Below are 55,592 nucleotides of genomic sequence, written 5' to 3'. Positions count from 1 at the left end.
CGCAGCCGACCCGCGCTACAGCGGCCTGCTCGGCTGGTGCGGTTTCGACTACCCTTCCGGCTGGTATCACCACTATCGCGGCGTGAAGTACCCCGGCGTGATGGACTTCTTCCGCATCCCCAAACTGGGCGCGGCTTTCTACCGCGCCCAGCGCGATCCGTCCCGCGGCGCGGTGATCGAACCGGCCTTCTACTGGGATTTCGGCCCCGGCTCGCCACCGGCCGGGCCAGGCCGCGACGCGATCATCTGGTCGAACTGCGAGGTACTGGTGGTGACCGTCGCGGGCAAGCGCCCGATCACCGTGCGGCCGGATCGCTCACGGTTCCCGCACCTGGCGTATCCGCCGTTCCCGGTGGACCTGCGGGTGAACGGCCGGACGCGCCCCGAGCTGACCGTCGAGGGCCGGATCGGCGGGCAAACCGTGCTGCGCAGGCGATTCAGCGCGGACCCGACGTACGACACCATCGCGGTGACCGCCGACGACGACCAGATCATCGCCGACGGCGCGGACACCACCCGCGTCGCACTGCGCTTGCTCGACCGCTACGGCGCGCCGCGTCCGCATGCCCACGGGGTGCTGGCCGTCGCGGTGAAGGGCCCCGGCGTGCTGATCGGCGACCCTTACCTGGATTTCGGCGCGGTCGGCGGCGCGGCGGCGGTATGGGTCCGGTCGATGCGCGGCGCTCCCGGGACGATCACCGTGAGTGCCACGCATCCGTTCGTCAACACCGGGACTGCCACGATCGAGTCGTTGTGAGTGTTCGTACCGGTTCTCACCGGCAACCGCCACTCACCACCCTCACCACACCACCGGCACCTGCGAAACCCCGCCCGTCAACCGGTTCGCCCGCACCTCCAGCTCCTCGGCAGGCACCGCGAGCCGCAGATTCGGGAACCGGCGGAACAACGTCGTGAACACCACCCGCAACTCCGTGCGCGCCAGGCTCGCCCCGATGCAGAAATAACCGCCGTAGCCGAAAGCGATGTGGGAGTTGGGCTTCCGTTCCGCGTCGAACTCGTGCGCGTCCGCGAACACCGCCGGGTCGCGGTTGGCCGAGGCGGTCGAGATCATCACCGCGTCGCCGCGCGGGATGCGGACGCCGCCGATTTCCACGTCCTCGTGCGCGTACCGGAGCAGCCCGAGCCCGCCCGGCGCGGACATCCGCAGGATCTCCTCGACGGTGGCGTGCACGCGCCCTTCGGGGTCGGCGGCCAGCGCGTCGCGGCGGGCGAGGTCGGTGAGCAGGAACAGCGCGCCGAGGTCGATCCGGTTCGACGTGGTCTCGTGGCCGGCGAAGAGCAGCCCGGCGGCGAGCCTGCCGAGGTCGTCGTCGGTGAAGGTCGGGTCGTCAGCCTGCGCGGCGACCAGGTCCGACACCACGTCCTGGCCCGGGTTCGCGCGTTTCGCGTCGGCGAGGCCGGACATGTAGGCGGTGAACTCGGTCATCGCCACCTCAGCGTCGCCGCCGCTGTCGAGCACGCCGATGCGGTCGGAGAGGTCGCGGAACTTCTCGCGGTCCTCGTACGGGACGCCGAGGAGCTCGCAGATCACCAGCACTGGCAACGGAAACGACAGATGCTCGTGCAGATTCGCCGGCGAGCCCGCGGCTTCCATCCCGTCGAGGCACCGGTCGGCGAGTTCCTGGATCCGGCCGCCGAGGCGGCGCATCCGGTTCGCCGAGAACGCCGGGACCAGCAGCCGGCGCAACCGGGCGTGTTCCTGCTGCTCGGTCTCGAAATCGCCCTGCGGCCCGTTCAGCACCGCGGCGTCGGAGACCGTCGAGGCGTCCTCGGGATGCGGGTGGGAACGGCCGAACCGGTTGTCCGCGAACACTTCCCGCGCTTGCTCGTAGTCGGTGACGAGCCAGGCCGGGTCGCCCGCCGGGGTCGTCACCGGGACGATCGGGCCTTCGCGGCGCAGGACTTCGTACAGCGGCGCGATGTCCAGGACGTTCGGCCTGGCGAAAGGCAGCTTGGTCGGGGTCGGCATTCGGGTCCTCCTCGGTCAGCCCGCCCGCGTGCGCAACGACGCGAGCCAGTCCTGTTCGTTCTCCGCGCGGCGCTGGACCTCGGCCAGCACGAGCCTGCTCCACGGGTCGGTCTGCCCCGCGCCGAGCTTCGCGATCCGGTCCCGCTGCGCCGCGACGGCGGCCTCCCGGGCGTCCAGCACCCGCAGCCGTTCCTCCGGGCCGAGCCTGCCGAATCCCGCCAGCCGCGCCAGAAACTCGGCCGGATCGCCCGCCAGCTCCGGCGGCAGATCGGCGAGCAGATCGTGCAGCAGCTCCCGCCCGACGTCGGTAATCGTGTAAACATGCCGCGGCGGCCGCCCCTCCTGCGGCTCCGCGGTCCGGGTCACCGCGCCTGCTTCGGCGAATCGTCGCAGCGCCGGATAAAGCGAGTTGTTCGACAACGCGCGACCGCTGGATTCCTCGACCTGCTTGCGCAGCTCATACCCGTGCCACGGCCGCTCGGCGAGCTTCGCGAGCAGGAGCACGTCGATCCACACATAGGTCACCGTAACCTAGGGTCCAGTGACCCGGCAACGTCCGAACGGCGGATGCCGGAAGAAGATCTCGGGCCCGTTTTTGTCGGTCCCTCCCGGTACCGTCGGGTTCGACCGATCCAGAGGGGGATCTCCCGTGTCCGACCGCATTCGCTACGGCCTCTACCTTCCGCCTTTCGGCCCGCTCGGCGACCCGGCGGATTTGGCCGACCTGGCAGTCCGGGCCGAAGCCGCCGGCTGGGACGGCGTGTTCCTGTGGGACCACGTGGTGCCCGCGATGCCGCCGATCGCCGACACCTGGACCACGCTCGCCGCCATCGCCCAAGCGACCAGCCGGGTGCTGCTGGGCCCGATGGTCACGCCGCCGAGCCGTCGCCGCCCGTGGGTGTTGGCCCGCCAGGCCGCCACCGTCGCCCGCCTCTCCCGCGGACGGCTCGTCCTGGGAACCGGCATCGGCTCCGACGAAACCGGCGACTTCAGCCGCTTCGGCGAGCCGTCCTCTCCCGCGGTGTTGTCGTCCCGGACCGACGAGGCGCTGGAGATCGTCCGCGCGATGTGGGCCGGGAAAGCCGTTGAACACGAAGGGCAGCATTACCGAGTGAGCCTGGACGCCACCGAGCCGGAGCCGTATCGCATTCCGGTGTGGACGGGCAGCACCACCCGGCACGAGCGAGTCCTGCGCCGCGCTGCCGCGAGCGACGGGATCTTCCCGAACCCTGGCCCGCAGCCGCCTTCGCCCTCCGCGTTGGCCGACCTGGTAGCCCAAGTCCGTCCGGTGGACCGCCCTTACGACGTCGCGGTGTCCGGGAACGCCAGCCCAGCATGGGAGGACCCGACCACGGTGGACCTGGCGGCGCTCGCCGAGGCGGGCATGACGTGGTGGATGGAATCGCTGATCCACTTCGATCCGCTGGAGCTTTCGCTGACCGTCGTCGATGCCGGACCGCCTCGGATCGGAGACTAGAGACGATCGGGGATTTCGCGGACCGTGACAGCTGGCCGACCGCCCCGGATCGGAGGTTAGACGGGGGCGATCGAGGATTTCGCTTGTGGCAGCAGGATCTGGCCTGGCCGGGCCGATCAGCGTGCTCCCCGCCGCCACCGCCGTCCCGCCGCGACGGATCTCCGCCGTCCGCCAGCACAAACTCCCCCACCCGGCGGGATTGTTCCTGGTCCGCACTGTTTTCGGCGCCCAGCCGCAACCTCTCCCGCAGTCGCCTGATCGTTCAACTACCGCCCGGCCGCACCCGCCCCGTCCAGCGGCAGCCAAGCCCCCCGGAGCCACCGGTCGCCGTCCGTTTGCACTTCAGCCGCACCATTTTCAGCCCCCGCAACCGCAACCTCCTCCACAGTCACCTGATCGTTCAACGACCACCCGGCCGTACCCGCCCCGTCCAGCAGGAAGCCAGGTCCCCGGAGCGACCGCTCGCCGTCCGTTTGCACTTCAGCCGCACCATTTTCAGCCCCCACAACCGCAACCTCCCCCACAGTCACCTGATCGTTCAACAACCACCCGGCCGCACCCGGCCCTCCAGCAGGCAGCCAGGCCGCTGGGACGACCGCTCGCCGTCCGTCCCCCTTCGGCGGCTTCCCTGTGCGGCGGAGGGGAGCTACCGTAGAAGGCGGTTGAGCCTCCAGCCACCGTGATTCGTCCCGCGCGCCGGGATGCCCGGTGCCCGGCCGGTCCGGCATTCCGCCGCAGCCCTGTGCGCGGCTCAGAGAGAGTGCCGTGATGACCGCCGCGCACAGTGCCCGACTGCCCCTACTGCCGTCGCCGGACCCGACGGGGATGCTCCGGCTGCGCGTTCGCCATCCCGCCCCGGGGACAGCCGTCGTCGAGGTCGCCGGGGAAGTCGACCTGGCTACCGCACCGCGACTGGCCGAGGTTGTCGAGTCCAGGCTGCGCAGCACAGTCAGCCTGGTGATCGTCGACCTGCGCCGCACGACCTTCCTCGGCGTCGCCGGGCTTCGCGTCCTGATCCGGTTGAAACTGCTCGCCGCGGGGGCGGATACCGACTTCTACGTCGACCCTGGCACCGCACCCACGGTCCGGCGCCTGCTCTCGCTGTTCCCGCTGGACTGCACCTGCCCCGGAGCCGCCGAGGGCCTCACCGAGATCCCGCTGCCCCGGCCCGCGGAGACGGGTTGACTGTCCACTGAGGACACTGAGAACGCACCGGGCACCGCGACCGGTGGCACGAGCTTGAGCAACTCCGCCCAACGAGGCCCGGCACCGAAGCGGAACTCGTCTCGCCTCGGCGAACCTGCTGCAGCCGAGCCGGGACCCGCGGCCACACCAACTCGGAGAACTCCCGCAGCAGGCCACGCGGAGCCGGGGCCTCCGACTCCCACCGTCCGACCGCCAAGTCACCCCATCGCCGCCACTGCCAAATCCCCGCCTGCCGCCAGGTCAGCATCACTACCGGCTGCAGACAGCACCTGCCCTTGACTTCGCTGGCCACACAATGCAATCCCAGCGACAACGGCGTCCCCCAGCCTCGCCCCGGAGTCAGCCCGGCGCGAACGGTCCGACGAACAACCGCCGTTGCTCCGTCAACGCGGCACGCTGGACGACGAAACCGGGCCGGACGCGACACCGTCCATGAGTAGCCCCTTCACACCACGACCAACGACGCACCGCGAGCGAAGTGGCCTCAAGCGTCCGGATCCCGAAAATCCTCCGGACTCACATCGTTCAGCAAATCCCGGAACCGGCGGATCTCGTCCTCGTTGGCCTCAGCCGGTTCCTCCAGGTCCCCCGCCGCCTCGAGCGCGGAGCCGAGGGACGCTTCGTCCCCGGCCGCCACCGTCACGTCGACCGCCGCCTCGTCCAGGACCGCCTCCGCGACCTCCAGCGGGGCATGCGTCCGCAGCCCGATCGCGAGCGCGTCGCTCGGGCGGGCCGAGACGCGCACGCCGCCGGTCAGGACGAGGTCCGCGTGGAAGATGCTGTCCAGCAGCTGGGTGATCTCGATCCGCTCGACGCGCTGGCCCAGCGCCGCCAGCACCTCGATGATCAGCTCGACCGTCCCCGGCCTCGCCGACACGACCTGTTCCTGCGCGGCGGCCAGTTCCTGCGCTTCCGGCGCGCCGATGGTGATGGCGAGCCACCGGCGCGAGCCCGATTCCTCGCGCAGCAGCACGACCGGCGCCGACTCCTGCGCCACCACGGCCAGCCCCTGCACCCGCACCTGCACCATGGGGGTCACCCCGCTTCCGAAAAGGTTCTCCCTGCTGACTACCCAACGTCGCGCGGTTTGTCACGCGAAATCGCCGTCCGCCTCACCGGAGATTCACGCGGAGCAGCAGGCGGGCACACACCGCCAACGCGCCGTGAACCAGGAGAACCGGGCCGCAAACGTGCCCCTGCGCACAATTCGGGTGTCCCGCCGCACGTGTCGATCGCGCCGCGCCTGGGTATGCGGGAGCCATGAACGACGAGGGCCTCGGCAGCCGCGCCAGCGGCGGCATGCCAGCCGTGGACCGTTTGCTCGACGAGGTGATCGAGCTTCGGCTTCCGGCGGAGACGTACCAAATCCCGCTTGTCCGCATGCTCGCGCAGGCAGTCGCCGCGAGGGCCGATTACGGGCTCGACGCGATCGCCGACGCCAAGATGGCCGTCGACGAGGCGTGTGCCCAGGTTGTTTCGACCGCTGCCCCCGGGGCCGCGATGACCTGCCAGTTCACCGTTTCGCCCGACGGGATCCGGTTCGGCGTCCGGACCCGCACGCAGCACGCCGAGCCGCCGAGCGAGCGAAGTTTCGGCTGGCACGTGCTGACCACCCTGGCCGCGAACGTGTCGGCGCGGTGCGTGCCGGACCCCGCCGAAGACGGGTACGCGCTCACCCTCGACCTCGATCTGCACCGGGAGGGGAGCGGGTGAACCAGCAGCCGGCCACCCGCCACCGCGACGAATACGCGCACACCGCGCCGCTGTTCGAGGAGCTCGCCGCTCTGCCCGCCGACGACAGGCGGCGGCCGCGGCTGCGCGAACAGCTCGTCACCGAGTTCCTCCCGGTCGCCGAGCACATCGCCACCCGGTTCACCGGACGCGGCGAACCCCGCGAGGACCTGGTCCAGGTCGCCCGGATCGGGTTGATCAACGCGATCGACCGGTTCACCCCGGACCGCGGCCCGGACTTCCTGTCCTTCGCGGTGCCGACGATCATGGGCGAGATCCGCCGGTACTTCCGCGACACCGGCTGGTCGGTGCGCGTGCCGCGGCGGCTCAAGGAACTGCACCTCGCGCTCAGCCGCGGTTCGGCCACCCTGTCGCAGACGCTCGGCCGCGCGCCGACGCCCACCGAGCTCGCCGAGCACCTCGGCCTCGAGCTCGCCGAGGTCCACGAAGGACTCGTCGCGGGCCACGCGTACCAGACCTTGTCCGTGGACAAGCCGGTGCACGACGACGCCGAGCCGCTGCTGCTCGCCGACACGCTCGGCAGCGACGACCCGGAGATCGAGCACATCGAGAACCACGAGGCCCTGCAGCCGCTGCTGCGCGAGCTGCCCAAGCGGGAGCGCGCGATCCTGGTGATGCGGTTCTTCGGCGGCCTCACCCAGACGCAGATCGCCGAGCAGGTCGGGATCTCCCAGATGCACGTGTCCCGGCTGCTGTCGCAAACCCTCGAGCAGCTGCGCGACAAGCTCACCGGCGACCCCTGAGAATGCCCGCGACGGGGGTCGCCCGACCGGGCTTGATCCCGTTGCCGCACCCCTTCAGAGCTGCGACGATTCGAGTCCGTCCAGTACCGGAGGAGGGCCCGATGGCTTCGAAACTCAACCCGTACCTCAGCTTCGCGGGCAACGCGCGCGAGGCGATGGAGTACTACCACGGCATGTTCGGCGGCGACCTCGCCCTGAACACCTACGGGGAGTCCGGCGCACCCGCGGAAGCCGGCAACGCGGACAACATCATGCACGCGATGCTGGAGGGCGGCAACGGGTTCACGCTCATGGCCTCCGACGTCCCGCCCGGCATGGAGCACCACCCGGGCACGAACATCTCGATCAGCCTCAGCGGCGACGACGGCGACCTGCTGCGCGGCTGCTGGGAAAAGCTGTCCGACGGCGGGACGGTGGCGGTTCCGCTGGAAAAGCAGATGTGGGGCGACGAATTCGGTGCCTGCACCGACCGGTTCGGGATCTCCTGGATGGTCAACATCGGCCAGCCCGGCTGAGCCGTCCGTCAGCCGCGCACTTCCACCTTGGCCCCCAGCGGCAGCCGGTCGAAGAACAGCGCCGAATCCTCCTCGATGAGGTGGATGCAGCCGTGCGACGGCCGGTCGAGCGGCCCGGCGTGGAAGGCGATGCCGCCCGCGGCGAAGAAGACCGAGTTCGGCATGTCGTCGCCGTATTCGTCGCTGCGGTGCACGCGGTCCTTCCACGCCACCTTGAACGTCCCGGTCGGAGTCGGCTGGCCCGGAGCGCCCGGCTCCATCGGGACCGAACGCACCACCGCGCCGTTCTCCATCAGCCACGCCCGCCGCAGCGAGAGGCTGGCGCACGCGCCGGTGTCCACTGAGCACGGCGGACCCGGCGGCGTGTGCGCGACCCGGGGCACGGGCAGTTCCGGCGACGGCGCCAGCGGCTGACCGGCCGCCTGCGCCTCCGGCTCCGCCTGCGCCCCGCACCCGGCCGCGACCGCGGCCGTCCCGGCCAGCACCATCGCGACGATCTTCCCGCGCATCCGTCCGCTCCCGCCGTTCGTTCCACTGTGCTCTACGGGCGAGCGGGGCGGAAGGTTGCACCGATGACGTGTCAACAACCGGTATCGTCGGCGGGCGACGACGAGGAAGTGAAGCGATGGAACTCGGCATCTACAGTTTCGGCGACCGGCCCGCCGACCCGGTGACCGGCGCGCAGGTCCCGGTCGCGCAGCGGCTGGCCGAAACGCTCGAGCGGATCCGGCTGGCCGACGAGCTCGGCCTCGGGTTCTACGGCCTCGGCGAGCACCACCTGGAGCAGTTCGCGATCTCGAACCCGGCGACCGTGCTGGCCGCCGCGGCGAGCGTCACCGAGCGCATCACGCTCTCCAGCGCGGTCACCGTGCTGTCCACCGAGGACCCGGTTCGGGTGTACCAGCAGTTCACCACGCTGGACCAGCTCAGCCGGGGCCGTGCGGAACTGCTCGCCGGGCGGGGTTCGTTCACCGAGTCGTTCCCGCTGTTCGGAGCCGATCTCACCGAGTACGACGAGCTGTTCGAGGAGAAGCTGGCCCTGCTGCTGCGGCTCGACCGCGAGGACCCGATCACCTGGTCCGGCCGGTTCCGCCCGCCGCTCGCCGACGCGCACGTCTACCCGCGCCCGTACGGACGGCGGCTGCGGATCTCGGTCGGCACCGGCGGGCATCCGGAGTCGTCGGTGCGCGCCGGGCTGCTCGGCCTGCCCGTGGTGTACGCGGTGATCGGCGGCGAGCCGGAGCGGTTCGCGCCGCTCGTGGACCTCTACCGCCAGGCGGGCGAAGCGGGCGAGCACTCCCGCGGCGACCTGCACGTCACGATGAGCGCCATCGGCCTCGTCGCGGAGAATTCGCGGGACGCCAAGGAGAGTTTCTACCCGTACTGGCTGGAAACGATGAAGTACGGCGCGCGGGCCCGCGGCTGGCAGGTCCCGACCCGTGCGGAGTACGACGAGTACACGCGGGACGCCCGTGCCCTGTTCGTCGGCAGCCCCGACGAGGTGGCCGACCGGCTGATCGCCGTCGGGAAACTCACCGGGGCCGACCGCTACGCCCTGCAGATGGACTGGTCCGGCGTGCCGCACCGCAAGGTCATGAAAGCGATCGAACTGCTCGGCGCCGAGGTCCTTCCGAGGATCCGGAAGGAATTCGGCGCCTGACTGTCCACTCAGGACTTCTTGCCGCCGAGAACCTGGTGCAGCGCCGCACCGTCGGGCACCCCGAGCCCGGTGCACGCGTCCCATCCGGCGGCGGCCGAGTACGCGCCGTTGCCGCCTTCGGTAATGTCGCGGAACCCCGGCTGCGCCTTGCCCGCGCCGACCCCGGCGTACAGCTTGCTGTGCACCAGCCCGAATCCGCGCCCGGCCACCTGCGCCAGCCTGGCCAGCAACGCCGCCCACAGCGGCGAAACCGCGCTCGTGCCGCCGACCACGATCTGCTGTCCGTCAACGAGAACCTGGTACCCCGTCGCGGGATCCGCGTTGCCCGCCACGTCCGGGACGCCGCGTCCGGGTTTCCCGTCGCCCGCGCGCGGAGGCACACCCGCGGCCTTCTGGTAGTCCGGCACCGGGAACGCGTCGCTCACGCCGCCGCCGGTCGCCCCGCCGCCCGCGGTGTTCCAGACCGTCTCGGAGTTCACTGTGGACGGTGGGGTGCCGTCGAGCTTGGTGCCGCCGCAGGCGAGCGCGTGCGGGCTCGACGCCGGGAAATCGACGTGCTGCGCGCCGTCAGTCTGCCCGTCGGCGCTGCCGTTGTCGCCGGACGCGCAGCACACCGTCACGCCGAGCGCGGCGGCGTCGGCGAACGCCTGGTCCATCGCGGTGCGGGCCTGCGGCGTCCACTGGTCCTCGGACTGGCCCCAGCTGATGCTGATCGCGACCGGGGTCGGCGTCGCGTGCACCGCGGTGCTCACCGCGTCCAGGAAGCCCTGGTCGGTGTTCGGCGCGAAGTACACGACCTGCGCGGCTCCCGGCGCGAGCGCCCCGATCACCTCGATGTCCAGCAGCACTTCCCCGTCGGCCGAATTCGGGTCGCCGGCCGGCGCGTTCTTGCCGCCGTCGACCCCGGCCGCGGTGATTTTCGGTTCGGTGATCTTCAAGCCCGCGAAGTACTTCTTGAGGTCGTCCGGCTTGTAGCCGCCGCCGAGTTCGATCACCGCGACGGTCTGCCCGGTGCCGTCGGCGTCGGCCGGGAACCCGTAGAGCCGCCCGACCTGATCCGGCGTGTACCCCTTCGCGGCGGCTTCCTTGTGCAGCCGGAACTGCGCGCGCGCCTGCGGCCGCTCGTCCAGGCCGAGCACGGCGACCACGACGTCCCCGAGGGCGGCGGGCAGTTCCAGTTCCCCGCTGCGTGCGGCGAATTCGCCGGTCTCGCCGTGGCGGACCCGGTTCAGTTCGGTCTTGAACGCGGCCGTCATCGCGCGGGCCGGGCCGCGGACCGAGACGCGGCGCGAACCGGCGTGCGCGTCGGTGACGGTAAGGCCGGCGTCGGTGAGGACGGTGCGCACCAGGTCGAGATCGTCGGAGGCGGCCCCGTAGCGTTCGGCGAAGTCCGCGGGAGCGAGCGGCTCGCTCAGCGCGGCGACGTCCAGGTCGGCGCGCCGCCGCAGCACGACGGTCGCGGTGACGGTGGCGTCCGCGTCGAGCGGGCCGAGCACCTCGGCCTCGGACAGCGCGGGACGCAGGCTTCCGGATAGCGATACCCACTGTGATTCTGTCATCACTCCATGGTCTCCCCTTCGAGGTCCGCACACCACCGTCGTATCCCCCGTCCGGCGGCAGAACCTGTCCGGTTTTTTGTCGACCCGATGGCTGGGACCGCGGATGCCGCGCCGCGCGGGCGCGCGCACAGTGTTTCCATGAAACGGATCCTTACGCTGGGGACGGCCACCGTGCTCACGCTGGGCGCGGTCACCGCGTCGGGCAGTGCCGAGGGCGACCTGGCCGCGCACGGCTGGGTGGGCACGTGGGCGGCGTCGCCCGCGGCCGCGGTGGCGAACACGCCGCAGGGGTATCCGAACTACTCGATCCGCAACGTCGTGCACACCAGCGCGGGCGGAAACCAGGCCAGGGCAAGGTTTTCCAACACCTTCGGCACCGCGCCGCTCACCCTCGGCCACGTGACGCTCGCCGTCGCCGCCGACGGCCCGCGCGCCGCCAGCGGCACCATGCGCACGCTGACGTTCGGCGGACAGTCCACAGTGGTCATTCCGCCCGGAGCCGAGGTGCTGAGCGACCCGGCGTGGCTGCGCGTCCCGGCCGACGCGGATCTGCTGGTGACCACCTACGTGCCCACCCCGTCCGGCCCGGTCACCTACCATCCGCTCGCCCAGCAGACGTCGTTCTTCACCCGCGCCGGCGATTTCGCGGGCGAGGAGTCCGGCGCGTCGTTCACCGAGCAGACCGCGGTGTGGCACTACGTCAGCGAAGTCGACGTCCGCGGACCCGCGCGCGGCACCGTCGTGACGCTCGGCGATTCGATCACCGACGGCGCGCGCTCCACGCCCGGCGCGAACCGGCGCTGGCCGGACAAGCTGAGCGACCGGCTGCACGGACGACTCGGCGTGCTCAACGCCGGGATCAGCGGCAACCGGCTGCTGCTCGACGGCGGCACGGCGGGCCGCAACGCGCTCGCCCGGCTCGCTGACGACGTCCTGACCAGCGGCGACGTCCGCACGCTGATCGTGCTCGAAGGCATCAACGACATCCAGCAGAACCCGCGCCAGACCGATCCGGCGATGATCATTTCCGCGCTGCGGCAAGTTGTCGCGCAGGCCAAGGCGCAGGGCATCCGCGTCATCGGCGGCACGCTCACGCCGTTCAAGGGCTGGAAAATCTACGACCCGACGCTGGAGAAGACCCGCCAGGCGGTGAACGCGTTCATCCGGACCAGCGGGATCTACGACGGCGTCGTCGACTTCGACGCCGCCGTCCGCGACCCCGCCGACCCGCTCGCGATGCTCCCCGCCTACGACTCCGGCGACCACCTCCACCCCAACGACGCCGGGTACCAGCGAATGGCCGACGCGGTGCCGCTCACTCTCCTGTGACCGCCACGAGCGGCTTGCGCGGGAACGCCAGCACGGCAAGGAGACTGAGCACGCCGACGCCGACCATGTAGAGCGAGACGGACAGCGACGTCCCGGTCGAGCTCTGCAGCGACGCCGCGATCAGCGGGGCGAACCCGCCGCCCAGCACCGCGCCGACGGCGTACGCGAACGACGATCCGCTGTAGCGGAACCGGGATTCGAACAGCTCCGAGAACAACGCCGACTGCGGGCCGTACGTCGCGCCGAGGCCGATGTTCAGCACCACCACCGCGACGATCAGCAGCCACGGCCGCGCGGTGTCCACCAGCAGGAAGAACGGGATCGACCAGACCACCAGCAGCACGGAACCCGCGAGGTAGACCGGTTTCCGCCCGACCGAGTCCGACCAGATCGCCGCCGCGACGATGCTCACCAGCCACACGACGCTGCCGACGATCACCACGACCAGCATCGTCGTGCTGGACAGCTTCAGCACCGAAGTGCCGTACGACAGCAGGTACGCGAAGAAGATGTAGCCGAGCGCAGTGTTCGCGATGAAGCTGACCGCCGCCGCGAGCACCTGCTTCGGCCGCGCGCGCAGCACCTCCACGATCGGCAGCTTGCTGCGCTCGCCGGTGCTGCGCAGCTTCGCGAACACCGGGCTTTCCTCCACGCGCAGCCGGATCACCAGCCCGACCGCCACCAGCACGAGGCTGACCAGGAACGGGATCCGCCAGCCCCACGACCGGAACTGATCCGGCGACAGCGAGTTGTTGACCAGGAAGAACACCAGCTGCGCCAGGATCAGCCCGGCCGGGACGCCGATCTGCGAGAAGGATCCGTACCGGCCGCGTTTGCCTTCCGGAGCGTGCTCGACCGCCATCAGCGCCGCGCCGCCCCACTCGCCGCCGGCCGAAATCCCTTGCAGGACCCGGAGAACGACGAGCAGGATCGGCGCGATCACGCCCGCCTGGTGGTACGTCGGCAACACCCCGACGCCCGCGGTCGCGAGCCCCATCAGCACCAGCGACGCGACCAGCATCGCCTTGCGCCCCACGCGGTCGCCGAAGTGGCCCCAGACGATCCCGCCCAGCGGCCGCGCGACGAACCCGACGCCGAGCGTCGCGAACGCGGCGAGCGTGCCGGACGACGGGGACAGCGACGGGAAGAAAAGCTTGTTGAACACCAAGGCGGTCGCCGTGCTGTAGGCGAAGTAGTCGTACCACTCGATCGTCGTCCCGATCGCGCTCGCGAGCGCGACCCGCCGGACCCGTCCCGCCGTGTTCACGTCCTGCTCAAGCACCACTGCCGAGCCCCCTTCTCGTCCAGGCGCGTCATCTTGGCACGGCGGCTCCCCTCCGGTCGACCACCGGAAGGCGGGCGCTTTGCCCGGCCGGCAGCGTCAGCGACAGCCTCGAATCCGCCACCGCTTCCACCGCGTGCGGCGTCGACGGCGGAAGGTGCACCAGCCCGCCCGGCCGCAGGTCGACGGTCTCCCCTGCGGCGGTGAGCCGGAGACGGCCGTCGAGGGCCCGCAACAGGAGCGCGCAGGGTGCGCGGTGTTCCTTTCGTCGATCATCTTCGGTTCGGTTTCCCTCATGGGGCCGTTCTCGCGGAAACTCGATTCCCCGGTGCCTTCCGGTGTGCGAGGGTCGGCCGATGTCCGATTCGTTCCTCGAACTGCAGCGTTGGCAGTTCGACCTCGTCTGGTCGCTGTTCGAGTACCACCTGGAACGGCTCGAGCCCGCCGATTTCCGGTGGGAGCCCGCCGCGCTGTGCTGGACGATGCACCAGGCCGAAGACGGAACCTGGACGCCGGACCTCGCCGACAGCGAGCCCGATCCCGTCCCGGTGCCGACGGTCGCCTGGCTGAGCTGGCACCTCGGCTGGTGGTGGAGCGTCGCCATCGACCAGGTCCGCGGCCGCGAACCGCGGGAGCTGACCGCCGTCGCCTGGCCGGGCCCGGGCGAACCGGCCATCGCCTGGCTCCGCGGCCTGCGTACGGAGTGGCTCGCCGCATTGGACCGGCTCACGGACGCCGACCTGGCCGCTGCCGTCCCGTTCCAGCCGGAGGGCGATCCCCGGCGCACCATCGGACGCCTGATCGCGTGGGCGAACGCCGAATTGATGAAGAACGTCGCGGAGATCGGCCAGCTCCGGCTCCAGCGGGCCGCCCGTTGACGGCGCCTAGCCCGCCTTGGCGATCAACTCCTCCGCCACCCACTCCGCAACCCCAGCCGGATAGGGCGCGGGCAGCCCGAGCACGACATGGCCGAACCCCGCTTCCACCGCCGCCCCGATCGCCGCCCGGGTGAGCGCGGGCTGGTCATACGACACCGGCAGGTGGATCGAGCGCGTGATCTCCGCCGGATCGCGGCCGATGTCCGCGCAGTACTCGTCCAGCATCGCGTTGCGTTCGACGGCGTCGGCGATGTCCCCTCCGGGGATGTTCCAGACGTCGGCGTGCTCGGCGACCACCCGCAGCGTCGCGCGGGCCCGGCCGCCGATGACGAACGGCGGATGCGGGCGCTGCACCGGTTTCGGATTGCCGAACGCACCGGTCAACTGAACGTGCTGCCCGGAGAAGTCGAACGGTTTGTCCTCCGTCCACAGCTTCCGGATCACGGTGCACGCCTCGGCGAACCGGCCGACCGCGTCGGCGGTTTCCAGATACGGCAGGCCGTGCGCTTCGTACTCCCGGCGAGCCAGCGGGTGACTCGGCCGGGATCCGACGCCGATACCGAAATCGAGCCGTCCGCCGGACACGACGTCGACCGTCGCGGCGATCTTCGCCAGCATCGCGGGCGGGCGGAAGCGGTTGCTGGTCACCAAAAGCCCGAGCCGCAGCCGTTCGGTTTGCGCGGCCAGGGCCGAAAGCAGTGTCCAGCCTTCGAAAATCGGCCCGTCCGGTTCTCCCGCGATGGGCAGGAGGTGGTCGAACAGCCAGGCGTGCTCGATGGACGGGATCGCGTCCGCCTCGCGCCAGACTTGCCGCAGGGAGACGTAATCGGTCTGCATCGGCGCGGTCATGATGCCGAACCGCGGTGTCGTGGTCATCGCGAGAAGTCCTTTCACTCGTGCGATTCGACGCGGCCGAGCGGGCTGTCCTCGATCCGAGACCAGCTGTCGTCGCCCGGGATGAGCGCGCTGCGGAGGTACGCCGTGGTCAGCCGCTGTTGCAGTGCGACGCGTTCGGGGCTTTCGTCGGTGGTTTCCTTGGCCTCGTAGCCCGAGATGCCGCCGAGCGAATGCTCCGCGCCGAAGAGCGTCAGCAGGCTCTTCTCCCCCGGGCTGAGCCGGTAGGCGTCGGTGAACCAGTCCGGGCCGCGCACGGACAGCATCGAGTCGTCCTGGTCCCCCGCGACGATCAGCGCGGGCACCTTCAGGCCGTCGAAATTCGGGCTCATGAACGGGAAATGCTCAGCCGCGAACGGCGACAAGTCCGCGCCGCCGGTGCCGGTGATCGCGAACAGAACCCCAGCGGTCACACGCGAATCGGACAGATCCTCGCCGACGCTGCCGTCCGCCTCGACGATGCGCGCGCCCAGCAGCATGCTCGCCGACTGCGCGCCCCAGGAGTGCCCGGCAACCGCGATCCGGCGGTGGTCAACTCGCCCGCTGAGCCCAGGCATTGCCGCTTCGACGGCGTCGAGCTGGTCAATAACGTGCCGGAGGTCCTCGACCCGCAGCCGCCAGATGTTCGGCGTGCGCGGGTCTTCCGCGGGCAGTGCACGGGTTCGCGAATCTAGGTGAGTCGGTTGCACGACAACGAATCCGTGCGCGGCCCAGTAGTCGGCGAGCGGACCGTAGCTGTCGAGGGACTGGCCGAATCCGTGCGAGAACACGATCACCGGGCGATCCCGCCCGGTCGCCGGGGCGGACACGCGCACCAGCAGGTCCTCGCCGCGGCCCGGCGCGTCGAGCCGCACCGGTTTGACCGAAACGACCGGAGCCGCGGGCTGTACTGCAGACATGGGAGTACCTTCTTTCGCCGTCGGGCGCGAGGGTGTGGTGGCCGGCGGCCCGATCTGGCATCATGAGCAAACGGAACGTTGCTCCGGTAACTATACGGAACAATGTTCCGCTTGTCTACCGGCGGCACGCGGAAGGAGTGGCACGTGGGTGAGAACGCGGGAGCCCGCGCGAAACGGGCGGACGCCCGGCGCAACGAGAAAACCCTGCTCGACGCGGCGTCGGCGGTCTTCGTCGACTCCGGGGTCGACGCACCGGTGCGCGACATCGCGACCCGGGCGGGCGTCGGCGTCGGCACGATCTACCGGCACTTCCCCACCCGCGCGGACCTGATCATCGCGGTGTACCGGCACCAGGTCGAAGCGTGCGCGGACGCGGGGCCGAAACTGCTGGCGGACAACGATTCCCCGCACGCCGCGCTCGCGCGGTGGATCGACCTGTTCGTCGACTTCCTCGTCACGAAGCACGGACTGGCCGGGATCATGCAGTCCGACCACAGCGGGTTCGAGGCGCTGCACGCGTACTTCCTGGAGCGGCTTGTGCCGGTGTGCACCGAGTTGCTCGATGCCGCCGCGAAGGCCGGGGAAATCCACACCGACCTGGAGGCGGTGCACCTGATGCGGGGGGTGGGGAACCTGTGCATCGGCGCGGAAGCCGACGACAGTTACGACGCGCGCCGCCTCGCCGGGCTGCTGATTACTGGGCTGCGGCAGGCCGAGTAAGGACGTCCTCGAACGCGCAGCCGAGTCCGCCTAGGCCGGGCCGCGCCCCTCTTCAACGCGCGGCGGGAACCTCGACCTCGTCCGGACGCCGTTCCGGACGCAGCCCCCGCCAAGCCGTATGCCGCAGCCGGCCGTCCCCCGGCGTGAGGCGGCGGTACACCACCTCGCCGACCACTTCCGGGTTCAGCCAATGTGCGCCGCGCGCCCGGTCTCGCGGCACCTGGTCGGCGAACGGGCTTGTCTTGCGCTCCAACGGAACCAGCTGCGCCTGAAGGTCCTGAAGCATCGCGTCGGTGAAGCCGGTGCCGACGTCGCCGAGGTACCGCAGCTCCCCCGAATCCGGGTCGTGCGCGCCGAGCAGCAGCGCGCCGATCGTGCCCTCGCGACGGCCCTGGCCCGGACGCCAACCGCCGAGGACCACCTCGGTCGTCTGCACCAGCGGGTGCTTGAGCCATTCCGGACTGCGCCGTCCCGGGTGGTACCGCGACGCGCGGGCCTTCACCATCAGGCCTTCGAGCATCATCTTCCGCGCGACGTCGAGCAGACCGGCCGGCGTCATGCCGTCTTCGGCGAGGTCGCTGTGCCGGTACCAGGGCGTGATCGCGACCAGCTGCCGGTTCGGCGGTTCGATCTCGGCGAGGATCTCGCGGCGCTCCTCGTACGGCGCGTCGAGCAGGCTTTCGCCGTCCAGGCTCAGGATGTCGAAGGCGAAGTACGCGACGGCCTGCCAGGTGCGGTTCTGCAGGAGCCCGAAATCGGGACGGCCGTGCTCGTCGAGGGCGACGATCTCGCCGTCGAGCACCGCGGGGCGGCCGCCGAGCGCGTCGCCGAGCGCGCCGGACAGCTGCGGGAACCTCGTGGTGAAGTCGTTGTCGTTGCGACTGGTCAGCAACGTGGCACCGTCCGGCGCGACGCGCATCGTCGCCCGGTAACCGTCCCATTTGAACTCGTAGGCGTACGCCGGATCGTCGCGCAGCGTGCCGCCGTCGGGCGACGCGAGCATCGGCTCGATCGCGGGCGGCATGCCGCGGGCCGCTTCGGACATTCGGGCACCTCCGCGCACCACCGTAAGCCGAACCCGCCGGATCCGCCGCCGTAAGATGGCGGGGTCCACGATGGAGGGGGCCAGGACCGGTGCCGAGCAAGGATTTCGAACGGATCATCCGCAAGCTGCGCGAGGTCGAACGCGGCAGCGGCCGCGACTACACGTCGTTCAGCGTGCGCGGCAAGCGTTTCGGCTACCACTGGCCGCGCACCGACACCGTCGGGCTCAAGCAGACCATCGCGGAACAGCAGGCGCTCGTCGCGGAGCGCCCGGACGTTTTCGAGGAGCAGTTCACGTCCGGCGGGTTCGGCTGGGTAGTGGTGCAACTGGGCGGCATCGAGGCCGACGAACTGGCCGAACTCGTGTACGAGGCGTGGCGGCTTTCCGCCCCCGAGGACCTGGCGGCCGAGGTTCCGCTGCCGCAGCTCTGACAATCCGGCATATCGGGTAACGACCCGGCGGGTTCCGGCGATCTTCCTCGTGTTCTGCGAGAAGGGGGTCTGCGGTGTCGCGGCGGTCGGTGCAGGTGCTGGTGGCGTTCGGCGTGCTGGCCGCGGGGGTGTTTCTGAAGTGGCTGCCGCTTTTCTCCTCCGGACCCGGTCTCAGGTGCATCCCGGGCCCGGACCAGCCCGCTTGGTGCGGCCCGTCCTACGCCAACCCTGCGGAGTGGGGCAATGTTTTGATCGTCGGAGCGGTGCTGGCGCTCCTCCACCTGCGCTACCTCGCCGACCGCAAACAGGTTCTGTGAGCCGGAATCCACATCGGACCCGGCCGCCAACCCGCCTCAGGGTGCTGCCAGCGCCGATCTGCTCCGGCAGTCCACATCGGACCGGCCTCTCGACGCCAGCCTTTCTCCGGGAAGCAGGTCCTCGGCGCTGATCGCCGACCGCGGCCCGGCCCGCACCGCCGAGTCCACATCGGACCGTCCACAAACGACAGTGCGCCCCGGCCGAAAGGCCGGGGCGCACCAGAAACTGTCACCAGGGATTGTTGTCCTGCTCGTCCGGATCGATCCCGCCCGGACGGCGGCCCTGCGGCGGCGAAGCGGGCCCGCCCGGCGCGGGCGGCGTCGCGGGCGGACGCGGCGCGCCCCCTGCGGGAGGCGGCGGCGTCTTGGCAGGCGGCTCCGTCTGCTCCTCCGCGCTGTCCTGCTGCTCGTCCGGCTCCGGATCGGGGTCCGGGAAGCGGTTGCGGAGCGAATCGAGCATGACGGCGCGGGTGTCCGGGTCCTCGTCGCCCAGGCTGCGGCCCATGACCTCGGCCACGCGGTCGGTGATGCCCGACTGCGCCTTCCGCATGGTCTCGAGCACCATCCTGGAGAGCTCCTCCGGCGGGATGGTGCGCGTGCGGGAACTGAACACCAGGTCGGACACGACCCCGTCGGCCCCGACGGTGACCTTGACGGTCCCGTCCGGGCTCGTCGCGGTCAGCCGCAGCTGTTCGGTTTCCTGCTGGGCCGCCGCGTAGCGCTCCGCCTTGCGGGCGAACCCGGCCGCCCATTCGTCCATTCGCCGGATTGCGTCGTCGGGGTCCCTGATCAGGTCGCCCAGCCCACCCGCGCTGGTCATGCTTTACGTTCTCCTCGAATCCCGTCACCCGCTCCGTTGCGGGCGGGTCTTGTCCTCGCCGCGACGGGCACCGTCATCTGTCGACGGTACCCGCCCGCCGCGGCGGCGCGAGAGCGCCACCGCCTCGCTACGCCTCGTCCGGGGAAACGCCCCGGTCGACCGGCTGCGCGGCGTCGACCCGTTGCCTCACCTGCACCGGCTCGGCAGCATCCACCCGTTCCCTCGGCTGCAAGGGCTCCGCGCTGTCGTGCCGGGCCTCCGCGGGCACGCCGTCCCGGTTGAACGGCACGTTCTGCCCGGTCGGAGCCTGCACGCCGCCGACGCGGAACCGCTCCTTGAGCTCCCCGCTGTCGGTCTTGCTGAGCATCCCCTCGGTCGCCACCTTCTTGAAGGGCTTCGACTGGCCCTCGTCGCCCTCCTGGTAGGACTTCGCGGCGGTCCGGACGTTGTCCGAGGTCGCCTGGACGCCCTCGATCGCCCCGCTGATCGCTTCCTTCGCCTTCTCGCCGGTCGGGTTGATGATCGGCGGGAGGAAAGCGCACAGCAGCCCGTACGCGTCGTCGGACATCGCGTAGTTCGCCGCCTGCGCCGCGGTGTTCAGCCGGTCCACCAGGCCGTCCAGGTGGCTCGCGTGCGCCACGAGGTCGTCGGGTTCTACACGGAACCCCTGTGCGCCTCCGCTCATCGCCGCCTCACTTCCAGTCCTTGTTCTTCCAGTCGCCGATCACCGGCGGGGCGACGACCTCGTCGGGTGCGAAGAACGACGGATCGTCCGACTCGACGAAGCTCGCGATCTTGTGTTCCTTGTCCTCCGGGCCCTTGCCGCCCTTGCCGCCGCCCATGGCTCCCATGCCGGGAGCGCCGGTCGCGCCCTTGCCGCCCGCACCGCCGGAGCCGGGGCCGCCGCGCCCGGCGACGCCTTCTTCAGCCGCGCCGGAACCGCCCGCGCCGCTGAACGCGCCGCCGGAGCCCGGGCCGCCCTTGGCGCCGCCGAGACCGCCTGAACCGCCGCCGAGCCTGCTGCTGATGCTCTCGCCGTTGACGCCGCCGACCTTGCCGATGCCGCCGAGCTTCTCCCCGCTCGGGCCGGTGCCGCCGCCGGGGAACAGCGGTTTGCCGTCCGGGCCGATCTTGCCGGGGTTGAACGGCTTCGGCTCGTACGGCTTGATCCCGCCGGGGCCCTCCGGGATCGAGGGCTTGAACGGCTGCGGCTTGTACGGGTTCGACTTGTACGGGTCGCCGTCCTTGCCGCCCGGGATGGGCGGAATGGACGGCGGGGTGAAGGTCGGACCGCTGCCGCCGGGGTTGCCGCCGCCGGGGATCGGCGGGATGTTCGGCGGGTTGAAGCCACCGCCGGGGTTGCCGCCGCCAGGGCCCGGGATGGGCGGGATGCTCGGCGGGGTGAAGCCCTGCGCCTTCGTCGAATCCGGGTTGGTGTCCGGGATCGGCGGGAACGAGCCGCCCGGCCCGCCGGTGACGCCGCCCGGCCCGCCCGTGGCTCCGCCGGGGCCGCCCTGCGGGATCTGCAGCGACGCGGGGTCGAACCTGCGCTCGGGCTGCTGCCCGCCGGGGCCTCCGGGCACCCCGCCCGGTCCGCCGCCGCCCGGTCCGCCGCCGCCCGGTCCGCCGCCGTACGGCTTGCCGTCCGGTCCGATCGGCCGTCCGTCGGGACCGATCGGCTGCCCGTTCGGGCCCACGGTGGTTCCCTGCGGGCCGATCGGCTTGCCGTCGGGGCCCAGCGGACGACCGTCCGGGCCGATGAGCTGGCCGTTCGGGCCGACCGTGGTCCCGGGCGGGCCGATCGGGTTGCCGTCGGGGCCAAGCGGACGACCGTCCGGTCCGACCTGCGGCCCGCCCGGAGAGCCCGCGCCGCCGCCGGGCTTCATCGGGGTGCCCTGCGTCATGGGCCGCAACCGGTCCGTCTCGGCGGGCAGCTTCGGCGGCTCGGCGAACCGAGGCGTCGCCACCGCCCCGCCGATCGTCTGGTCGTACCGCGTCATGATCTGCGCGGCTTGGTCCCGGGCGGCCTGCTGGTCGGTGAAGGTCTTCATGGCCGACGAATAGGCCACCACGTACGCGGCCGGGTCCCGGATCGTCATCAGGACCTTGTTCGCGTCCTGCGCCGAGAACTTCACCGGCGGGTTGGCGTTCATCGCCTTCTGCGTCTCGTTGAGCGCCTGGGAGTGGACCTCCTGCTGGCGCCCGGTGAGCGACGCGCCCTGCGCGGTGGTGCCGAGCCACTTGCCGACGTTGGCGAGGTGCACGCGCGCCGCGTCGCCGGCGTCGCCCTTCCAGTTCGAGGTGCTCGCGTTGATCGCGTCGCCGAGGTTCTTCTGGTGCGTCGCCAGCTCGTTGCCGAGGCTCACCCAGGCCTCCGAGGACTCGGCCACCCCGGCCGGGTCCGCGTGCGTGGTGATGGCGTCGATCATCTGCTCGTGCGTCGCGTTCTTCCAGTCGGTGTGCGGCGCGGCGCCCGGGTCGCGCATCTCGAGGTCTTTGCCGAGATGTTTCTTCGACTCGTCCAGGTTCCGCTGGTACATCGCCTGGATCAGCTGGTCGCGCGCCTTCCCCTGGACGTTCGGGAGCAGCCAGCCGTTGAACATGGCGTTGATCTTCGCGGTCGCGTCCTCGCGCAGCTGGTCGCCCGAGGCCACGTCGTCCGGGCGGACCGGGCCGATGTAGTACTTCGACGAGGGGTCCAGCGTCGGGTTGTAGAGCGCGGTGTTGCCCGGGTCGTAGTCCGTCGAGGACGGATCGGAGACGGACTCGGCGGTCGGTTGCTTCTTGTCGGCCACTGGTCTCCCCTTCAGCCCTGCTCTTGCGCGGTGCGGTGGATGCGCTCGAAGGTTTCCCTGGAGCTGTGCTCGCGCTCCTTGTAGTTCTTCTTCGCGAGCTTGATCGCCTCGACGTAGGTCGGGAACTCCTTGTGCGCCGCCTGCAGCTGGGTGACCAGGCCCTGCTGGTCGCGCGCGGTCTCGGCCATGTGCTTGCTGACGAACATCCCGGCCGGGCTCTTCGACATCGCCGGGACCCCGGCGATCTTCTCGATCAGCTGCACGTGCGCCTCCAGTGCGTCGAGCACGCCCTGGAGCGCGGCGATCATCTTGTCGCCGGTGCTGTCGTCCACCGCGAACGATCCGCGCTCGGCCAGCGTCTTCAGCTGGCGCGCGGGCAGCGAGAAGCCCACCGGGGCCACGGGGGCCATCCTCGCTTCCATCGCCATCGGTGCCTCGTCGGTCATCGGGACCTCGTTCTCCTCGTGAACTGTCGCCGCTTGCAGTGGAATAGTCAGTAAACCGCGGAAACCGCCTGCTGCACGGCGCGCTTGAGCTCGCGGTGCCCGGCGGGCACGTATTCCGCGGTCAAGTCGCCCGCCTCGCTGACGGTGGATTTGATCAGGTAGCGGCCGTCGGCGGTGTCGAGCCAGCCGATCGGGTCGCCGCCGCGCCGCTCGCCGTGCCGGCCCCAGCCGCTCACCGCGATGTGCCCGCCGCCGAGTCGCGGCTGCGCCAGCACGCGTTCGAGCACCTCGACCCCGCCGGGCGCGGGGCGGGAGACCCGCGGGTCCGGGCGGCGCGGCTGCACGCGCCCGCTGACCTCGATCATCCCGAACGCGTCGGTCTCTTCCTCGTCCTCGGCCGCCTCGGCCCGGCGGCGCGCGGTCATCGCCGACACCTCCTGCGAGGCCGCCTGCCGGATCGTGTGCGCGCCGGTGCTGGCCGGGCGCGCCTGGGGCAGCACCCCGGCGATCACCTCGACGAGTTCCTCGTCGTCGAAGAGCGAGAACAGCAGCTTGTCGGTCTTCGGGTCCTGCGTGATCCCGAGCGCCTGCCTGCCGTCGCTGAGCGCGACCACCGCGATGTCCGCGCCGAGGCCGTCGATCCCGCTGACCGCGACCGAGACCCGCGGCTTCGCGAGCAGCTCGAAGGCGGTGCGCACGTACGGGCTCAGCTCGTCGCCGCTGGAGAGCCTGCGCTCCTCGATCGCGTCGTTGACGATCTTCGCGATCCGCACGTACCGCTCCGGTTCCGCCGGCACAGTGCCGATCCGGAGCGGGAACTGGCGGATGTTCCCGCCGGTCGCCTCCCCGACCACCAAAGCTTCGACGACGTCGAGAACGAACTCGAACCTGTCCGCCATCCCGAGGGCATCCTTCCCACAGCCGGGTCGGGCACGACTGCCTCGACACCCGTGTGAGTGACGCCGAATTGCGTTGCCGTGCCTGGGATTCGCAATGGGGAAAGACTATCAGTCCGGCGGGGGCGGGTGATCACCACGGGGACTGCTGCCCCAATGTACCGAGGGCCGTGTCCGAACAGACACGACCTGCGGTTTCGCCGCGCGCGCCGCTTGACGCGCGGCCCGGAAGCGGCGGAAATTCCTTGATGCGAGAAAGCTGACAAAAGGCCGCCGCGCATCGCGGCGGCCCGTTGCCGTGCCCGGTTTTACCGAGTTGTTCTTCTGCCCTTCGCCGTCGTTTCGCCGGTTGGTTGCTCCACAGTGGACACGGCGTCAGGAGACGCCGCGCGCCCGCTCGATGTCCGGAGAGCGGTACATCCGCTCCGGGATCCGCGCCAGCGTCGACTCGTGCACCTGCGGCCCGAGCCCGTACAGCTTCTGGAAGCTCATGATCAGCGGCCGCCACGCGTCCGGGTCGACGTGGTCGTCGGCGCCCGGCAGCCGGATGTCGTCGTGCACGAACACCCGCTGCACGCGCACCTCCAGGCCGACGGTGCCGCCGCGCTGGGCCTCGTCGTCCTCGGCGAACGGATGCACGGACTCCAGCACGACCTCCATCGCGACCGGGCATTCGGCGACCCGGGGCGGCGCCACGGTCTCGGACGGCACCGGCGTGAGCCCCGCGCGGCCGAACTTGTCCGCGACGTGGAAGTAGCCGCGCTCCTCCTTGCGCGGCGGGACCGGATCGGATCCGGTGGTCAGCGCGAGCCGGTCGACCGCGGCGGCCATCGCCGAGGACGGCAGGTTCAGCACGCCTTCGCGCGTGCGCAGGAGGTTGAGCGCGGTCTTGGACCGGGCGCCGAGGCCGAGCATCGCGCGCCAGCCGAGCCAGAACGCCGACGACATCGGGGCCAGGTTCGCCGAACCGTCCTCATTGGACGTCGAGATCAGCACCACCGGGGTGCCGAAGTACAGGATTCCGGGCTCGATCGCCGTGTGCGTAGGAAAAGTCGTGTTCACAGCGCCCAGTCTGGCTACCGCCGCCCGTGCGTCGCTGGCGGAAATCAGCCGTCGCTGTCACCGGCGGGGAAAAGCCGTGAAGGACTCCTCGAGGGAATCTGATTCCCTCGAGGAGTCCTTCACGGACAGCTAGGCGACGCCAGCGGCGGCAAGGGCCCGTCCGGTGAGGACTCGGGCGAGGTGCTGCCGGTACTCGGCCGTGGCGTGCGGTTCTTCCGGAGGCGAAGTGCCCTCCGCGGCCAGTTCCGCCGCCTCCGCCGCGGTGGCCCCGTCGGCCAGCGCGCGTTCGGTGGCCGACGCCCGCAGCGGCGTGCCGCCCATGTTGATCAGGCCGACCGAACGTCCCGCGACCGCCACGCCGACGATCGCCCAGTCGATGGCCCGCCGGGTGAACTTCTCGAAGCCCCAGCCAAGTCCGGCCTGGCTGGGCAGCCGGATCTCGGTGAGCAGCTCGTCCGGTTCCAGCGGCGTCGTGAACGGCCCGAGGAAGAACTCCGCGGCCGGGATCCGCCGCTCCCCCCGCGGCCCGCGCGCGACGAGCGTCCCGTCCGCCGCGAGGACCGCGGCGGGCAGGTCGGCCGCCGAGTCGGCGTGCACCAGCGACCCGCCGATCGTCCCGCGATGGCGCACCTGCGGGTCGCCGACCGACCCGGACACGTGCGCGAGCAGCGGCGCGTGCTCGGCGAGCACCGGGTCGTGCTGGAGGTCGTGGTAGCGGGACAACGCCCCGATCACCACCTCGTCGCCCTCGGTCCGGACGAACTTCAGCTCCCGCAGCGGCGCGATGTCCACCACGACCTCCGGCGCGGCGAACCGGAGCTTCATCAACGGCAGCAGCGAATGCCCGCCCGCGAGCAGTTTCGCGTCCTCGCCGTGCTCGGCGAGCAGCGCGAGCGCCTCGTCCACAGTGGACGCACGCCGGTAGGCGAACCCAGCCGGGATCACTGCGCCACCTCCTGCCCGGACGCGTCGATGACGGCGCTGACGATGTTGTGGTACCCGGTGCACCGGCAGAGGTTGCCCTCCAGCGCCGCACGGGCCTCGTCGCGGGTCGGCTTCGGGTTTTCCTTCAGCAGCGACACCGTCGCCATCATCATGCCGGGCGTGCAGAACCCGCACTGCAGGCCGTGCTGCTCGCGGAACGCGCGCTGCACCGGGTGCAGGCCCTCGGTGCCCGATCCGGACGCCAGACCCTCCACAGTGGTCACTTCGTGCCCGTCCGCCTGCGCGGCGAGCACCGTGCAGGATTTCACCGATTCGCCGTCGAGCAGCACCGTGCACGCCCCGCAGGACGTGGTGTCGCAGCCGATGTTCGTGCCGGTGAGGCCCGCGGTGTCCCGCAGGTAGTGCACGAGCAGGGTGCGGTCGGGCACCTCCCCGTCGACCGTCTTCCCGTTCACCTCGATCGAGACCCGCACGTCAGTTCGCCTTCCTAGCGTCGTTCAAGGCCGTCCAGACCCGCAGCGGGGTCGTCGGCATGTCCAAGTGCGCCACGCCGAGGTGGGCGAGCGCGTCCACCACCGCGTTGTGCACCGCCGGCGTCGACCCGATGGTCGCCGCCTCGCCGATTCCCTTGACCCCCAGCAGGTTCCGGGTCGTCGGCGTCTCCATGTCCACAAGTTCGAAATCGGGCAGCTCGGGCGCGGTGACGAACGAGTAGTCGGCCAGCGTCGCCGTGGTCGGGTTGCCGTCCGCGTCGTAGCTCATCACCTCGAGCAGCGCCTGCGCGATGCCCTGGCCGAGTCCGCCGTGCCGCTGGCCGCGGAAGGTCAGCGGGTTCACGATCGGGCCCGCGTCGTCGAGCGCGACCAGCCGGCGCACCTCGACCTTGCCGGTCTCGGTGTCCACCTCGACGACCGCGAGGTGCGCGCCGAACGGGAACGTCGGGGCGCCGTCGCCGAACCAGACGTCGGCGGTGAAGCCTTCCGCCTCGGCGGCGACCCTGGCCCAGTCGAGCGTCGTGCTGGACGGCGCGCCGCGGACCTGCCAGACGCCGCGTTCGACGTCCAGCTCCAGGTCGTCCGGCGCGGCTTCGAGCAGTTCGGCGGCGACCTGACGGGCCTGCGCCACGACCTCCTCGGCCGCCTGCCGGATCGCCGAACCGCCGAGCTGCAGCGACCGCGAGCCGAACGTGCCGATCGCGCGCGGGACCTCGTCGGTGTCGCCGTGCCGCACGGTGATCTTGTCCATCGGCACGCCCAACTGGTCCGACAGCAGCATCGCCAGCGACGTCCCGAGCCCCTGCCCGTGCGGGGAACTGCCGGTCCACGCGGTGACCGAACCGTCCGGGTGCACGTCGACCCGCCCGCTCTCGCCCGCCGCGTCGCCGCCGGTGATCTCCACGTAGGAGGCGATGCCGAGCCCCAGCGCCACCGGGTCCCCGGCCTCGCGGCGCTTCCGCTGTTCCTCGCGCAGCCGCGCGTATCCCGCCGCGTCGAGCACCTTGTCGAGCGCCGCGGCGTACTCGCCGGTGTCGTAGGAGCCGCCGGTCGGTGTCTGATAAGGGAATTCCTCGGGCCGGATGAAGTTGACCCGCCGGACGTCGGCGGGGTCCATCCCGATTTCCGCGGCGAACAGATCGATCGCGCGCTCCACCGCGGCGGTCGCCTCCGGACGGCCCGCGCCGCGGTAGGCCGCGATCGGCGTCGTCGTGGTGACCACGCCGCGGCTGCGCGTCTGCACCACCGGGAAGCGGTAGACGCCCGGGGCCATCATCTCGGTGAGCGTCGGCAGGAACAGCGCCCGCGGGTACGCGCCGGTGTCCTGGAGGACGTCGAGCCGGTACGCCAGCACGGTTCCGTCGCGCTTGCCGCCGATGGTCACGGTGTTGCGCTGCGCTCGGCCGTGCGTCATCGAGGTGAGGTTCTCGCTGCGCGACTCGGCCCACCGCACCGCGCGACCGGCGCGCCGCGACGCCCAGGCGAGCAGCACCGCTTCCGGATCCGCGCCGATCTTCGCGCCGAACCCGCCGCCGACGTCCGGCGCGATGACCCGTACCCGGTCCTCGCCGATGCCGAGCCCGCCGGCCACGATGCTGCGGCCGATCTGCGCGTTCTGCGTGGAAAGCCACAGCGTGACCCGGCCGTCCTCGCCCCACGCGACGGACGCGCCGCGCGGCTCGACCGGAGCCGGGGCAACGCGCTGGTTGAGGATGTCCTCGGTGACGACGACTTCGCAGCCCTCGAACACCGAATCGTCGAACTCCTCCGGGCCGTTCGAGTGGACCACGTTGCTGCCGTGGTCCGGGAACACCAGCGTCTCCCCGGCGAGCGCGGTGTCGAAATCCGCGACCGCTTCGAGCGGGTCGTAGTCCACATCGACCAGTTCGGCCGCGTCGGCGAGCTGGTACCGCTCCTCGGTGAGCACCAGCGCGACCGGCTCGCCGACGTACCGCACGACGTCCTTGGCCAGAAACGGCTCCGCGACCGGCCCGGCCTTGCCCGGTCCGATGTCGAGGTCCGCCGCCGTGTAAACGCCGACGACGCCCGGCGCGGTGCGGGCTTCCTCCACATCGATCCCGGCGATGCGCGCGTGCGCGATCGGGCTGCGCACGAAAACCGCGTGCACGGCACCGGCGAGCGCTTCTTCCTTGAGGTCGTCGACGTACGTTCCGCCCGCGGTGATCAGCTTCTCGTCCTCGACGCGCACCACCCGGGTGCCGACAATGCTCATCTGTCCTCCTGCTCGGGTACTCCGCCGACTATGCCCGTTCGTGCGGCTGCGCGTCAGTCTCCATTGGTTTGTCGCGCCGAAGCCGCGGTGCGGGAGCGACCCGGCTCAACCCGAGTAAGCCTGCCAAGCCAACACCGCCGCCAACGAAAGACCTCCCAAGCCGATCGCGATCCGCAACGGCGTCGCGGGCAGATAACGCACCAGCACCGAGCCCAGCCACGACCCAGCCACCGAACCGAGGCACACTGCGATCGCCGCGGGCCAGTAGACCTTGCCGGTGAACGCGAAGACCAGCGCGGCGATCAGGTTCGCGGTGCCGGTGGCGATGTTCTTCGCCGCGTTCGTGCGCGCCAGCGACTGGCTCCACACCGTCGTCAGCAGCGCGAGCATCAGCACCCCGGCCGCCGCCCCGAAGTACCCGCCGTACACGCCGACCAGGAACGCGGCGATCCCGGTGAGCGGGCCGATCCCGCGGTGTTCGCGGTGCTCGGCCATCCGCCGCAGCCGCGGACCGGCCATCAGCACGACCGACGCGCCGCCGATCAGCCACGGCACGACGACGGTGAACGCGTCCGGCGAGCTGACGAGCAGCACAAGCCCGCCGCACGCCCCGCCCGCCGTGGTGATCAGGCACAACGGCAGCAGCTGGCGACGTTGGCCCTTCAGCTCCGGGCGGGCGCCGACGGCGGCCCCTGCGGTCGTGCCCAGCATTGCCACCGTGTTGGTCATGTTCGCGACGACCGGCGGCAGCCCGGCGGCCAGCAGCGCCGGGTACGACACCAGCGACGCGAGGCCCGCGGTCGCGCCGGTCAGCCCGGCCCCGACCCCGGCCAGCACGAGAAGCAGGAATCCGCCGGGGCCAGTGATCACGTTGTCATCTCAACACGGCGGTCTGGGCGTCTTCCGGCGGGGGACGCCATGGTGACCGCAGCCGATAGTTGTCCCTGTGCGGCTCTGACCCTGCATCCCTTGGGTGCCGAGCGCTCGGCGCGGAGCCGGATTGCCCCCATGCTGCCAGCGCCAGCAGCGTGCCGAGTGCGCGGCCAGCCATCACGGTCCAGGTTCCCGGGCTACCCGTCGGCGGCATTCGCCTGGCGCTTTGCCGTTCGGTGGCCGGTCCGCGCTCGTATCGGCGCGTCTCGCTGGTTCAGCGTGCGTGGCGAAAGGTCACTGCCCTGTCTCTCGGGCCCGGACTTCGTGCCCGTACCGGTCGGTCTGTTTGTGAACGGTCGCCGGTGTTTCCGGTGCGGGCCATACCGAGATCAGGTAGTGCTCGTTGGGGGTGTCGGCGCGCGAGTGGGGGGCGATGTCGCGGCCGCGGGCGTGCACCCGCACCCGGTAGGTGCCAGGTCCCACGTAGGCCAGTTCGTCAAGTTCCCGCGGCGGGCCGTCCATCATGTTGTGGACGAGGAGGAATCCCTCTTCGCTCTCCAGCGACACCTCGGAGACCTCGTCCCAGCCGTCGAGTTCGACCGAACCAGGTTCGGCGTCGAGCACGTCCAAGGTCACGGTGACCCTGCCCGTCGCGGTGCCGGTGAGGACGGACGCTCCGCCGGAATCCACCCCGACGAGACCGTTGGCGTAGGCAGGGCCCAGCCCGGGGACCTCCGCGCCGTAGTCCGTGACGGAGAAGTGCCCGTAGTCCACGTACAGCTCAGCGGTCGCTGTCCGCACCGGCTTGCTCATGCGTTCCTCCTGGCCTCGGCTAGACAAGCGTCGGTGCTCTCGCACCGCGTTTCGCGAACCCAGCTTTCCGTGCGTCACGAGGGGCCCGGAATTGTTCCGCCGGCGGGCGGCGTGTCTGCCGTTGCCCGGACGATGCAGGCGACCTCGCCCTGCGAGCCGAACTCGTGGTTCTTGATCTTGGCTAGCACGGTCTGGCAGTCGTCGGTTGTGGTGAAGATGAAGGACGGCCCGACTTGAGGGGGCTGGTCCGTGTCCGCGGCCGGGGCCGTGCTTCCGGCGGGCGCGGCGTCGGCGGCGCCGAACTGCAACAAGGAGAACACCAGAAACGACACGACGCCGGCCGCCGCCTGCCGCACGAAAAGCAGCCGTCTTCGCCCTGGTCGAAAATTGTTCCGCACTGAACAGATCCTTTCGTTGCTTTTATCGCATTGAGCCGGGAAGTTCCGCGCTCACAGTTCATGCGAGACCAGCATGGCCCGACTCGGCTCGATGTCCTCGCCGCGCAAAGTCGCCGACAATTTCCGTCAACGAACTCCTGCCGACCGGCGCGATCAAATTACAAGCACGTGTCGACAGTGCGCAATCGCATCGGACTCCGTTCGCCTGTCCTGCCCGCGCGGGCCGACTGTTCCCGGCCGCCCTCCGACGACAAGTTCCGCCGCCGCGGCGGACATGCCCCAGGACCTCGTCAGTGACGATTCCTTCGGCCAGTCCGGCGATCAACGCAGTCACAGCCATCCGGGTCCGCGCTACCCCGCCGGGCCGTATAGGGCGTTATACAATCTCGTCCGCCGTTGTCCGAAACCGGACGGGATCGACCCGGAGGGTTGCCCGGGTGCTCGGCCGCCGCAGAGAATCCGCGTTGACAAGGTTGTCAGCGACCCTGGAGGACGCGGGATGGACGGGTTCACCCGGCGGCAGGCGCTCGGTCTCGCGGGTGCTGGCGCCGCGCTCCTCCTGACCTCGGGGACAGCGCGAGCGGTGCCCCGGTCCGCGCCGGATCCCGTCGCTGCGACGTACCTGCGGGTCCTCCTCCGGCACACCCGCTGGGCCGAGCAGCAGTTCGACCGGGCGGCCGGGATCTACCCCGCCCGCGACTTCACCTTCGCGGTCGTCCTCGGCAACGCCCTCCTGCTCACCCGCGACGGTTACGACGCCGCCATCGCCGGGGTCGACCGCGAAACTCTCCGTGCGCACACTCTCGCCACCATCAAGCACTTCGCCGCTTCGAACCGGCTCACCGGCGGCACCGAGTGGGGCCGAAAACTGTTCTTCGACACCACTTTCCAGTCCTACTTCCAGCTCGCCGTCCGTCTCTTGTGGACAGAGCTGGACGCCGCGACGCAACGGAACGTCGAGCGCATCGCCACCGAACAGGCCGCCTACACGACCAGCCTCGGCACCGGCAACGACCCCGCCTCCGGCGACTGGACGCCCAATGGCCTGCGCGGCGGCTACGTCGGCGACACGAAGCTCGAAGAGATGGGCGTTTACGCGCAGTCGCTCGCCCCGGCGCTTGCCTGGGCGCCGAACGATCCGCGCGCTCCCGAATGGCGCGCGGCGTTCGGTTCCTGGAGCCGCAACGAGGGCGGCCTGCCCGCAGCTGATCTGGCGAATCCCCGGCTGGTCGACGGAAAACCGGTCAGCGACAACACCGCCACCAATCTGTACGACACGTTCCTCGTCGAGAACCACGGCTCGTTCGGCCCGCACTACCAGGAAGAACTCTGGCGCACGTCCGGCCGCAACGCGATGCACTTCCTCGTCGCCGGCGTCCCGCTGCCGGAGGTGCTCACCGCGCAGCCCAACGGCGAACTGCTGTGGCGCACCATGCTCCTGATGACCAGCGACGCGGGCGAACCATTGATGCCGATGGTCGCCGACCGCGAACACCTCTACGGCCGCGACGTCATCCCGCTCGCTTTCCGCGCCCAGGTGCTCGGCGACCGCTACGCCGCCTACGCCGAGTCCCAGCTGGCCGCGCGGCTGGAGCCGTACCAGGCGTACCCGCCGGTCGACCGGATCACGAAGTTCTCCGGCGAACCCAAGTACGAACCGGAAGCCCGCGCCGAACTCGCCATCAGCTATCTGCTGCACGAATGGCGCGCCGATCACGGAGGCCCGACCAGTGCGGTGCGCAAGGAAGAATTCGACGCCCACGCCGTTCGCGCCGCCGATTTCGGCACCGGGCCGGGGCTGCTGGCACACCGCTCCCCCGCCGCGTGGGCCGCGACCGTCAGCAAACCCGGTTTCGTGAAATTCGCCTGGCAGCCGAACCACGACGACTGGCTGTTCGTGCTCGGCGGAGCGAACCCGATGCTGCTGCCCGCCACGAACATCGCCGTGCGCGAACGCCATGCCACGACGTATCGGAAGGTCCGCGACGGATTCGACGGCACCGTCGGCGTCCTGCGGTTCGACACCGGGTACGCCGCGCTCGCCACTCTTCCCACCGGTGCCGCGGTCTACGCCAGCACTGGTGTCGCGGCGGATGAAGGCGTGCTCAACGTCTACAACCTTGCCATGCCAGGCGTTCCCGGCCTCGACGGCGACCGCACCTACACCGCCGCCGAGGGTTCCGTGACGCTCCCGGCGCAGTCCGGGTCGACCGGTGCCCGCACTGATGAATTGGGCTTCGCTCCGGTGACCGCACGGCACGTACGGATGCTTGGCGTACAGCCGGATCCGCAGTACGGCTACTCGCTCTGGTCGTTCGAAATCCACGACGGCGACGGGCCGGACCTCGCCCTGACCAGAACTGCGTCCGCGTCGTCAGCCGCGCCGGGCAAGGAGGCGAAGTACGCCACCGACGGCAACTCCGCGACGCGCTGGGCAGTGTCCACATCGGACCGCCCGCGCGCGGACAGCTGGCTGGCCGTCGATCTCGGGACACCGCAACGGTTCAGCAGTGTGCGCCTGAGCTGGGAGGCCGCCGCTGGACGGAAGTACCGGATCGAAACCTCGTCCGACGGTGCCACGTGGACCCCAGTCGCGATCTACCCGACGCCCGCGCTGCACAGCACCGGCGGCTGGCTCGACATCGACGGCCGGGCCGGGATCGTCGTCACCAGCCCGAATCCGCTCACCGTCACGAGCGACCACGTCACGCTTTCCGCCGGTCCGCCCGCGCCGCTGCTGGCCGAGCTGTATCCCGGCCGCGCGAACCTGCCGAAGCTCGCTCAACGGGCCCGCGCCACCGCAACCGGAATCCACGCGAGCGTCACGGACGATTTCCTAGTGCTGGCAAACCTTTCCGCCACCGCCGTGTCCGGAACGGCCGCGCTGCCACAGGATCGCACCGCGCTGCTGCTGTACCGAGGCGCGCAGAAAGTCACCGCGTCCGGCAGTTCGTTCAGCTACGAACTGGCTGCTGCCGAAGGCCGGATCGAACCGCCCCGCTTCACCGTGCGCGGCATGTCCGGCACCGCCGTACCGCCCGGCTTGACCGCCGTCGTACACGACGCCAGCCGCGTGGATCTGACCGCACCGCCGGGGCTGCTCCCGACAGTCGTGACCGTGACCCCGACGGGCGGCCGTCCGCGCACAGTCGCCCTGCCGCCGCGCCACACCGTGCCCGTCGTCTTCGCCGGAACGCGGCCGTACCCGCTGAACGACCGCGCGCTCGGAGCCGTGACTTTCCCGGCCGAACCGCTGCCGCCCGGGATGACCAGCCCGGACGCCGCCGTCGACGACAACCCGGCGACAGCCTGGCAACCCGGCCCCGGCGGCCGGTTGGTGGTGGACCTCGGCGCACCGCTGCCGATCGCGACCGCCGAACTCGCCTGGACGGCTGGACGAATCCCCGCCACCGTCGTCGAGACCAGTACCGACGGCGTGACCTACACCGAGACAGCCCGCCCTGACCGAAAACGCACCGTCTCCGTCGCACTCACCAAACCGGTCCGATTCCTAGCCATCCGCACCCTGGACTGGCGGCCAGGAGACGCCAACCTCACCCGCGTCTCCGCCCTCACACCGCCAACGGCGTGACCTACACCGAAGCTGCCCGTCCCGACCGAAAGCGCACCGTCTCCATCGCACCCGCCAAACCGATCCGATACCTAGCCATCCGCATCCCCGCCCTCACACCGCCGAACTAGCCGACCAGTCCTCGAACGGCAACGCGAGCGTGTGCCCGGACTGCTCGGCTTTCGCCCGCAGATACCGGACGTTGTTCTCGTTCGCGAAAACCCCGGTACGGAGCTGTTCGCGCACGGCGAGGCCGTGCCGGGCCAGCTGCGCGGCCTTGTCCGGGTTGTTCGACAGCAGATCCAGCCGCTGAACGCCGAACACGGTGAGCATTTGCGCGGCGGCGGTGTAGTCGCGCGCGTCTTCCGGCAAGCCGAGCGCGGCATTAGCCGCGTAGGTGTCCAAACCGGAATCCTGCAACGCGTACGCGTCGAGCTTGTTGTACAGCCCGATTCCGCGGCCTTCCTGCCGCAGGTAGAGCAAGTACCCGCCGACCTCGGAAATCCGCGCGACCGCCTCCTCCAGCTGCGGGCCGCAATCGCAGCGCGCGGATCCGAACACGTCGCCGGTGAGGCACTCCGAATGCAGCCGCACCAACGGCACCGGACCGGGTTTCCCCAGCACGAAGGCAAGGTGCTCGAGCCCGTCGGACAGCCCCGTGAACGTGACCGCCTCCGAGGGCACCGCCGGTCCGTCGCCGAACCGCAGCGGGATCCGCACGCGGGTGCGCACCTGTGGAACAGTCGTCATCGGGCAACTCCTTTCCCCCTGAACGATTCCGACCCTACCCAGAACCACCGACAGAAACGCGTTCCCGGAGTGCGGCCGAGATCACGTAGGCTCGCGGGCATGGCCGACCGCCCGGAATTGTTCGTCCCCGAAACCGATCCCGCGCAGCTCCGCGACCTGCGCGCCCGCCTGCACACGACCCGCTGGCCGGACGCCCCGGAGGACGGCTGGGCGCTCGGCGCCGACGTCGGCTACCTGCGCGAACTGATCACCTATTGGGCGGACGAGTTCGACTGGGCGAAGCAGGAGGCCGCGCTCGCGCAGCTGCCCCGCTACCGCGTCCGGCTCGGCGAATCGCGGATCCACTTCGTGCACGCCCGCGCGGTCGCGCCGCGCGGCCCGGTGCTGCCGCTCGTGCTGACCCACGGCTGGCCGGACTCGTTCTGGCGCTATTCGAAGGTCATCCCGCTGCTCACCGACCCCGGCGCGCACGGCGGCGACCCGGCGGACGCGTTCGACGTCGTCGTCCCGGACATGCCCGGCTACGGCTATTCCGACTGTCCCACCGGCCCGGCACCCGATTCGATCGCCGTCGCCGGATTGTGGGCCGAGCTGATGACCGTGCTCGGCTACCCGCGCTTCGCCGCGGCGGGCGGCGACATCGGCAGTGGCGTCAGCCGCTTCCTCGCCCTCGACCACCCGGACCGGGTCGTGGCCGTGCACCGGATGGACGGCGGACTGCCCGTGGTCGTCCCGGACGACGTGACGCCCGAGGAGCGCGAATGGCTCCAAGACGTCACGGCCTGGGGCGCGACCGAGGGTGCGTACGCCGCGATGCACCGGACCAAACCGCAGACCGCCGCTGTGGGGTTGACCGATTCGCCCGCCGGGCTGGCCGCGTGGATCGTGGAGAAGCTCCGCGCCTGGAGCGACTGCGATGGAGATGTCGAGCGCGCCTTCACCAAGGACGAGATTCTCACCAACATCACCATCTACTGGCTCACCGACACCATCGGCTCAGCCATGCGGATGTACCGGGCCAACGCCGCGATCCCGCCCGAGCAGTACGCCCGGCGGGTCGAAGTGCCGTCGGGATTCTCGCTGTTCCCGGCTGATCTCGTCCGCACGCCGCGTGCGTGGCTCGACCGGACGGCGAACACGGTCCGGGTCACCGAACCGGCGCGCGGCGGGCATTTCGCGCCGTTCGAGGAACCCGAGTTGTACGCGCAGGAACTGCGGGACTTCTTCCGTCCGTTCCGGACCGCTTAGCTGCCCCAGGTAGACGGCATCCACTCGTCCGCCCCCACCGGCGGCAACGCAGGCGACAGCAACGCCAGATCCGGCGGAACCAGCACCGCTGCCGAAACCAGCGCCGCCACCAGATCGTCGTCCGCGGACCCCGGCCGGAACCGGAACCGCACCGAATCCAGCACCGCCGCCACGACTTCAGCAGTCCAGCCGCCATCGGGATCCAGCATCGACAACCGGCGCGCCGCCAGCGAAACCGGCACCGGACGCGGCCGTTCCTCCCGCCGCAGGAACCCCCGCGCGACCATCGCGAGCACGAGCCGTTCGTCCGGCCGCAGCCGCCCGGCCGGGGTCGGCGTCGGCGTCCCGTCGGCGATCCGCACCTCCAGCACGTGCTCGCGGTCCCCCGAACCCCGCGCGTACACCGGGAGATAGCCAGGCGGCAGCGGGACCGGCGCGGCTCCGGCGAACAGCAACCGCGACCGCGGCAGCCGCAGCGGGACCTTGCCGGTCGCCCGCACCCACCACCGGCCCGCGAGCCGCTCCAGCACGCCGTGACAGCGGCTGACCCGCCGGTCGTCCTCGCCGAGCGGCACCGTCACCTCCGCGGTGTTCCGCCCGAACGTGACCGGCCCGCGCGCCGCCGGCGGCACCAGGACTCCCCCCGCGCGTCCCAGCACCACCAGCGTGCCCGGCGGCGACGCGAACCCGAGCGCGAGGCTCGGGTGTCCCGCGGGCAGCGTCCGCATCGCCTCCCCTGCCACGGACACCCCCCGCGGAGCCGCTGCCGACCCCGGCCGGGCGACCGCGACGGCCCGCCGGGGGCGCGGGGCCGGATCCGCCGCGCCCCGCGAGTCAACCAGGAGGAGCCGGGACCCCTCCCGGATCGTCCTCGGGTTCGAGCAGCGCCAGGTCCGGCGGGACCAGCGACGTCGACAGCAGGAGTTCCTTGATCAGGTTGTCGTTCAACGCGTTCCCGACCGGCTCGCCGACCTCTTCCCTGGTCAGCCCGGCCACCCCGGCCCGCGCCAGACGGGCGCGCACCGCGCCGACGAGGTGTTCGACGCGCTTGCCGCTCCAGCGCGCTTCCGGCTTCAGCTCGGACAATTGTTCCGCCACCTGCCGCCACGCGAGCGGCTGCGGATACTGGTCCTGCAGCAGATACCGCTGCGCCAGCGAAACCAGGACGAGCCGTTCGTCCGGGGTGAGCCGCCACATCCGCGGCGGTTCGGTGACGTCCTGCGGCCGCGAATCCGGGCGGCGGCCGTCCGCGCCCGCGACGTACACCTCCAGCAGATGCTCGCGTCCGGCCGAACCGCGCACGAACGCCGCGGTGTAGCCCTCGGCCAGCGGCACCGGTTCCTCCTCCGGGAACAGCAGCCGCGAACCGGGCAGCCGGATCGGCAGCTTCCCGGTGTTGTGGATCCACCAGGAATCCCCGCGGCGCACCAGGAATCCCTGCTGCCTGCTGACTTTCCGGTCGTCCTCGCCGACGCACACGTGCACGTCGTCGCGGTTGCGCCCGAACAGCACCTGCCTGCCGTCGCGCGGCGGCATCCGCACGCCGCCGGTGACGGCGAGCGCGAAAATCGTGCCGGGCGGCGAAGGCGGGACGCCGTGCGCGAGACTGCCGTGGTCCGGGCCCAGCTCTTCCGGCGGTGCGGGAAACGCGGTCATGTCTTCGGCAGCTTTCCGGCCAGCGAACCGGCCAAGGTGGACGCCGGCGCGCACAGCCGTTCCGGCGGCCCGCCGCCCTTCACCACGACCCGCAGCCGTTCCACCCTGGGTTCCCCGTGCGCGTCGGTGTAGCGACGGTAGACGAGGACCGCCTGGCAGCTGCCGTCGGCGAAATCGTTGGTCTTGAGATACGCGTCGTGTCCGCCGATCTGCACGAGCTGGCCGGTCGTGCTGTCCGGCGGCTGGTCCCGGTCGAACATGACGGTGACCGAACGGTCGCTCGCCGGGCTCGTCCAGTCGCACCACCAGCCGCTGAAACCGCGCTCGATCCGGACCGGCGCGACGACCCCGGCCGCGGCGGAGATCGCGAGCGTGTCCAGCAGCGAGCACGCGTCCACGTACGCCAGCGAACCCGCCGGGAACGCCGCCGCGCGCGCCGGAACCCCGGCCGCCGTCATGGCTTTCGTGGCCGAAGCGACCGCGGTGTCGGCAGCCTGGCAAAGGTCGAGCTTGTAGGCGTCGTCCTGCTTCTTGGCCGTCACTTGCACCACGAACCGGTCCTGCAGCGGAATCTGCCGCACGCACTGGTCCTTGTCCGAGGCGGCGAACACCGTGAACGGCCCGGACTTCGACTGCGCGCCCTCCAGCGCCGCGGCCGGCGGATCGTGCAGCTCCGCCAGGACGTCCGCCTTCAGGTCGCCCTGGTGCAGGATCACGTCGCAGCGGTTGAAGTTCCCGTAGTCCGGGACGACTTCCGGTTCGCCGAACGGTTTCAGCGGCGCGGGATCGACCACCCGGCACGGATCCGCGGCCCGCGGGTCGGGGCCGAGCCCGAGCTTCGCCTGCGCCACCGGGGCGTCCGGCGGGGAGGTTTTCGCCGGGCGCGTCACGAAATACGTGGTGACCACGACCGCGACCGCCACGACGGCCACCCCGGCGATCAGCAGCCCGCGCCGCTTGCCGCGGCGCGGCGGCACCTCGACCGGCAGGGTGTCGATCCCCTCGGCCAGCAGCTCCCCCGCCGCCACCGCGGTCGGCCGCTCGGCGGGGTCGAGCCGCATCAGCCGTTCCAGCGTCGGCGCGAGCCCGTCCGCGTGCCGCGTCGGCGGGACCGTCCCCTCGGCGACCCGGCGGATCGTGGCGTACTCGTTGCCGCCCGAGAACGGCGCCTTGCCCTCGACGGCCGCGAAAAGCGTTGCCCCCAAGGAAAAAACATCCGACGCCGCGGTGGGCGCATGCCCTTGCGCGACCTCCGGGGCCAGGTAGTCCGGCGTGCCGCCGATGAGCGGCGAATCGGTCACCGTCTCGTCCGTGCGGACCGAGCGGGAGATGCCGAAGTCGGTGAGCTTGGCGCGGCCGTCCGAGGCGATCAGGACGTTGCCCGGCTTGACGTCGCGGTGCACGATGCCGTGCGCGTGGACCGCGCCGAGCGCCGCCGAGAGCTGCACGCCGATTTCGGCGACCATGCGCGCGGGCAGTCTTCCCTCCGCGGCGAGGATTTCCGCGAGGCTGCGCGACGGGACGTACTCCATCACGAGCCACAGTTCGTCGCCGTCGGCCGCGACGTCGAAGAAGGTGACCACGTTCGGGTGCAGCACCCCGGCCGCCAGCCGGGCTTCGCGGCGCAGCGTCCGTCCGCTCACCACGTCGGACAGCCGGGCCTGTTTGAGTGCCACCTCGCGGCCGAGCCGGTCGTCGTGGGCCCGCCAGACGACGCCCATGCCGCCGCTGCCCACCCGCTCCAGCAGCCGGTACCGGTCCGCGATCAGCTGGTCCGCGTCCACCGACGCTCCCCTCGGCGTGGTCCGACCCCTGTGAGGTAACTCGCAGTAACGATACTGCATCGCCTCCGTCGGCAGAAGGCGGCCCGGGACCCCTCCCGCCGCCGCGCCCTACCTTCGCCGACGTCCCCGTCCGCGCGATCGAAGGAGTTCCGATGCGCGCCCCCACCCGCACCCTCGTCCTGGCCGCCGCTGCTGTCCTGGCGGCTGTTTTCGCCCCGGTCGCCCACGCCGCCGAGTCCCGCCTGCACATCACCGCGGGCGGCACGCCGAATCAGCCGCGGGTGTACACCGGCGGTGCGAAATCCGTATCCGGCATCGACGTCGACGCCGATTGGGTCGTCCTCGACGGCTTCGTCCTCGACGAACCGTCCGCGCCCGGCGTGGAGATCCGCGGCAATCACGTGACCCTGAAGAACACCAGGATCACCGCCCCGCACGGCGGCGACGGCGACGGGATCCGGTTCTTCGGCGACTACATCGCCATCGAGCACAACACGATCAGCAAGACAGCGAACCGCGACGGCGCGCACGCCGACTGCATGCAAACTTTTTCCAGCGACAGCCCGCCGAGCAATCACATCCGGATCGAAGGAAACCGCTGCGAGAAAATCGACAACATGTGCCTGATGGCGGAAGGCCCGAACGACGGCCAGGGCGACGGAAAAGGCCACACCACCGATTTCCTCGTCAAGGACAATTTTTGCGAGACGCTCGTCGCTTCGCAGACGCTGATGTTCGAGGACGTCCAGCAGGCCACCATCACCGGCAACACCTTCGCCGCGGGCCCGGACCACGCGATCGGCTTGGCGATCCACTCGACCGGCGCCCGCGTCGAGGGCAACCGCGTGGACCCGTCGATCCCGTGCGAGGTCGGCATCGACGACTCCTCGCGCGAGGGCTACGTCGGCCCGGAGCCCGCTTGCGCTCCGTGACCTATGTGGACGGTCCGGCCGACAGCGCACCGTGACTGGGACTGCCCGAATTCACGCCGGGTTCGGGCAGTCGGGTGAATCGAAGGTGACGCGGTTCACGACGCGACGGGGCGGGTACTTCCTCCGGGACGGCAGGCGGGCCGCCGAAGGAGACTTCCATGCTCAGTCACCACGAACGCGTCGAGCTGGACAAGATCGAGCACTGGTTCGAAACCAGCGACCCGGAACTGGCCGCCGCCCTGCGCCGCGGCAAACCGGCCCGCTCCGCCGCGCTGCTGACCGCGTTCGCGATCCTGCTGGACGTCGCCGCGTGCGGTCTGCTGGTGGCCGGTCTGGTCGGGGCGAGCCCAGTGCTGACAGTGTGCTCCCTGTTCGCGGCGGCAGGTGGGGTGGCGGCGCACGTCGCCGGGTGCCGCGACCGCGGGTGACTGGCTACCGCTTTCCGCCGGAGTTACGGGCGGTTGCGGCTCGGGCTGGCCCGCGTCCAACCTGGACTGCAGCGCAATGATGCGGCACCCGGCAGCGAGCCGGGTTGGCGACAGTTCCTGGCCAGGCTGGAAACGACAAGCTCCGACATCCGGCCGAAAGGCGCTCACTCCAGCACAACGCCAGGCCAGATCGCGCTCAGCTCGGCCGCCCGGGCAAGAACGCCGCGTCGCCACCGCACCGTCCACCTCCGACCTCCCGCCGCAAACCGTCCCCGCAAGCACCGAGCCGGAGCCCGACCCGACCGCTCCGACCCTGCCTCGCCGACCAGCCCGCCGACGCACCCCCGCCATTTCCGGATGCGCCGCCCACCCCGCGCACCGCACACTGGTCTCGTGTCCGAGTGGGTGCTGCATGTCGACCTCGACCAGTTCATCGCCGCCGTCGAGGTGGCGCGGCGGCCGGAACTGCGAGGGCGGCCGGTGATCGTCGGCGGGAACGGCGATCCGGCCGAGCGCGCCGTCGTGGCCACCGCGTCTTACGAGGCGCGCGAGTTCGGCGTCGACTCCGGCATGCCGCTGCGGCTGGCCGTCAAACGCTGTCCGGACGCCGTCCTCCTCCCCGTCGACGCCCCGGCCTACCAGGAAGTCTCCGACCGCGTCATGGCGCGGCTGCGGGAGTTCCCGGCGGTCGTCGAGGTGCTCGGCTGGGACGAGGCGTTCCTCGGCGCGACCGCCGACGATCCCGAAGCGCTCGCGGCGGAAATCCGGCGCGGCGTCGAGGAGGAAACCGGGCTCTCGTCCTCGGTCGGAATCGGCGACAACAAACTCCGCGCCAAGCTTGCCACCGGTTTCGCGAAACCGGCTGGAATTTACCGGCTCACCCAGGAAAACTGGTGGGATGTGATGGCGGAAAGGCCCACGGACGCGTTGTGGGGAATCGGCCAGAAAACCGCGAAGAAGCTCGCCGAGGCCGGGTACTCCACCATTCTCGACCTCGCCGCCGCCGACCCGGACGCGCTTGCCGCGAGGTTCGGGCCGAAGCTGGGCCCGTGGTACCGCCTGCTGGCCGGCGGCATCGGTGACACCGAGGTCAGCGCGACCCCGTACGTCGCGCGTTCCCGAAGCAGGGAAACAACATTCCAGCAAGATCTCACCGACCCCGGGGCCATCGCGCGGGAGACCGCGACCCTCGCCGCCCGCGTCGCGCAGGACGTCGCCGACGAAGGGCGTCCTGCCGCGCGCGTCGCGGTCAAGGTGCGGTTCGCGCCGTTCCTCACGCACACGCACAGCGTGACGCTGCCCGCACCGACCTCGGATCCGGCGGAGCTCGCGGCGGCTGCCCAGGAACTGTTGGGGCGCTTCAGTTTCGGCAAACCAGTGCGGCTGCTCGGCGTCCGGGCGGAGTTCCCGCGCGCTTGACAGGCCCGGACCGGCCTTGCCAAGGTGGAACCCACGCGCCCGCCGGGGCGCGGCTCGGGGCCGAGAGGCGCTGCGACGGGGTTTCCCCGCCACGCTCGGCCCGCGAGAGTGCTGGTGAAGGGCGCCTCCTGGTTCAGGAGGTGTCGCGTGCCACTGGCGATTCCGGCCCGGTCAGCACCGTCGTGCGAGGTGCGCCGTGTGGTCGGAGACCAACTCGATCGTATCGGGGACAACCCGCCGGATCCGCCGGAAAACCTGCTCTCGCACCGAAGTCGGCAGGATCAGGTATGCCGAGACGGTGGAAAGCAGGCCGACGAGTTCGTCCGCGCTCAGCGTCATGCGCTGCTGGACGACGACTTGGCGGACGTCGGCGAACAACTCCGACTGCTCGAGTTCCGTGCCCGGCCACTGGAGTTCGTTCTCCGGCGGCGTGCCGTCCGGCGAGGGGAACTGCGCGGTCTCCAGAAACGGAGCCTGAGCCTCCTCGATCGCTTTCCGCACCGCGGGATCCGCCGGTTCGACGGGTCCGCCGAACGACGCGAACACCCCGCCCGGAGCGAGCAAAGCGGCGATGCGCGGCCACCGCCCGGCAGGCTCCGTCCAGTGCAGCGCCGCGGCCGAGTACACGAGTCCGTACTGCCGATCCGGCCGCAGGTCTTCCAGCGCGCCCTCGCGGGTCACCACATCGGCGGGCACGTGTTCGCGCAGTTCGGCCAGCATCGCCGGATCCGGGTCGGTCGCGGTGACCGCGATCCCCCGCGCCGCGAACACCCGGGTCATTTTCCCTGTCCCGGCCCCGATTTCGAGCGCGTCGACCACCGGCGCGCCCGCGTAGTCCAGCACCTTCTCGACTAATTCGGCGGGGTATCCCGGGCGGAACCGCTCGTACGCCGCGGCCACCGACCCAAAACTCAACGCGCGCTCAGTCATGTCCGTCATTCTGGCCTGACCCGCACCGCGCACGCCTTCCTTTTTCGGGCGCCGGCAAGGCGCCCGAGATCCATTCTGCCCGAAAACCCTGGAAAGGACCGGAAAAATGTCGCCCACCCTGCGTACCGCCGACGGCCTGGAGTTCGCGGTCGCCGACCTGTCGCTCGCCGCGGCCGGACGCATCCAGCTCGACCTCGCCGAGCACGAGATGCCCGGCCTGATGGCCATCCGCCGCGAGTTCGCGGAGTCCCAGCCGCTCAAGGGCGCGCGCATCGCCGGCTCGCTGCACATGACCGTGCAGACCGCGGTGCTGATCGAAACGCTCGTCGCGCTCGGCGCCGAGGTGCGCTGGGTGTCCTGCAACATCTTCTCCACCCAGGACGAGGCGGCCGCGGCCGTCGTCGTCGGTCCGAACGGGACGGTCGAGCACCCCGAGGGCACCGCCGTGTTCGCGTGGAAGGGCGAAACCCTCGACGAGTACTGGTGGTGCACCGACCAGCTGTTCCGCTTCCCCGGCGGCGAACCGCCGAACATGATCCTCGACGACGGCGGCGACGCGACCCTGCTCGTCCACAAGGGAGCCGAGTTCGAGAAGGCGGGCTCGGTGCCCGCCGCACACGAGGACGACCCGGAGGACTACCGGATCCTGCTGCGCACCCTGACCGCCAGCCTGGCCGAGGACCCGCGGCGGTTCACCCGGATCGCCGGCGCGATGCGCGGGGTCACCGAGGAGACCACCGCCGGCGTGAACCGGCTGTACCAGCTCGCCGCCAACGGCGAACTGCTGTTCCCGGCGATGAACGTCAACGACTCGGTCACCAAGTCGAAGTTCGACAACAAGTACGGAATCCGCCATTCGCTCCCGGACGGCCTCAATCGCGGCACGGACGTGATGATCGGTGGGAAGTACGCCGTCGTGTGCGGGTACGGCGACGTCGGCAAGGGCGCGGTCGAGGCGTTGCGCGGACAGGGCGCGCGCGTCGTCGTGACCGAGATCGACCCGATCTGCGCGCTGCAGGCCGCGATGGACGGGCTCGACGTGGTGGAACTCGACGACGTCGTGGAGCGCGCCGACATCTTCCTCACCACCACGGGCAACTTCGGCATCATCTCCGCCGCGCAGATGGCGCGGATGAAGCACCAGGCCATCGTCGCGAACGTCGGGCACTTCGACAACGAGATCGACATGGCCGGGCTGGCGAAGCTCCCGGGCATCGTGAAGACCGAGGTCAAACCGCAGGTGCACACGTGGCGTTTCCCGGACGGCCACGCGATCATCGTGCTGTCCGAGGGCAGGCTGATGAACCTCGGCAACGCGACCGGGCACCCGTCGTTCGTGATGTCCGCTTCGTTCGCGAACCAGGTGCTCGCGCAGATCGAACTGTTCACCAAGCCGGGCGACTACGCGAACGACGTGTACCGGCTGCCGAAGCACCTCGACGAGAAGGTCGCGCGGCTGCACCTGGACGCGCTCGGCGTCCGGCTGACGAAGCTCAGCAAGGAGCAGGCGGAGTACATCGGCGTGGACGTGGACGGTCCGTACAAACTGGACCATTACCGCTACTGAAACCAAGAACGCCGGATGCCGCCGGACGGAGCAGGGGCTGCGCCGAATGCCCCCGTTTCCGCCCGGCGCGCGGCGGCGATCCTTCGGGAGTGCGCACCGGCTGCCCGGCACCCGCCCGCTGCCTCAAGGAGAACGCCTCGTGCTCGCTCTCGGACTCATCCTGCTCGTGCTCGGCGTCCCGGCTCTGTGGACGGTCGGGATCATCCTCGCCGCGTCGGCGGCGGGCGCACTGGTACTGAGCGGCTGCCGGGCGATCCGGCGCGTGCGCGCTGAAAGGGGTCCTCCGGCTCCGAGGGGGAGGGAGAGCCGAAGGACCCCCGGTAGTGTTAGCACACTGCCAAGCAGCTTGTACACGTCCCGGTACCCGATCGGGTACAGCCGCGCCGGCCGCGCAGCGTGACGCCGCGCGGGACCGCCGGGGGTCAGGAAGCCTGCCGCAGCAGGGGTTTCCCCGCTCCGGTGCAGGCGCAGTCCGCGTCGAGGGTGTGACAGTCGATGATCAGGCCGTGCCGGACCCGGTCGAGGTCCAGGCAGGACGGGTCCGTGCACTCGGCGAACCCGCGGTCCGGGTGGACCACCAGGGTTCCGTGACAGTGGTCGATGCCGCTCGTGCAGAACGCGCACTCCATGCTCAGCCGCCTTCCGCTCAGGTTTCGAATCCCCGGCGCCAGGTGCTCCGGGGCCGGACTCCTCTTTGGTACCACTGGAAAACTCGCCGTCGCAGGATACCTGGCGGCGTGTCGGGCTCCCCGGTCCGGTGAAGTCGGCCGCACGTGCTCACCGGGCGTGACGATCGGCATTTTCCGGACGGCGGCGGAGAAAATTCACTGTTCCGCGCTGTGGAACATCCTTGCCCGGAGTTCGCCCGCGCGGTACCGGCGAAACCCGGTTTCGCGCCGGTCAGGCGCTTTTCGGCCGCCGGGCCCGCGAGGCCGGTTTCTTCGCCGCCGCTTTGCCGTCGCCGGCGGCCTTTTTCGTCTCCTTGGCGGGCCCGCGGGTCTTCTTCGCCGCCGACACGCTTGCCTCCAGCGCCGCCATCAGGTCGACGACCTCGGCCTTTTCCCCTTGTTTCGGCGCGCCGACCGCCTCGCCGCCGCCCGCCTTCGCCTCGATCATCGATTCGAGCGCTTCCCGGTAGGAGTCCGAGTATTTCTCCGGTTCGAACACCGGCTCGGACAGCGAGTCGATCAGCGACCCCGCCATCGTCACCTCCTGCGGGCGGACCTGCGGCGGATCCTCGCGCAGGAACGGGAAGTCCGGGACCCGCACCTCGTCGGCCCACAGCATCGTCGTCATCACGAGCACGTCGTCCACGACGCGCAGCAGCGCCAGGCTCTCCCGCTGGCGCACCGCGACCTTCGCGATCGCCACCTGGCTCGCCTTCTGCAGCGCGTCGCGCAGCACGATGTAGGGCTTGACCGCGTTCTTCTGCGGCTCGAGGTAGTAGGTGCGGTCGAACCGGATCGGGTCGATCGACTCCAGCGGCACGAATTCGAGCACGTCGATCGAACGCTGGGTGGGCAGCGGCAGTTCGGCGAGGTCGGCGTCGGTGATCACGACCATCTCGCCGTCGGGCAGTTCGTACCCCTTGGCGATGTCGGAGTAGGGCACCTCTTCGCCGTCGATCGAGCAGAACCGCTTGTACTGGATCCGCCCGCCGTCGGCGACGTGCACCTGGCGCAGCGACACGTTCTTGTTCTCGGTCGCCGCGTACAGCTGGATCGGGATGCTGACCAGCCCGAAGGACACCGAGCCCTTCCACATCGACCGCATGCCGCGCACCTCCGCCGAGTTCGCCGGTACGTATTCACGCTCGGTGACCACCGTAGCCGCGATCGTCCGAATCCGACAGTCCGCGCAGGTCCGGGCTCTACGCGCAGCCACCGCGAGTGCGCAGCCACTCACCGGCGGCTGTCTCCGGATCCTGCGCCGGGAAGTCGGGCACGATCGGCCAGGCCCCGTACGGCCTCCCGGTCCGGTCGACGTCGACGGTGGTGGTGACCAGCAGTTTCGCCCCGTCGGCCAGGTCGAAGACCTCGTTGCCGGTGGCGTATCCCGCGGTGCGCCCGCCGAACGTCGCGACGCGGCCGAGCCCGCGGAAGGCGATCAGCGTCGCTTCCCCCGAGCTGGCGGTATCGCGCGAAGTCAGCACCGCGACCGGCGGCGCCGGCCGGGTCAACCGGACCGGGTTGACCTCCTCCGTGCCGGGGTGCTCGCCGATCCAGGCCCGGCCGTCGCGAATGGACCAGAAGCTGGGCGCGAGCCCCGGCCCGGCGAACGAACCCGCGATCCCGTCCCCCAGCAACGGGGCCAGCACAGTCAGCATCGGCCACATGTTCCCGCCGCTGTTGTCGCGGAGATCCACGATCCATCCGCACGGGGCCCGTGCTTCGACCGCTCGCAGCGCCGCGGTCCCGGCCGCGACGTAACGCCGCTCGCCATCCGGGTCGGCGACGAAGCCAGGCACCTCCAGCACCGCGATGCCGTCCGCCGCGCGGCTCGACGGCACTTTGATCGTCGCCGCCGACGGCGCCCGTGCTTGCAAGGGACTGAGCAGCTTGGTGTGCGGATTGCCCAGTTCGGCGAGCACGTCCCGGATCATCGGATAGGTCCCGGACAGGGTCGGAACCCCTTCCGCGGCACGCACAGCGCCGGCTTCCGCGCGCGGCCAGTCGACCCGGTCGCGGTCGATCGAATGCGCCCGCAGCAGGTTCAGCGCGCCGAGAAGATACGTCCGAGGCGTCGGCACTGACGGCTGGGCCGCGACCAGTCCGGCGCCGAGCATTGCCAAGACGACGATCGCGGCCAGCGCTCTTCTCAAGCCGGGGTCCCCGGGAAGTGCGGGTTCTCGATCACCCCGACCAGGTTCCCGTCCGGAGCGCGCACCAGCGCCGTCCGGATCCCGCCGCCGAAGTCGGTCACCGCCGCGTGCTCGGCCGCGCCCTCCCCGACCAGCTTCGCCACCGCGGCTTCCACATCGGACACGCCCCAGTACGTCACCGGCCCGTCGCCGTTCTCCGCGCGGCCGTTCGGGTCGAGCGCCAGCTCATAGCCGTGCACGCTGTAGCCGACATAGAACGGCTCGTCGAAGTACGGCGGCACCCCGAGCACGCGGGTCCACCACTCCTTGGCCGCGGCGAGGTCGTCGGCCGGATACACGATCGTGCGCAGTCCATCGAACATATGTTCATCCTGGCACAGCTGACCCGGATCAAGGTGCGACAGACCGCGGCGACGGGTCGAAGTCGAAGAGAGCCAACGCGTTGCGGTGGAGGATCTTCTCGATCTCCTCGGCGGGCAAGCGGGATTCCTTGATGTACTCGAACGTCCGCCGGTAGGACTCGGCCGACAGCAGAACGGGGAAGTCGCTGCCGGGCACGAGGCGGTCGGCGCCGAAGGCTTCGCAGGCGCACCGGAGCGCGGCCCGCGAGCCCCAGCCGACGGTGTCGTAGTACAGGCTGCGAGCCGTCACGCTGGGCGGGCTGAGCAGATCCGGCGTGTTCGCCTGCCCGTCGAGCCTCGCCAGCTGCATCGGGATCATGCCGCCCAGATGCGGGACGATGATCTTGATGTCCGGATAGCGCGCCGGGATGTTCCGCTTGATCAGATGGAGCACGAGTGCGGTGTCCTCAAGGGACGCCCCGGCTGCCCCCGTGAAGCCGTAGTCGTTGATGAACGGCGAGCAGATGCCGTTTTGCGCCGGATGGAAGAACAGGGTCGTTCCCCGCTCGTTCATCTCCTCGTACAGCGGTTCGAATTCCTCTTCCGCCGTGGAGCGGTTGAACACCGAGCAGTTCATGGTCACGCCGACCATGCCCAGTTCGTCCAGCCCGCGCCGCATTTCCTCGAGTGCCGCGTCAATGTGCGGCAAGGGCAGGGAAACGAACGACGAGAACCGGCCGGGGTGCGACGCGGTCAGCTCGCGGTAGGCGTCGTTGAGCACGTGTGCCGCCTCGACCGCCACCCGGGATTCCGCCGCGTAGGGCGCGATACCGGCGGCGGAGAGGATCTGCCGCTCCACTCCGGCCTCGTCCATCATGTCGATGCGCTGCTCGATCATCCCCGGTTCGTCGGTCATCACCGCCAGCGCCTTGCGCTCCCCCAGCACCGAACTCGCCGCGGTCGAAGCCGCGGACTTCGCGGCCAGCTTTGGCCGATACGCACCAGGAAGGTAATGGGCGTGTACGTCGATGATCATTTGTTTCGATCCTCCCCGCATTCTCGTGAATGCATCTCTACAAATCTGCCGGGTCCCGGCGCAGGGTGACCTCGCGCCCGGACGCGGTGCGCACCGTCACCGCGTGCACGCCATGCGGGCCGGATACGACCGTCAATGGCAGCCGGTCGAAGGTCTCGGCACCGATGTGCTCCCGCAGTTCGTCGGCGTCAGCGCCGATCTGCAGCCGGGTCACCGCCGCCCCGCGCTCGCCGTTCTCCGCCGCCCCGCGATCCGGATTGGTGGCCGGATCGTCGCGGTAGAACCAGTTCGGCAGCCCGCGACGCCAGCACGTGTCGAGCGCGCGGCCGGGACCGGGAGCGGTGGTGATGATGCGCTGGGTCCCGTCGGGCTGGACGCGCCCCGGAACCCGCGCCACCTCGCCGCCGAGCCGTTGCGCGACCTCGGCCAACTCGTCGAAGGTGTCAGCGCGCAGGCTCCAGAACATCCACCGGTCGCCGTCCGCCACGACCCGGTCGAACCAGGCGACGGCTGGCTCCCGTTCGGCCGCGGGAGCCGTCACCGCCTCGACCTCCAGGTAGACGTCCCCGCCGAGCGGGAAGATCGTGTTCGCGATGACTGCGGCGAAAGCACCCCCGTCATAGCAAGCGAGTCCGGTTTCCTCCCGCACCCGGCGGACGCCCTCGTCCAGATCGGGGACGCCGAGGCAGAGGTGATCGAGATGGAACATGGGGTCCTCCTTGTCTCACCACGTCACGGGGAGCTCGTGCACCCCGTAGCCGAAACCGAGGTGTCCGCGGCGATCAGGCCATCTCCCTCGCGGATCAGCTGCCCTCCGACTTCCAGGTCCTCCCGCACGACGCGTCACCGTCCACTGTGGACGGTAAGGCATCGGAGTCCCCCCTGCGGAAAGTTGCCAAACGAATGTTCAGATACTTACCGAACACATGTTAGGCATCTCGGGCGGCCTTGTCCACCGTCATGATCAAGACCGCCGTGGCGAACCGGAGAAACCGTTGTGTTTCAGTCGAAAACGAGCGAGAAGAACTCGTCGACGAACGCCAGCACGGCGTCCGCGCCGGAGTGCTCGGCGGAGTTCGGGAAGAGGGCGACGCGTCCGTGCGCCCCGACGAACGCGATCACGGCGGCCCGCTCCGCGGGCACCCGGAGCGCGATCCCCGCCTCGGCGCACCGCGCGAACCCGTCGACGAGCAGACCGATCACGTCGGCCAGCGGCCCGACCCGCCGCGCGCCGGGCTCGGTCCGAGGCGGCCCGTTGGCCGTCATCAGCCGGTAGTGCCCGGGGTTGTCGACCGCGAACCGGCAGGAGGCGTGCAGCATCGCCCGGACGCGGCCGACCGCGTCGCCGGAATCCACGCGCGCCTCGGCCGCCTCCATCGCGACGCGCAGACGGCCGAACTCGTGCTCGGCGAGGCCCGCCACGAGCGCGGCCCGATCGGTGAAGTGCTGGTAGATGCTGGCCGGCGCGATCCCGGCGGCGCGGGCGACTCCGCGGATGGTCAGCCCGTCCTCGCCGCCGAGCTCTGACAGCAACCGGCTGGCCGCGTCGAGGATCTCCCCGCGCAACAGCTCGCCTTCTCCCCAGCGATTGCGCGTGCGCGGTGCGCCGACCGGGGCTTCTTCCGACATGTCCCCATTCTTACGCCCGCGCCGCCGCGGGGCTTGGGCAGCCACGCGGGGCGACGTGCTCAGAAGCCGAGGGGATGCAAGGAGAGCCAGTCTGCGTGCCGAATTTTCAGCCGGTCGCGTTCTCTGGTCGCGGTAAGCGTGCTTCAGCCGGTGTTCCGACGACGGGCACTCGGACCATTGCCGCTGCCACAGCGCTGACAGTCGGCGTCCGAGCCCGATCCCGCGTCGACGTGATGGGCCGGTGACAGCGGACTACGACGATCGCTCCGTGGCAAATCTCGTCCCCGCACCCCCCGATCGTTCCCCGTCGTCCAGGCCTCCCCCTGCGAGAACGCAACTTTTCGCGGTCCGCATAATTTTTCGCACCACGCAACTTTTGCTGCTACTCTCGTCCCAGTGACCTCCACCGCACCTCTGGGCCTGCGCGAGCGCAAGAAGCGAGCCGCGCGAAGGGCGCTTGCCGAAGCCGCGCTGCGGATCGCGCTCGAGCGGGGGGTCGAGCAACTGCGGGTGGAGGACATCGCGAACGAGGTGGGCGTTTCCCCGCGCACCTTCAACAACTATTTTTCCAGCAAGGAGGAAGCTGTCTGCGCGTTCATCGTCGAACGGCAGGAGCGCGTGCGCGAAGCGCTTCTGGCCCGGCCCGCTGACGAACCGCTGTGGGAGGCGGTCGTCAACGCCTCCATCACCCGGTTCGCCGAGGACGACCGTCCGATTCGCGAGGACGTGCGGCGGGTGCGGGCGATGATGGAGAACGGCGGCTTGTTCGGCGAGATGCTGCGCGCGTACGCCACTGTCGAGCGCGTGCTGGCCGACGCCATCGCCGAGCGAGCGGGCGAGCACGCAAATCCGTTGCACGCGCGGCTGATGGCGAGCATTGTGCAGAACGCTTCGCGCATCGCCTTCGATACCTGGCTCAATTCGGACTCCGACGACAAAGAGTTCGTATCCGCTTTCACCGGCCTCCTGCGGGAGGCCGCCGCCGGGATGCCGGCCCTGGCCGCGTCCGGCGCGGCCCGCTAGACCCGAACCGACGCTATTCACTTCTTTGGGGGAGTACCCGACCGTGCTGGTCAAACTGTTGCGCAGCTACCTGCGCCCGTACCGGGGCACGCTGTGGCTCGTCGTCGCGCTGCAACTGGTGCAGACGATCGCCGCGCTGTACCTGCCCACGCTCAACGCCGACATCATCGACGGCGGCCTCGTCAAGGGCGACACCGGCTACATCATGGAGATCGGCGGCGTGATGCTGCTGATCACGCTGGTGCAGATCGCCGGGTCGATCGGGGCCGTCTACTACGGTTCCCGCGTCGCCGCGGCCGCCGGCCGCGACATCCGCGCCGGAGTCTTCCACCGCGTGCAGGATTTCTCCGCGCGCGAGATCGGGAAGTTCGGCACGCCGTCGCTGATCACCCGCACCACCAACGACGTCCAGCAGATCCAGCTGCTCGCCGCGCTCACCTTCACGCTGATGGTGTCCGCGCCGATCATGTGCGTCGGCGGCATCCTGCTCGCGCTGCAGCAGGACGTGCCGCTGTCGTCGCTGCTCGTCGTGATCGTGCCGGTGCTGGGCGTCGCCGTCGGCCTGATCGTCATGCGGATGCGCTCGGCCTTCCGGCTCATGCAGGTGCGCCTCGACAAGATCAACCAGGTGCTGCGCGAGCAGATCATGGGCATCCGGGTGATCCGCGCGTTCGTGCGCGACAAGCACGAGCGCGAGCGCTTCGGCCGCGCCAACGACGAGCTGTTCACCGTGTCGCTGCGGGTCGGCAGGCTGATGTCGCTGATGTTCCCCACCGTGATGCTGGTGGTGAACGTCTCCAGCGTCGCCGTGCTGTGGTTCGGCGGGCAGCGGGTCGACAGTGGCGCCATGCAGATCGGCGCGCTCACCGCGTTCCTGGCCTATCTGCTGCAGATCCTGATGGCGGTCATGATGGCCACCTTCATGTTCATGATGGTGCCGCGCGCGGAAGTCAGCGCCGAGCGCGTCAGCGAGGTGCTGGACACCGAATCGAGCGTGCGCCTGCCGGACGAGCCGCTCCCGGCCGGAGCCGACCGGGGACACCTCGACCTCTCCGACGTCGAATTCCGGTACCCCGGCGCGGAAAAGCCGGTGCTGCAGGACGTTTCGCTGTTCGCGCGGCCCGGCGAGACCACCGCGATCATCGGCAGCACGGGCAGCGGGAAGACGACGCTGCTCAACCTGATCCCGCGGCTGATGGACGCCACCGAGGGCTCCGTCCGGGTGGACGGCGTCGACGTGCGCCGGCTCGACCAGGCGGCGCTGTCGTCGGTGGTCAGCATGGTGCCGCAGAAGCCGTACCTGTTCGCGGGCACGGTCGCCAGCAACCTGCGCTACGGCAATCCGGACGCCACCGACGAGGAACTGTGGCACGCGCTGGAAGTCGCGCAGGGCAAGGACTTCGTGGAACGGATGGAAGAGGGCCTCGACTCCCCCATCTCCCAGGGCGGCACGAACGTCTCGGGCGGGCAGCGGCAGCGGATAGCCATAGCGCGGATGCTGGTGCACCGGCCGGAGATCTACCTGTTCGACGACTCGTTCAGCGCACTCGACTACGCCACCGACGCGGCGCTGCGCCGCGCGCTCGCCGACGAAATCCGCGACGCGACCGTCGTCATCGTCGCGCAGCGGGTCAGCACGATCCGCGGCGCGGACCGGATCATCGTGCTCGACGACGGCCGCGTCGTCGGCACCGGAACCCACCACGAGCTGATGGACACCAACGAAACGTATCGGGAAATCGTGCTTTCGCAGCTGACTGAGCAGGAGGCGGCGTGAGCGAGGAAACGAAAACCGCCACCGCGCCCGACGCCGACGAACCGGCCGCCGTCGCGCGCGACAAGACCAGGCCGGAACCGTCGGCGGGAATCGGCCGGATGATGGCCGCGGGCATGCCCGCGGAAAAGGCGCTCGACTTCAAGGGTTCGCTGGCCCGCCTGCTGCGGCTGCTCCGCCCGCAACGAGCGGCGCTGGCCGGGGTGCTGGTGCTCGGGGCGATCGGCGTCGCGCTGACCGTGGTCGGGCCGAAGGTGCTCGCCCGCGCGACGGACCTGATCTTCGCCGGCGTCACCAGCAGGCACCTGCCGCTGGGCGCGACCAAGGAGCAGGTGATCGACGGCCTGCGAGCGCGCGGGGAGAACACCCTGGCCGACATGTTCACCAGCGTCGACCTGATGCCCGGCCACGGCATCGACTTCACCGCGGTCGGCCAGGTCCTGATGATCGTGCTGGCGCTGTACGTCTTCGCGTCGTTCCTGGGCGTCATCCAGGCGCGGCTCACCACCGATCTCGTGCAGGGCGCGGTTTTCCGGCTGCGCCAGGACATCGAGGCGAAGTTCGCGACGCTGCCGCTGCGCTACTTCGACCGCCAGCCGCGCGGCGAGGTGCTGAGCCGGGTCACCAACGACATCGACAACCTGGCGCAGTCGCTGCAGCAGACGCTCTCGCAGATCGTCACGTCGCTGTTCACCGTGCTGGGCGTGCTGGTGATGATGTTCGTCATCTCGCCGCTGCTGGGCCTGATCGTGCTGCTGACGGTGCCGGTGTCGGTGTTCGTCGCGGCCAAGGTCGGCAAACGCGCACAGCCGCAGTTCATCCGGCAGTGGGGCACGACCGGGAAGCTCAACGCGCACATCGAGGAGATGTACACCGGCCACTCGCTGGTGCACGTCTTCGGCCGCCGCAAGGAGGCCGAGGAGGTCTTCCGGCAGCAGAACGAGGCGCTGTACGAGGCGAGCTTCAAGGCGTCCTTCATCTCCGGCACGATCCAGCCGGTCATGATGTTCATCGGCAACCTGAGCTACGTCCTGGTCGCCGTCGTCGGCGCGCTGCGAGTCGCGTCGGGAACCCTGACCCTGGGCGACGTGCAGGCGTTCATCCAGTACTCGCGCCAGTTCAGCCAGCCCGTCACGCAGATCGCGAGCATGGCGAACCTGCTGCAGTCCGGCGTCGCCTCGGCCGAGCGGGTGTTCGCGTTGCTGGACGCCAAGGAGCAGGAACCGGAGCCGGAGCACCCGCAACTCCCCGAGGTCGTGCACGGGCAGGTCGAATTCGAGCACGTGTCGTTCAGGTATCTGGAGGACACCCCGCTCATCGAGGACCTGTCGCTGTCGGTCGAACCAGGCCACACCGTCGCCATCGTCGGCCCCACCGGCGCGGGCAAGACCACGCTGGTCAACCTCCTGATGCGGTTCTACGAAATCGACGGCGGCCGGATCACCCTGGACGGCGTCGACATCAAGGCCATGGACCGCGAACAACTCCGCGCGAAGACCGGCATGGTCCTGCAGGACGCCTGGCTGTTCGGCGGCACCATCGCGGAAAACATCGCATACGGCGCGGACAACGTCACCCGCGAACAAGTCATCGAAGCCGCGAAGGCGACCTACGTGGACCGCTTCGTCCGCACCCTCCCAGACGGCTACGACACAGTCCTGGACGACGAGGGCGGCACGGTCAGCGCGGGCGAGAAACAGCTGATCACCGTCGCCCGGGCCTTCCTGGCCAAGCCAGCGATCCTGATCCTGGACGAGGCCACCAGTTCGGTCGACACCCGCACCGAGGTCTTGATCCAGCACGCGATGAACTCCCTGCGCACCGGCCGCACGAGCTTCGTGATCGCCCACCGCCTCTCCACCATCCGGGACGCGGACGTAATCCTGGTCATGGAAAACGGCAACATCGTGGAACAGGGAAACCACGAAACGCTCATCAACGCGGGCGGCGCCTACTCCCGCCTCTACGCGGCCCAATTCGCCGAAGCCATGGCAGAAACCGAATAACAAACCACCGATGTCCGTGAGGGGAACCCTGAGGGAATCAGATTCCCTCAGGGTTCCCCTCACGGACTTTCCCCCAAGCACCCACCCAACCGCAGCCGCTGCACCCAAATCGAGGCGCCCACACCACCCCCGCACCCCGATACGAAGCCAAAAACGCGGCGCGGGGGTGTTTGTCAAGGCATCTTTCCCGCCTTGACAAACACCC

54 protein-coding genes and 1 pseudogene (1 of these 55 running past the window's edge) are annotated in these 55,592 nt (G+C 70.4%); 21 read left to right on the top strand and 34 right to left on the bottom strand.

Translation table 11 applies throughout. From position 1 onward, the window contains the following. Positions 1–757, top strand: the final stretch of a protein-coding gene (locus tag ABZX37_RS34305; RefSeq protein WP_354746694.1) for a glycoside hydrolase family 2 TIM barrel-domain containing protein. Its footprint begins 1,646 nt before the window's first position; 757 of the gene's 2,403 nt are visible here — the last part of the coding sequence; its start codon lies off the left edge, out of view; its stop codon occupies positions 755–757. Positions 758–799: 42 nt separating this feature from the next. On the opposite strand, the gene ABZX37_RS34300 is transcribed toward ABZX37_RS34305, so the two are convergent. Together ABZX37_RS34300 and ABZX37_RS34295 are read right to left on the bottom strand one after the other, a co-directional pair. Continuing rightward, on the bottom strand, positions 800–1,990 hold the full coding sequence (locus tag ABZX37_RS34300; RefSeq protein WP_354746692.1) for a cytochrome P450: 1,191 nt from the start codon (positions 1,988–1,990) through the stop codon (positions 800–802). Positions 1,991–2,005: 15 nt separating this feature from the next. Further along, positions 2,006–2,515, bottom strand: a complete 510-nt coding sequence (locus ABZX37_RS34295) for a PadR family transcriptional regulator (protein ID WP_354746690.1) — start codon at positions 2,513–2,515, stop codon at positions 2,006–2,008. A 124-nt stretch (positions 2,516–2,639) separates the two neighbouring features. On the opposite strand from ABZX37_RS34295, the gene ABZX37_RS34290 reads away from it, so the two are divergent. Beyond that, positions 2,640–3,467: an LLM class flavin-dependent oxidoreductase gene (locus tag ABZX37_RS34290; RefSeq protein ID WP_354746688.1), complete on the top strand. Its 828-nt coding sequence runs from the start codon at positions 2,640–2,642 to the stop codon at positions 3,465–3,467. A gap of 768 nt (positions 3,468–4,235) precedes the next feature. Next, positions 4,236–4,652: an STAS domain-containing protein gene (locus ABZX37_RS34285; RefSeq protein ID WP_354746686.1), complete on the top strand. Its 417-nt coding sequence runs from the start codon at positions 4,236–4,238 to the stop codon at positions 4,650–4,652. Positions 4,653–5,157: 505 nt separating this feature from the next. Here the strand turns inward: ABZX37_RS34285 and ABZX37_RS34280 are convergent. Next, positions 5,158–5,703, bottom strand: a complete 546-nt coding sequence (locus ABZX37_RS34280; RefSeq protein ID WP_354746684.1) for a bifunctional nuclease family protein — start codon at positions 5,701–5,703, stop codon at positions 5,158–5,160. 230 nt (positions 5,704–5,933) lie between these two features. On the opposite strand from ABZX37_RS34280, the gene ABZX37_RS34275 reads away from it, so the two are divergent. The 3 genes from ABZX37_RS34275 (at position 5,934) to ABZX37_RS34265 (ending at position 7,683) form a co-directional block, all read left to right on the top strand. After that, on the top strand, positions 5,934–6,386 hold the full coding sequence (locus tag ABZX37_RS34275; RefSeq protein WP_354746683.1) for an ATP-binding protein: 453 nt from the start codon (positions 5,934–5,936) through the stop codon (positions 6,384–6,386). After that, complete coding sequence (locus ABZX37_RS34270) at positions 6,383–7,168, top strand: SigB/SigF/SigG family RNA polymerase sigma factor (RefSeq protein WP_354746682.1); 786 nt, start codon at positions 6,383–6,385, stop codon at positions 7,166–7,168. Before ABZX37_RS34275 ends, ABZX37_RS34270 begins: the two co-directional genes overlap by 4 nt. A gap of 101 nt (positions 7,169–7,269) precedes the next feature. Beyond that, positions 7,270–7,683 (top strand): VOC family protein, encoded by a 414-nt coding sequence (locus ABZX37_RS34265; protein WP_354746680.1) that lies wholly within the window; start codon positions 7,270–7,272, stop codon positions 7,681–7,683. Between the two features lie 8 nt (positions 7,684–7,691). Here ABZX37_RS34265 and ABZX37_RS34260 read toward each other — a convergent pair whose 3' ends face one another. Further along, positions 7,692–8,192: a L,D-transpeptidase gene (locus tag ABZX37_RS34260; RefSeq protein ID WP_354746678.1), complete on the bottom strand. Its 501-nt coding sequence runs from the start codon at positions 8,190–8,192 to the stop codon at positions 7,692–7,694. A gap of 116 nt (positions 8,193–8,308) precedes the next feature. Between ABZX37_RS34260 and ABZX37_RS34255 the strand changes: the two genes are divergently transcribed. Further along, on the top strand, positions 8,309–9,343 hold the full coding sequence (locus ABZX37_RS34255; RefSeq protein ID WP_354746676.1) for an LLM class flavin-dependent oxidoreductase: 1,035 nt from the start codon (positions 8,309–8,311) through the stop codon (positions 9,341–9,343). A gap of 8 nt (positions 9,344–9,351) precedes the next feature. Here ABZX37_RS34255 and ABZX37_RS34250 read toward each other — a convergent pair whose 3' ends face one another. Next, positions 9,352–10,902: a S53 family peptidase gene (locus tag ABZX37_RS34250; protein ID WP_354746674.1), complete on the bottom strand. Its 1,551-nt coding sequence runs from the start codon at positions 10,900–10,902 to the stop codon at positions 9,352–9,354. Between the two features lie 138 nt (positions 10,903–11,040). Between ABZX37_RS34250 and ABZX37_RS34245 the strand changes: the two genes are divergently transcribed. Beyond that, the gene (locus tag ABZX37_RS34245; protein WP_354746672.1) at positions 11,041–12,231 is read left to right on the top strand and encodes an SGNH/GDSL hydrolase family protein; all 1,191 of its coding nucleotides are present in this window, start codon (positions 11,041–11,043) and stop codon (positions 12,229–12,231) included. On the opposite strand, the gene ABZX37_RS34240 is transcribed toward ABZX37_RS34245, so the two are convergent. Together ABZX37_RS34240 and ABZX37_RS34235 are read right to left on the bottom strand one after the other, a co-directional pair. Next, entirely contained in the window at positions 12,218–13,516 is a 1,299-nt protein-coding gene (locus tag ABZX37_RS34240; RefSeq protein WP_354746670.1) for an MFS transporter, read from the bottom strand. The genes ABZX37_RS34245 and ABZX37_RS34240 overlap by 14 nt on opposite strands. Positions 13,517–13,544: 28 nt before the next feature. Further along, a complete protein-coding gene (locus tag ABZX37_RS34235; RefSeq protein ID WP_354746737.1) occupies positions 13,545–13,835 on the bottom strand; it encodes a cupin domain-containing protein in 291 nt (96 codons plus the stop codon). Positions 13,836–13,869: 34 nt separating this feature from the next. Between ABZX37_RS34235 and ABZX37_RS34230 the strand changes: the two genes are divergently transcribed. Next, on the top strand, positions 13,870–14,391 hold the full coding sequence (locus ABZX37_RS34230; protein WP_354746668.1) for a DinB family protein: 522 nt from the start codon (positions 13,870–13,872) through the stop codon (positions 14,389–14,391). Between the two features lie 6 nt (positions 14,392–14,397). Here ABZX37_RS34230 and ABZX37_RS34225 read toward each other — a convergent pair whose 3' ends face one another. Next, entirely contained in the window at positions 14,398–15,267 is an 870-nt protein-coding gene (locus ABZX37_RS34225) for an LLM class flavin-dependent oxidoreductase (RefSeq protein ID WP_354746666.1), read from the bottom strand. A 14-nt stretch (positions 15,268–15,281) separates the two neighbouring features. Further along, positions 15,282–16,184 carry a chlorophyllase gene (locus tag ABZX37_RS34220; RefSeq protein WP_354746665.1) on the bottom strand — a complete coding sequence of 301 codons (903 nt, stop codon included), beginning with the start codon at positions 16,182–16,184 and terminating at the stop codon, positions 15,282–15,284. A 144-nt stretch (positions 16,185–16,328) separates the two neighbouring features. On the opposite strand from ABZX37_RS34220, the gene ABZX37_RS34215 reads away from it, so the two are divergent. Next, complete coding sequence (locus tag ABZX37_RS34215) at positions 16,329–16,904, top strand: helix-turn-helix domain-containing protein (RefSeq protein WP_354746663.1); 576 nt, start codon at positions 16,329–16,331, stop codon at positions 16,902–16,904. Between the two features lie 52 nt (positions 16,905–16,956). On the opposite strand, the gene ligD is transcribed toward ABZX37_RS34215, so the two are convergent. After that, entirely contained in the window at positions 16,957–17,949 is a 993-nt protein-coding gene (gene ligD, locus ABZX37_RS34210) for a non-homologous end-joining DNA ligase (RefSeq protein WP_354746661.1), read from the bottom strand. An 89-nt stretch (positions 17,950–18,038) separates the two neighbouring features. On the opposite strand from ligD, the gene ABZX37_RS34205 reads away from it, so the two are divergent. Then, positions 18,039–18,380 carry an MmcQ/YjbR family DNA-binding protein gene (locus ABZX37_RS34205; RefSeq protein WP_354746659.1) on the top strand — a complete coding sequence of 114 codons (342 nt, stop codon included), beginning with the start codon at positions 18,039–18,041 and terminating at the stop codon, positions 18,378–18,380. A gap of 74 nt (positions 18,381–18,454) precedes the next feature. Further along, positions 18,455–18,697 (top strand): hypothetical protein, encoded by a 243-nt coding sequence (locus tag ABZX37_RS34200; protein WP_354746657.1) that lies wholly within the window; start codon positions 18,455–18,457, stop codon positions 18,695–18,697. A 229-nt stretch (positions 18,698–18,926) separates the two neighbouring features. Here ABZX37_RS34200 and ABZX37_RS34195 read toward each other — a convergent pair whose 3' ends face one another. The 12 genes and pseudogenes from ABZX37_RS34195 to ABZX37_RS34140 form a co-directional block, all read right to left on the bottom strand. Then, a complete protein-coding gene (locus ABZX37_RS34195; protein ID WP_354746655.1) occupies positions 18,927–19,517 on the bottom strand; it encodes a YbaB/EbfC family nucleoid-associated protein in 591 nt (196 codons plus the stop codon). A gap of 385 nt (positions 19,518–19,902) precedes the next feature. Then, a pseudogene (locus tag ABZX37_RS34190) lies at positions 19,903–20,202 on the bottom strand (type VII secretion target); the annotation flags it as partial. Positions 20,203–20,209: 7 nt separating this feature from the next. Then, positions 20,210–22,312, bottom strand: coding sequence for a hypothetical protein (locus ABZX37_RS34185; protein ID WP_354746653.1), 2,103 nt, complete (start codon positions 22,310–22,312; stop codon positions 20,210–20,212). Between the two features lie 11 nt (positions 22,313–22,323). Then, positions 22,324–22,758: a hypothetical protein gene (locus ABZX37_RS34180; protein ID WP_354746651.1), complete on the bottom strand. Its 435-nt coding sequence runs from the start codon at positions 22,756–22,758 to the stop codon at positions 22,324–22,326. 47 nt (positions 22,759–22,805) lie between these two features. Further along, on the bottom strand, positions 22,806–23,657 hold the full coding sequence (locus ABZX37_RS34175; protein WP_354746649.1) for an ESX secretion-associated protein EspG: 852 nt from the start codon (positions 23,655–23,657) through the stop codon (positions 22,806–22,808). Between the two features lie 372 nt (positions 23,658–24,029). Further along, positions 24,030–24,716, bottom strand: coding sequence for a flavin reductase family protein (locus tag ABZX37_RS34170; protein ID WP_354746647.1), 687 nt, complete (start codon positions 24,714–24,716; stop codon positions 24,030–24,032). 129 nt (positions 24,717–24,845) lie between these two features. Further along, a complete protein-coding gene (locus ABZX37_RS34165) occupies positions 24,846–25,661 on the bottom strand; it encodes a xanthine dehydrogenase family protein subunit M (RefSeq protein ID WP_354746645.1) in 816 nt (271 codons plus the stop codon). After that, a complete protein-coding gene (locus ABZX37_RS34160; protein WP_354746643.1) occupies positions 25,658–26,134 on the bottom strand; it encodes a (2Fe-2S)-binding protein in 477 nt (158 codons plus the stop codon). The genes ABZX37_RS34165 and ABZX37_RS34160 overlap by 4 nt, the downstream gene beginning before the upstream one ends. Position 26,135: 1 nt before the next feature. Continuing rightward, entirely contained in the window at positions 26,136–28,388 is a 2,253-nt protein-coding gene (locus ABZX37_RS34155) for a xanthine dehydrogenase family protein molybdopterin-binding subunit (RefSeq protein ID WP_354746641.1), read from the bottom strand. Between the two features lie 105 nt (positions 28,389–28,493). After that, the gene (locus ABZX37_RS34150; protein WP_354746639.1) at positions 28,494–29,258 is read right to left on the bottom strand and encodes a sulfite exporter TauE/SafE family protein; all 765 of its coding nucleotides are present in this window, start codon (positions 29,256–29,258) and stop codon (positions 28,494–28,496) included. A 297-nt stretch (positions 29,259–29,555) separates the two neighbouring features. Next, complete coding sequence (locus ABZX37_RS34145) at positions 29,556–30,074, bottom strand: hypothetical protein (protein WP_354746637.1); 519 nt, start codon at positions 30,072–30,074, stop codon at positions 29,556–29,558. Positions 30,075–30,148: 74 nt separating this feature from the next. Then, entirely contained in the window at positions 30,149–30,472 is a 324-nt protein-coding gene (locus ABZX37_RS34140; protein ID WP_354746635.1) for a hypothetical protein, read from the bottom strand. Positions 30,473–30,971: 499 nt separating this feature from the next. Between ABZX37_RS34140 and ABZX37_RS34135 the strand changes: the two genes are divergently transcribed. Continuing rightward, positions 30,972–34,064 carry a discoidin domain-containing protein gene (locus ABZX37_RS34135; protein WP_354746633.1) on the top strand — a complete coding sequence of 1,031 codons (3,093 nt, stop codon included), beginning with the start codon at positions 30,972–30,974 and terminating at the stop codon, positions 34,062–34,064. 93 nt (positions 34,065–34,157) lie between these two features. On the opposite strand, the gene ribA is transcribed toward ABZX37_RS34135, so the two are convergent. After that, on the bottom strand, positions 34,158–34,793 hold the full coding sequence (gene ribA, locus ABZX37_RS34130) for a GTP cyclohydrolase II (RefSeq protein ID WP_354746631.1): 636 nt from the start codon (positions 34,791–34,793) through the stop codon (positions 34,158–34,160). A gap of 99 nt (positions 34,794–34,892) precedes the next feature. Between ribA and ABZX37_RS34125 the strand changes: the two genes are divergently transcribed. Continuing rightward, positions 34,893–36,041: an epoxide hydrolase family protein gene (locus ABZX37_RS34125; RefSeq protein WP_354746629.1), complete on the top strand. Its 1,149-nt coding sequence runs from the start codon at positions 34,893–34,895 to the stop codon at positions 36,039–36,041. Here the strand turns inward: ABZX37_RS34125 and ABZX37_RS34120 are convergent. The 3 genes from ABZX37_RS34120 to ABZX37_RS34110 all read right to left on the bottom strand — a co-directional run bounded on the left by ABZX37_RS34120 (position 36,038) and on the right by ABZX37_RS34110 (position 39,481). Then, complete coding sequence (locus ABZX37_RS34120) at positions 36,038–36,769, bottom strand: FHA domain-containing protein (protein WP_354746628.1); 732 nt, start codon at positions 36,767–36,769, stop codon at positions 36,038–36,040. The two genes, ABZX37_RS34125 and ABZX37_RS34120, sit on opposite strands and share 4 nt — an antisense overlap. Positions 36,770–36,875: 106 nt before the next feature. After that, positions 36,876–37,697, bottom strand: coding sequence for an FHA domain-containing protein (locus tag ABZX37_RS34115; RefSeq protein ID WP_354746626.1), 822 nt, complete (start codon positions 37,695–37,697; stop codon positions 36,876–36,878). Beyond that, complete coding sequence (locus ABZX37_RS34110) at positions 37,694–39,481, bottom strand: serine/threonine-protein kinase (RefSeq protein ID WP_354746624.1); 1,788 nt, start codon at positions 39,479–39,481, stop codon at positions 37,694–37,696. The genes ABZX37_RS34115 and ABZX37_RS34110 overlap by 4 nt, the downstream gene beginning before the upstream one ends. A gap of 152 nt (positions 39,482–39,633) precedes the next feature. On the opposite strand from ABZX37_RS34110, the gene ABZX37_RS34105 reads away from it, so the two are divergent. From ABZX37_RS34105 to ABZX37_RS34095, 3 genes are all read left to right on the top strand, one after another. Continuing rightward, positions 39,634–40,413 (top strand): right-handed parallel beta-helix repeat-containing protein, encoded by a 780-nt coding sequence (locus tag ABZX37_RS34105; protein WP_354746622.1) that lies wholly within the window; start codon positions 39,634–39,636, stop codon positions 40,411–40,413. Positions 40,414–40,571: 158 nt separating this feature from the next. Next, entirely contained in the window at positions 40,572–40,841 is a 270-nt protein-coding gene (locus tag ABZX37_RS34100) for a DUF3040 domain-containing protein (RefSeq protein ID WP_354746620.1), read from the top strand. A 357-nt stretch (positions 40,842–41,198) separates the two neighbouring features. Continuing rightward, entirely contained in the window at positions 41,199–42,260 is a 1,062-nt protein-coding gene (locus ABZX37_RS34095) for a DNA polymerase IV (RefSeq protein ID WP_354746618.1), read from the top strand. Between the two features lie 171 nt (positions 42,261–42,431). On the opposite strand, the gene ABZX37_RS34090 is transcribed toward ABZX37_RS34095, so the two are convergent. Then, complete coding sequence (locus ABZX37_RS34090) at positions 42,432–43,190, bottom strand: class I SAM-dependent methyltransferase (RefSeq protein ID WP_354746616.1); 759 nt, start codon at positions 43,188–43,190, stop codon at positions 42,432–42,434. A 106-nt stretch (positions 43,191–43,296) separates the two neighbouring features. On the opposite strand from ABZX37_RS34090, the gene ahcY reads away from it, so the two are divergent. Next, entirely contained in the window at positions 43,297–44,757 is a 1,461-nt protein-coding gene (gene ahcY / locus ABZX37_RS34085) for an adenosylhomocysteinase (RefSeq protein WP_354746614.1), read from the top strand. Positions 44,758–45,179: 422 nt separating this feature from the next. Here ahcY and ABZX37_RS34080 read toward each other — a convergent pair whose 3' ends face one another. The 7 genes from ABZX37_RS34080 to ABZX37_RS34050 all read right to left on the bottom strand — a co-directional run bounded on the left by ABZX37_RS34080 (position 45,180) and on the right by ABZX37_RS34050 (position 50,584). Further along, on the bottom strand, positions 45,180–45,386 hold the full coding sequence (locus tag ABZX37_RS34080) for a hypothetical protein (protein ID WP_354746612.1): 207 nt from the start codon (positions 45,384–45,386) through the stop codon (positions 45,180–45,182). A gap of 271 nt (positions 45,387–45,657) precedes the next feature. Then, positions 45,658–46,530: a Ku protein gene (locus tag ABZX37_RS34075; RefSeq protein ID WP_354746610.1), complete on the bottom strand. Its 873-nt coding sequence runs from the start codon at positions 46,528–46,530 to the stop codon at positions 45,658–45,660. A 97-nt stretch (positions 46,531–46,627) separates the two neighbouring features. Then, on the bottom strand, positions 46,628–47,578 hold the full coding sequence (locus tag ABZX37_RS34070) for a S41 family peptidase (protein WP_354746608.1): 951 nt from the start codon (positions 47,576–47,578) through the stop codon (positions 46,628–46,630). Next, on the bottom strand, positions 47,575–47,940 hold the full coding sequence (locus ABZX37_RS34065; RefSeq protein ID WP_354746606.1) for a VOC family protein: 366 nt from the start codon (positions 47,938–47,940) through the stop codon (positions 47,575–47,577). The genes ABZX37_RS34070 and ABZX37_RS34065 overlap by 4 nt, the downstream gene beginning before the upstream one ends. A gap of 28 nt (positions 47,941–47,968) precedes the next feature. Beyond that, complete coding sequence (locus tag ABZX37_RS34060; protein ID WP_354746604.1) at positions 47,969–48,955, bottom strand: amidohydrolase family protein; 987 nt, start codon at positions 48,953–48,955, stop codon at positions 47,969–47,971. Between the two features lie 37 nt (positions 48,956–48,992). Then, positions 48,993–49,664, bottom strand: coding sequence for a VOC family protein (locus ABZX37_RS34055; RefSeq protein WP_354746602.1), 672 nt, complete (start codon positions 49,662–49,664; stop codon positions 48,993–48,995). Between the two features lie 293 nt (positions 49,665–49,957). Then, complete coding sequence (locus ABZX37_RS34050) at positions 49,958–50,584, bottom strand: TetR/AcrR family transcriptional regulator (protein WP_354746601.1); 627 nt, start codon at positions 50,582–50,584, stop codon at positions 49,958–49,960. Positions 50,585–50,980: 396 nt separating this feature from the next. Here ABZX37_RS34050 and ABZX37_RS34045 point away from each other — a divergent pair, with 396 nt between their 5' ends. The 3 genes from ABZX37_RS34045 to ABZX37_RS34035 all read left to right on the top strand — a co-directional run bounded on the left by ABZX37_RS34045 (position 50,981) and on the right by ABZX37_RS34035 (position 55,387). Further along, positions 50,981–51,607 (top strand): TetR family transcriptional regulator, encoded by a 627-nt coding sequence (locus ABZX37_RS34045; RefSeq protein ID WP_354746599.1) that lies wholly within the window; start codon positions 50,981–50,983, stop codon positions 51,605–51,607. A gap of 43 nt (positions 51,608–51,650) precedes the next feature. Next, the gene (locus ABZX37_RS34040; RefSeq protein ID WP_354746597.1) at positions 51,651–53,384 is read left to right on the top strand and encodes an ABC transporter ATP-binding protein; all 1,734 of its coding nucleotides are present in this window, start codon (positions 51,651–51,653) and stop codon (positions 53,382–53,384) included. Between the two features lie 98 nt (positions 53,385–53,482). Further along, positions 53,483–55,387, top strand: a complete 1,905-nt coding sequence (locus ABZX37_RS34035; RefSeq protein WP_354746735.1) for an ABC transporter ATP-binding protein — start codon at positions 53,483–53,485, stop codon at positions 55,385–55,387. Positions 55,388–55,592 lie beyond the last annotated feature (205 nt).

The sequence above is a fragment of the Amycolatopsis sp. NPDC004079 genome (genome assembly GCF_040610415.1).
GTDB lineage: Bacteria > Actinomycetota > Actinomycetes > Mycobacteriales > Pseudonocardiaceae > Amycolatopsis > Amycolatopsis halotolerans.
The sequence above is the reverse complement of the archived record's forward strand: the minus strand, read 5'-3'. Positions and strand labels throughout refer to the sequence as shown.

What these genes read in the sequence shown, in the direction of transcription:
- ABZX37_RS34285 (WP_354746686.1), top strand. Translation starts at nt 4,236, where the DNA reads ATGACCGCCGCGCACAGTGCCCGACTGCCCCTACTGCCGTCGCCGGAC.
- ABZX37_RS34055 (WP_354746602.1), bottom strand. Translation starts at nt 49,664, where the DNA reads ATGTTCCATCTCGATCACCTCTGCCTCGGCGTCCCCGATCTGGACGAG.
- ABZX37_RS34090 (WP_354746616.1), bottom strand. Translation starts at nt 43,190, where the DNA reads ATGACTGAGCGCGCGTTGAGTTTTGGGTCGGTGGCCGCGGCGTACGAG.
- ABZX37_RS34300 (WP_354746692.1), bottom strand. Translation starts at nt 1,990, where the DNA reads ATGCCGACCCCGACCAAGCTGCCTTTCGCCAGGCCGAACGTCCTGGAC.
- ABZX37_RS34280 (WP_354746684.1), bottom strand. Translation starts at nt 5,703, where the DNA reads ATGGTGCAGGTGCGGGTGCAGGGGCTGGCCGTGGTGGCGCAGGAGTCG.
- ligD (WP_354746661.1), bottom strand. Translation starts at nt 17,949, where the DNA reads ATGTCCGAAGCGGCCCGCGGCATGCCGCCCGCGATCGAGCCGATGCTC.
- ABZX37_RS34225 (WP_354746666.1), bottom strand. Translation starts at nt 15,267, where the DNA reads ATGACCACGACACCGCGGTTCGGCATCATGACCGCGCCGATGCAGACC.
- ABZX37_RS34245 (WP_354746672.1), top strand. Translation starts at nt 11,041, where the DNA reads ATGAAACGGATCCTTACGCTGGGGACGGCCACCGTGCTCACGCTGGGC.
- ABZX37_RS34275 (WP_354746683.1), top strand. Translation starts at nt 5,934, where the DNA reads ATGAACGACGAGGGCCTCGGCAGCCGCGCCAGCGGCGGCATGCCAGCC.
- ABZX37_RS34035 (WP_354746735.1), top strand. Translation starts at nt 53,483, where the DNA reads ATGATGGCCGCGGGCATGCCCGCGGAAAAGGCGCTCGACTTCAAGGGT.
- ABZX37_RS34125 (WP_354746629.1), top strand. Translation starts at nt 34,893, where the DNA reads ATGGCCGACCGCCCGGAATTGTTCGTCCCCGAAACCGATCCCGCGCAG.
- ABZX37_RS34135 (WP_354746633.1), top strand. Translation starts at nt 30,972, where the DNA reads ATGGACGGGTTCACCCGGCGGCAGGCGCTCGGTCTCGCGGGTGCTGGC.
- ABZX37_RS34175 (WP_354746649.1), bottom strand. Translation starts at nt 23,657, where the DNA reads ATGGCGGACAGGTTCGAGTTCGTTCTCGACGTCGTCGAAGCTTTGGTG.
- ABZX37_RS34230 (WP_354746668.1), top strand. Translation starts at nt 13,870, where the DNA reads ATGTCCGATTCGTTCCTCGAACTGCAGCGTTGGCAGTTCGACCTCGTC.
- ABZX37_RS34145 (WP_354746637.1), bottom strand. Translation starts at nt 30,074, where the DNA reads ATGAGCAAGCCGGTGCGGACAGCGACCGCTGAGCTGTACGTGGACTAC.
- ABZX37_RS34100 (WP_354746620.1), top strand. Translation starts at nt 40,572, where the DNA reads ATGCTCAGTCACCACGAACGCGTCGAGCTGGACAAGATCGAGCACTGG.
- ABZX37_RS34050 (WP_354746601.1), bottom strand. Translation starts at nt 50,584, where the DNA reads ATGTCGGAAGAAGCCCCGGTCGGCGCACCGCGCACGCGCAATCGCTGG.
- ABZX37_RS34060 (WP_354746604.1), bottom strand. Translation starts at nt 48,955, where the DNA reads ATGATCATCGACGTACACGCCCATTACCTTCCTGGTGCGTATCGGCCA.
- ABZX37_RS34105 (WP_354746622.1), top strand. Translation starts at nt 39,634, where the DNA reads ATGCGCGCCCCCACCCGCACCCTCGTCCTGGCCGCCGCTGCTGTCCTG.
- ABZX37_RS34075 (WP_354746610.1), bottom strand. Translation starts at nt 46,530, where the DNA reads ATGCGGTCGATGTGGAAGGGCTCGGTGTCCTTCGGGCTGGTCAGCATC.
- ABZX37_RS34220 (WP_354746665.1), bottom strand. Translation starts at nt 16,184, where the DNA reads ATGTCTGCAGTACAGCCCGCGGCTCCGGTCGTTTCGGTCAAACCGGTG.
- ABZX37_RS34265 (WP_354746680.1), top strand. Translation starts at nt 7,270, where the DNA reads ATGGCTTCGAAACTCAACCCGTACCTCAGCTTCGCGGGCAACGCGCGC.
- ABZX37_RS34195 (WP_354746655.1), bottom strand. Translation starts at nt 19,517, where the DNA reads ATGACCAGCGCGGGTGGGCTGGGCGACCTGATCAGGGACCCCGACGAC.
- ABZX37_RS34250 (WP_354746674.1), bottom strand. Translation starts at nt 10,902, where the DNA reads ATGACAGAATCACAGTGGGTATCGCTATCCGGAAGCCTGCGTCCCGCG.
- ABZX37_RS34155 (WP_354746641.1), bottom strand. Translation starts at nt 28,388, where the DNA reads ATGAGCATTGTCGGCACCCGGGTGGTGCGCGTCGAGGACGAGAAGCTG.
- ribA (WP_354746631.1), bottom strand. Translation starts at nt 34,793, where the DNA reads ATGACGACTGTTCCACAGGTGCGCACCCGCGTGCGGATCCCGCTGCGG.
- ABZX37_RS34255 (WP_354746676.1), top strand. Translation starts at nt 8,309, where the DNA reads ATGGAACTCGGCATCTACAGTTTCGGCGACCGGCCCGCCGACCCGGTG.
- ABZX37_RS34080 (WP_354746612.1), bottom strand. Translation starts at nt 45,386, where the DNA reads ATGGAGTGCGCGTTCTGCACGAGCGGCATCGACCACTGTCACGGAACC.
- ahcY (WP_354746614.1), top strand. Translation starts at nt 43,297, where the DNA reads ATGTCGCCCACCCTGCGTACCGCCGACGGCCTGGAGTTCGCGGTCGCC.
- ABZX37_RS34065 (WP_354746606.1), bottom strand. Translation starts at nt 47,940, where the DNA reads ATGTTCGATGGACTGCGCACGATCGTGTATCCGGCCGACGACCTCGCC.
- ABZX37_RS34115 (WP_354746626.1), bottom strand. Translation starts at nt 37,697, where the DNA reads ATGACCGCGTTTCCCGCACCGCCGGAAGAGCTGGGCCCGGACCACGGC.
- ABZX37_RS34260 (WP_354746678.1), bottom strand. Translation starts at nt 8,192, where the DNA reads ATGCGCGGGAAGATCGTCGCGATGGTGCTGGCCGGGACGGCCGCGGTC.
- ABZX37_RS34095 (WP_354746618.1), top strand. Translation starts at nt 41,199, where the DNA reads ATGCGCCGCCCACCCCGCGCACCGCACACTGGTCTCGTGTCCGAGTGG.
- ABZX37_RS34180 (WP_354746651.1), bottom strand. Translation starts at nt 22,758, where the DNA reads ATGACCGACGAGGCACCGATGGCGATGGAAGCGAGGATGGCCCCCGTG.
- ABZX37_RS34120 (WP_354746628.1), bottom strand. Translation starts at nt 36,769, where the DNA reads ATGCGGACGCTGCCCGCGGGACACCCGAGCCTCGCGCTCGGGTTCGCG.